A 47044-nucleotide genomic window follows, 5' to 3' on the forward strand; every position below is an offset into this window, starting at 1 on the left:
AGCCCGGACTTTCCTCCCCTCCGCCCGTCTCCCCGAAAGGACGACGACGAAGCGGCGACTGTCTGGTCAGCTTCGGCGCGCAGTATAGAGGGTTCGCGCGACTTTGTCACCCTGCGCTGCGCATTCCTATCGCCAGAGCGGCAGCAACATTTCTGGATGCCCGATAAATATTGTCAAAAGCGCCCCGAAAAGCCTCCTCCAGCGTCACGATGCGCGTGAGTACGCTAAAGACAGCGTCGATGCCATAGTGATGCACTATCCCTACATCGTGCGTCAGGCTGCCGGCAATGCCAATCACTGGCTTATGATATTTTTTCGCCACATTCGCGACGCCAATCGGCACTTTACCGCGAATACTTTGGCTATCAATCCGCCCTTCTCCCGTCACCACCAGCGTACAGTCGTGGATATGCTCCTCCAGGTTCAGTGCCGCCGTGACAATTTCGATCCCGCTGCGTAATTCCGCACCGAGAAAAGCCATTAACGCCGCCCCCATACCGCCTGCCGCGCCTGCGCCGGGCGCCGCCTTTACGTCGACATTCAGCGATTTTTTTATGATGTCGGCATAGTGAGCAAGATTTCTGTCCAGCTCAACAATGTTCTCTTCGGTCGCGCCTTTCTGCGGCCCAAAAATTCGTGATGCGCCGTTGTCGCCGATCAGAGGATTAGAGACATCGCAAGCGACACGAATCGCGCAGAGTTTTAAACGGGGATCGAGCTCTGAAATATCAATGTCGCTTAGACAATGAAGGCTTCCGCCACCGTAACCGATATCCGCGCCGTTTGCATCGCGCAGTTTTGCGCCTAACGCCTGCATCATCCCCGCACCGCCGTCATTTGTCGCGCTGCCGCCAATGCCGATAATGATATTGCTTGCGCCGCTTTCCAGCGCCTGCAATATCAGCTCCCCCGTTCCCCGCGAGGTAGTAATCAAAGGGTTGCGTTTTTCTGGTGGAACCAGCGCCAGTCCGCTGGCCGCCGCCATTTCAATAAACGCGGTTTTACCATCCCCGGACATTCCCCAGCAGGCTTTCACTTTTTCACCCAACGGCCCGGTCACCCATGCGGTGCGTTCAACGCCCTGCGTCGCGGCAATCATGGCTTCAACCGTTCCTTCGCCGCCATCGGCAACCGGAACAGAGACATATTGCGCATCGGGGAAAATTTCCCGAAATCCTTTTTCTATCGCCTGCGCTACCTCGGCGGCAGAAAGGCTTTCTTTGTAGGAGTCGGGGGCAATTACGATTTTCATAGTGGTAGCCTGTTACTGCACAACGCCGGATGGCGTTTCACTTATCCAGCCTGAAATTCAGGCCCGGATCGCTACACGCCATCCGGGCACAACGTCGTTAGCGAGTGACTTCCACTTTCGCCAGTTTTTCGTAGTAGCACGCCAGCGCGCTATGGTCGTCATTACCGTGTCCATCCGCGCGTAACGCCTGCATCATTTCCATAACGGCGGCGGTCAGCGGGAGCTGCGCGCCAACGCCGTGGGAGGTATCCAGCGCATTCGCCAGATCTTTAATGTGCAGATCGATACGGAAACCTGGCTTAAAGTTTCTGTCCATGACCATCGGCGCTTTCGCATCCAGTACCGTGCTGCCAGCCAGACCGCCGCGAATCGCCTGATAGACCAAATCCGGGTTAACGCCCGCTTTAGTCGCCAGCGTCAGCGCTTCAGACATGGCGGCGATATTCAACGCCACGATCACCTGGTTAGCCAGTTTTGTGACGTTGCCTGCGCCGATATCGCCGGTATGCACCACGGAACCCGCCATCGCTTTCATCAGGTCGTAGTACTTGTCGAAAATGGCTTTATCGCCCCCCACCATCACCGACAGCGTGCCATCAATCGCCTTCGGCTCGCCGCCGCTGACCGGCGCATCCAACATCTCAACGCCCTTCGCCTTCAGCGCATCGCTGATTTCACGGCTTGCCAGCGGCGCGATAGAACTCATATCAATCAATACGGTTCCCGGCTTCGCGCCTTCGATGATACCGTTCTCGCCCAGCGCAACCTCTTTCACATGCGGAGAGTTAGGCAGCATCGTGATGATGACGTCACACTGTTCAGCGATCGCCTTCGCCGTAGAGGCCGTTTCCGCGCCTGCGGCAATGACGTCAGCAATCGCTTCAGGATTACGATCGGACACCACCAGCGAATACCCTGCTTTCAGTAAGTTTTTGCTCATGGGCTTACCCATGATGCCTAAGCCAATAAAGCCAACTTTCATCGTCATAGCGTTCTCTCTTTCCATACCAGGATTATTTTTTAAAGGTGTCGGCAAGCTTCTGCGTGCTGGCGCGGAATGCGCCTAAATCGCTGCCAACGGCGACAAAGGTCGCGCCCCATTCCAGATAACGGCGGGCATCCGCCTCTACCGGCGCCAGAATGCCGCACGGTTTACCGTGCGCTTTAGCGCGGGCGAAAATATGTTGAATCGTCTGCTGCACGTCAGGGTGAGAAGCATTGCCGAGATGACCCAGCGCGGCGGCCAGATCGCTTGGGCCGACAAAAATGCCATCAACGCCTTCCGTTGCGGCGATGGCATCAACATTGTCGACACCCAACTGGCTTTCGATTTGAACAATAATGGTGATGTTTTTGTTCGACTGCGCAAAGTAATCAGGCACCGTACCGAACATATTCGCGCGGTGAGAAACGGAGACGCCGCGAATGCCTTCCGGCGGGTAACGCGTCGAGGCGACGGCGCGAGCCGCTTCCTCTTGCGTTTCAACAAAGGGGATCAGGAAGTTATAAAACCCAATATCCAGCATCCGTTTGATAATGACCGGTTCATTGGTTGGCACACGTACTACAGGCGCGCTGGCGCTGCCTTTCAATGCCATTAACTGCGGAATTAAGGTGGTCACATCGTTCGGCGCATGTTCGCCATCCAGCACCAGCCAGTCAAATCCCGCCAGACCGAGAACTTCGGTGGTGATTGGGCTTGCCAGTGCAGACCAGCAGCCAATCTGCACCTGTTGCGCCGCCAGCGCCGCTTTAAACTTATTCGGGAAAATAGCGTTATTCATCGCTTATACCTTCGCTTATTTCTTTAATTCTCTACATGTGATGCCGCCACCATAACTTATAGCAACGACAATAAAATGCTTATCTGAAATCAGAATGGGTCTCCGCATTCTATTTCTAATGTGGTACACATCCTGTAGCACAATATACCGTTCTGATATCTTTATCGTCTTTTATTATTATCATGGTATTTTCAAATAACTCGTCAGATACACTGAATTCGCCATTCAGTATAAACAGCCTATGGCGGATAATCATTGTGCAAACGCTCATTAAAAAGGGATTGTTTAACGCTTATTTTTGAGCATACGCCCATGATACTGGGCGCTAATGCACACATTTACGCTTTACCCGGCCTGCATAAAAAATTTCATAATTTGCGGTGATCTGGATCACATTCTTATATTTATACTCCTGTCATTCTTATTTCATTATGCATGAACTTTATTTCTTATATTGAGATTTAACGATTTAACCATAACCAAAATAGATAATCCTATTTCTATCATCCAGGCTGGAGAATGTTGAACAATGGCCAATATCGAAATTCGCCAGGAATCGCCATCGGCGTTTTATATAAAAGTACATGAAACCGATAATGTCGCAATTATTGTTAATGACCACGGTCTTAAAGCAGGAACACGTTTTCCGGATGGCCTGGAACTGACTGAACATATTCCGCAAGGCCATAAAGTCGCTCTGACGGATATCCCCGCTCACGGCGAAATCATCCGTTATGGCGAAGTCATCGGTTATGCGGTACGCAACATCCCGCGCGGAAGCTGGATCGACGAGTCGCTGGTTGAACTGCCAAAAGCGCCGCCGCTGAATACGCTACCGCTGGCGACCAAAGTACCGGAACCGCTGCCGCCGCTGGAAGGCTACACGTTTGAGGGCTATCGTAACGCCGATGGCAGCGTCGGCACCAAAAATCTGCTTGGCATTACCACCAGCGTGCACTGTGTGGCGGGCGTGGTCGATTATGTGGTGAAAGTAATTGAGCGCGATCTGCTGCCCAAATACCCGAATGTCGATGGCGTTGTAGGGCTAAACCATCTGTACGGCTGCGGCGTGGCAATCAACGCGCCGGCGGCGGTCGTGCCGATTCGCACAATTCATAACATCGCACTCAACCCCAATTTTGGCGGCGAAGTGATGGTGATTGGCCTCGGTTGCGAAAAACTGCAGCCGGAACGACTGCTGGAAGGCACCGAGGATGTCCCCGCCATCGCCGTTGAAAGCGCCAGTATTGTGCGTTTACAGGACGAGCAGCATGTCGGCTTTAAATCAATGGTCGACGATATTTTGCAGGTCGCCGAACGCCATCTGACGAAACTGAACCAGCGCCAGCGCGAAACCTGCCCGGCCTCCGAGCTGGTCGTCGGGATGCAGTGTGGCGGCAGCGATGCGTTTTCCGGCGTCACGGCAAACCCGGCGGTGGGTTATGCTTCCGATCTGCTGGTACGCTGCGGCGCGACCGTCATGTTCTCGGAGGTCACCGAAGTGCGCGATGCCATTCATCTTCTGACGCCGCGCGCCATCAACGAAGCCGTGGGTAAACGCCTGCTGGATGAAATGGCCTGGTACGATAACTACCTTGATATGGGGAAAACCGATCGCAGCGCTAACCCGTCCCCTGGCAACAAAAAAGGCGGCCTGGCGAACGTCGTGGAAAAAGCGTTGGGCTCTATCGCTAAATCGGGTAAGAGCGCCATTGTCGAAGTATTGTCGCCGGGCCAGCGCCCCACCAAACGCGGCCTGATTTACGCCGCGACGCCCGCCAGCGATTTCGTCTGCGGCACGCAGCAGGTCGCTTCCGGCATTACCGTACAGGTCTTTACCACCGGACGCGGCACGCCTTACGGGCTGATGGCGGTGCCGGTCATTAAAATGGCGACGCGTACCGAGCTGGCGAACCGCTGGTATGACTTAATGGATATCAATGCAGGCACCATCGCCACGGGTGAAGAGACAATCGAAGATGTGGGCTGGAAGCTGTTTCACTTTATTCTCGATGTCGCCAGCGGCCGGAAAAAGACTTTCTCGGACCAGTGGGGATTGCATAACCAGCTGGCGATATTTAACCCGGCGCCAGTGACCTGATCCAGTCAGTACCCTTCTCCGACCAGGGTATAACCGCATAATCTGTAGACCGGGTAAGCGCCAGCGCTACCCGGTATTTTTTCGCCCTTAGTCTGTAGCCTGAAGTATGTCTGCCCGACATGCTTTTTTTACGCCTGACTTTCGATAACTTCCATTTTATTTCGAAACTTTCATTTATCAGATCAAAATCACAAAAAAACATTCCGAAAGCCTATAAATTCTTTCAAAGAAAACAAACGAAAGATTTCGGAGGAAGGATGTTTATCATTTCAGGCAGAACAATGCTAAAGAAGGCGCAGCGGGAAGGCTATGCTGTGCCGGCGTTTAACATCCACAACCTGGAGACATTGCAAGTGGTGGTGGAAACCGCCGCAGAATTGCGCTCTCCGCTGATTGTCGCCGGTACGCCAGGCACCTTTAGCTACGCAGGCGTCGGTAATATCGTGGCCATCGCCGCAGAACTGGCGAAAAGCTGGAACCATCCTCTCGCGGTACATCTCGATCATCATGAAAAACTGGCCGACATCAAAATGAAAGTCGCCGCCGGGGTACGCTCGGTCATGATCGACGGGTCGCATTTCCCCTTTGCCGACAATATTGCGCTGGTGAAAAGTGTGGTTGATTACTGTCATCGCTACGATGTCAGCGTTGAAGCTGAACTTGGGCGTCTCGGCGGGCAGGAAGACGATCTTATCGTTGACGGTAAAGATGCGCTTTATACCCATCCGGAACAGGCCCGGGAATTTGTAGAAAAAACGGGTATCGACTCGTTAGCCATTGCTATCGGCACCGCTCACGGCCTCTACACCGCTGAACCAAAACTTGATTTTGAACGACTGACGGAAATTCGTCAGCGGGTTGATGTCCCCTTAGTCCTTCACGGCGCCTCTGGCCTGCCGACCCGCGATATTACCCGCGCTATTTCGCTGGGCATCTGCAAAGTTAACGTCGCCACCGAGCTTAAAATCGCCTTTTCCGGCGCGCTTAAAAACTATTTAACGCAACACGCAGAGGCCAGCGATCCCCGCCATTACATGATCCCGGCGAAAGCGGCCATGAAAGAGGTTGTACGTAAAGTGATTGCCGACTGCGGTTGTGAAGGGAAGCTCTAAAGCCCCCGGATTTAGCACGGCAAAGGGCGTTTTCATAGCTGGATCACGAAAGCCATTATTATCCTTTGCCTTCAAACCAAAAATATTATGAAGATAAACAAAAGATATCGGAGCCAGAAGTGAAAGAAATAATTTCTCGTCACAAAGCAGGGGAACAGATAGGGATCTGTTCCGTATGTTCAGCACACCCGCTGGTGATTGAATCTGCATTACGTTTTGATCTGAATAGCGGGAACAAAGTTCTGATCGAAGCGACCTCTAACCAGGTTAATCAGTTTGGCGGTTATACCGGCATGAAACCGGCTGACTTTCGTGATTTTGTCTATGGCATCGCCCAGGAAGTGGGTTTTCCACGAGAACGGCTTATTTTAGGCGGCGATCACCTGGGACCTAACTGCTGGCAAAACGAACCTGCAGATACGGCGATGGAAAAATCCGTCGAACTCATTAAGGCTTACGTCGCTGCCGGGTTTAGCAAAATCCATCTTGATGCCTCTATGTCCTGCGCTGACGATCCGACGCCGCTGGACCCAATGGTTGTCGCTAAACGCGCCGCCCTGCTTTGCCAGGCAGCGGAAACGACGGCGACCGACGAACAAAAACGCCATTTAACCTATGTTATCGGCACTGAAGTTCCGGTTCCGGGCGGGGAAGCCAGCGCCATTAACGCCGTGCATGTTACCCGCGAACAGGATGCGGCCCGCACGCTGCAAACGCATCAGGCTGCTTTTCGCGCCCTGGGGCTGGAGGAGGCATTGAACCGGGTTATCGCGATTGTCGTACAGCCGGGCGTAGAATTCGACCATACACAGATTATCCACTATCAACCGCAGGCCGCTAAAGCGCTTTCCGACTGGATAAAAGAAACGCCGATGGTCTATGAAGCACACTCCACCGATTACCAAACTCGCCAGGCCTACCGTGCGCTGGTACGCGATCATTACGCCATTCTGAAGGTCGGCCCGGCGCTCACTTTCGCGCTGCGCGAAGCCATTTTCGCACTTGCGCAAATGGAAAACGAACTGATCTCCCCGGAACAACGTAGTCGGGTATTGGAGGTCATTGATGAAGTTATGCTAAACGAGCCAGGCTACTGGAAAAAATACTACCGTCCAACCTGGAGCCAGGCGATGGTCGACATCCACTTTAGTTTGTCTGACCGTATTCGCTATTACTGGCCGCACCCGCGTATTCGTCAAAGCGTAGAGAAGTTAATCGCCAATCTGAACAACGTCACATTGCCGCTGGGATTAATTAGCCAGTTTATGCCCGTACAGTTTGAACGCCTGTCTGAGGGCGTGCTCACCCCCACGCCGCATAACCTGATTATTGACAAAATTCAGGATGTTCTGCGCGCTTATCGCTTCGGTTGCACGCCGGATGTCGCCTGAATAATGGAGAATTTATGAGCCAACTATTTGTCCGAACCGGAATCACATTCGACTCGAGCCAACAGGCGCTGGCGCACATTGGCAAAGAGATGCTGGCGAAAGGCGTGGTACATGATAGTTATCCACAGGCGCTGGTGGAACGTGAAGCGTCTTTTCCTACCGGCATTGCGCTGGAGCGTCACGCCGTCGCTATCCCTCATTGCGAGGCGGTTCATGCGAAATCACCCGCTATCTATCTGATTCGTCCAGATAAGCCGGTCATGTTTCAACAGGCGGATGATGACGAAGAGATTGCCGTTTCGTTAATCATCGCCTTAATCGTTGAAAACCCGGCGGCACAGCTAAAACTTCTGCGCCGCCTGTTTAGTGAGCTACAGAACCCGAGCACCCTCGATGCCCTGTTAAGCGCGCCGGATGCCGAACTGGCGATACGCTTTCAGGAAACCATCCTTGAGCCTGAGCAGTGCGTCCAGGTTTGATAATAAATTGATAATAATGAGGAATACCCTATGAAACGTAAAGTAATTGTGGCCTGTGGCGGTGCGGTTGCAACCTCAACGATGGCTGCGGAAGAAATTAAAGAGCTATGTGATGCCAACCATATTGAGCTCGACTTAGTGCAATGCCGGGTCACCGAAATCGAAACCTATATGGACGGCGCCGATCTTATCTGTACCACTGCCAGGGTCGATCGCGCCTTCGGCGATATTCCCGTCGTTCACGGTATGCCTTTTGTTTCCGGCGTGGGTATTGAAGCATTACAGCAAAAAATTCTGTCCATTCTCATGGGGTAACGTATGTTTAGCGAAATAATGCGTTATATCCTCGACTTAGGCCCAACGGTGATGTTGCCTCTGGTGATCATCGTGTTCTCTAAACTGCTGGGAATGAAGCTTGGGGATTGTTTTAAATCGGGTTTGCATATTGGTATCGGCTTCGTGGGTATTGGTCTGGTCATCGGCCTGATGCTGGATTCTATCGGCCCCGCGGCGAAAGCCATGGCGGAACATTTCCAAATCAATCTCCACGTTATTGACGTCGGCTGGCCAGGTTCATCGCCCATGACCTGGGCGTCACAAATCGCGCTGGTCGCGATCCCTGTCGCCATTGGGGTTAACGTCCTGATGCTGGTGACCCGCATGACCCGCGTGGTGAATGTCGATATCTGGAATATCTGGCACATGACCTTCACGGGCGCCATGCTGCATCTGGCGACCGGTTCATACTGGCTGGGGATTCTGGGCGTTGTGGTTCATGCCGCCTTTGTCTACAAACTGGGGGACTGGTTTGCCAAAGATACCCGCGACTATTTTGGCCTGGAGGGGATTGCAATCCCACACGGCTCATCCGCGTACCTGGGCCCCGTGGCGGTGCTCGTTGATACCATTATCGAAAAAATTCCGGGTCTCAATCGTATTCACTTTAGCGCAGACGATGTCCAGAAACGCTTCGGACCGTTTGGCGAGCCGGTGACTGTCGGCTTCGTGATGGGGCTGGTGATTGGTGTACTGGCAGGCTACGACGCCAAAGCCGTTCTGCAACTGGCGGTCAAAACCGCAGCGGTGATGCTGCTTATGCCACGCGTCATTAAACCTATTATGGATGGCCTAACGCCTATCGCGAAACATGCGCGTAAACGTCTACAGGCCAAATTTGGCGGGCAGGAGTTCCTGATAGGCCTTGATCCAGCGCTACTGCTCGGTCATACCTCTGTTGTCTCCGCGAGCCTGATATTCATTCCGCTGACCATCCTGATTGCCGTCTTAGTACCGGGAAACCAGGTGCTGCCGTTCGGCGACCTCGCCACCATCGGTTTCTTTATTGCGATGGCGGTCGCGGTACACCAGGGCAACCTGTTCCGCACGCTGATTTCAGGTGTCATTATTATGGGTATCACCCTGTGGATAGCCACCCAGACGATTGGCCTGCATACCCAACTGGCTGCCAATGCCGGAGCGCTAAAAGCAGGCGGACAAGTCGCCTCGCTGGATCAGGGCGGTTCTCCCATCACCTGGCTGCTGATTCAACTTTTTACCTGGCAGAATATCGTCGGCTTCGCCGTCATTGCCATTATCTATCTGGCCGGCGTACTGCTGACCTGGCGTCGCGCCCGACAGTTTGTCGCGGCTGAGAAAGCCACGGCGCTACAGCAAAGTCAAATCGCCTCTTAATTTTAGGGGAGCAATCGCTCCCCTCACCTTCCTGGAGAATGTTATGAAATCAGTGGTTATTCACGCTGAGGGAGACGTGCGCGTTGAAGAACGCCCCTTACCACAACTGCAAGCCGAGGACGATGTGTTGGTCAAAGTCGTTAGCTCAGGGCTTTGCGGGTCAGATATCCCGCGTATTTTCGCGCAGGGCGCCCATTATTATCCTATTACGTTAGGTCATGAATTCAGCGGCTACGTTGAATCCTACGGCACAGGCGTAACGGATATGCAGCCCGGCGATGCCGTCGCTTGTGTCCCGCTTCTTCCCTGCTTTCACTGTCCGCAATGCGAACGCGGTTACTTTTCTTTATGCAAACAGTATCAGTTTGTAGGATCGCGCAGCGAAGGCGGTAATGCGGAATATGTGGTGGTCAAACGGGCCAATCTTTTCCGCTTGCCGTCTGATATGCCGATTGAAGATGGCGCGTTTATCGAACCGATTACCGTGGGCTTACACGCCTTTCATCTGGCGCAGGGCTGCGAGGGGAAAAACGTAATTATCGTTGGTGCCGGGACAATTGGCCTGCTGGCCTTACAGTGCGCGCGGGAACTGGGCGCGCGAAGCGTAACGGCGATTGATATCAATCCGCAGAAACTGGAACTGGCGAAAGCGCTCGGCGCAACGCATACCTGTAATAGCCGGGAAATGACCGCCGACGACATCCAGACCGCGTTGTCCGACATTCAGTTTGATCAACTGGTTCTCGAAACGGCAGGAACTCCCCAGACCGTCTCGCTGGCTATCGATATCGCCGGGCCGCGCGCGCAACTGGCGCTGGTGGGGACGTTACATCACGATCTCACCCTGACAACGCGTACATTCGGGCTAATTTTGCGTAAAGAGCTCACGCTCCTCGGCAGTTGGATGAACTACTCCGCGCCATGGCCAGGAGAGGAATGGGAAACCGCAGCGCGCCTGTTGGCTGAAAAACGTCTTCAACTGACCCCTCTCATTGCCCATCGCGGCGATGCGGAAAGCTTTGCAGAAGCAGTCAAAGCGCTTAATGGCGCGCCCATGCAGGGCAAAATCTTACTTCAACTTTCCTGATGGTACGAGCCAGCAACCTGCGCTGGCTCACATTTCCTTTCGAAATTTAGCGTTCACCTTTCGCAATCCTTCGTTTAAACTAGTTACAGTTAATTATCAGGCAAATCAATATGAACTCATTTGAGCGAAGAAATAAAATTGTCGACCTGATTAATACGCAAGGCAGCGTGCTGGTGATGGATCTTTCAAATACCTTTGGTATTTCTGAAGTGACTATCCGTGCTGACCTGCGTCTGCTGGAAGAGAAAGGCCTTGTCACCCGTTTTCATGGCGGCGCGGCAAAACCGGGAAGTCATCTGGCGGAAGGCGACAATCAGGAAGTCATTCTGGAAGATCGGTATCAACTCGCCAGCGATCCGAAAAAGCGGATTGCCCAGGCGGCTGCGGCAATGGTTGAAGAAGGAATGACCATCATTCTGGATAGCGGGAGCACAACATTACTGATTGCGGAAGCGCTCGCGCGAAAAAGCAATATTACGGTGATCACTAACAGCTTGCCTGCCGCTTTTACGCTATCAGAAAATAAAGATCTCACGCTGGTGGTTTGCGGCGGTACGGTACGGCATAAAACCCACTCAATGCACGGCACGATTGCGGAACGATCGCTACACGGCATCAGCGCCGATGTCATGTTTGTCGGGGCGGATGGTATTGATGCGACAAACGGTATTACCACGTTTAACGAAGGTTATTCCATTAGCGGCGTCATGGCGGCGGCGGCACACAAAGTTATCGCGGTACTGGACGCGACCAAATTTAACCGTCGCGGCTTTAACCAGGTATTGCCGATGGACAAGATCGACTGTGTGATAACCGATGACACTATCAGCAAACAGGATAAAGCGGCATTAGCGAAAACAGGCGTGGAACTAATGATCGTCTAAAAAGGAGTCGGTTATGCGTTGCTGATCGCGAGAGTAAGCCCGAAGGAAAGGCCCGGCCCGCTATCACCGCCCAATGCCCCCATCAATTTACCCACATCAATCACCTGATTGAGTATTAACGCGATGGCGATAAAAGGCGGTTCCCGGGCGCTCGCTTTTACTCTTCCTGCTGCTCCAGCGCGTACTTATACAGCGCATTTTTCTTCACGCCGTGAATTTCTGCTGCCAGCGCCGCCGCTTTTTTCAGCGGCAGTTCTGCCTGTAGCAGCGCCAGCGTGCGCAGCGCGTCGGCGGGCAGGTCGTCTTCTTGCGCTTTATGGCCTTCGACAATCAGCACCATTTCGCCTTTGCGGCGGTTTTCATCTTCTTTGACCCACGCCAGCAGCTCGCCGACCGGCGCGCCGTGAATGGTTTCCCAAGTTTTGGTCAGCTCACGCGCCAGCACCACGTAGCGGGATTCGCCCCACACGTCCACCATATCTTCCAGGCTATCCAGCAGACGATGGGTGGACTCATAAAAAATCAGCGTTCGCGGCTCCGCTTCAACCGCCTTCAGCGCATCACGGCGACCTTTGGATTTCGCCGGTAAAAAGCCTTCATAGCAGAAACGGTCGGATGGCAGGCCAGCGGCGCTCAGGGCGGCAATCGCCGCACACGGCCCCGGTAGCGGCACCACGCGAATCCCCGCTTCGCGACAAGTACGCACCAGATGGTAGCCCGGATCGTTAATCAGCGGCGTACCGGCGTCGGAAACCAGCGCAATGTTCTGCCCTTCTTTTAGCTTCGCGACCAGCGTTTCCGCTTTTTGTTGTTCGTTATGGTCATGCAACGCGAACAGCCGGGCGTTAATCGCGAAATGTTGCAGTAATAAACCGGTATGACGAGTGTCTTCAGCGGCAATTAAATCAACGGCTTGTAAAACTTCGAGCGCGCGTTGAGTAATATCAGCCAAATTCCCGATAGGAGTAGGTACAATAAAGAGTTGGCCCTGAGAATTATCCGCCGATTCGTTTTGTTTCATTGTGTCGTCCGTATTGCCGATTTAATATTGAGCATTGCGTAAAAAATATCACTGGATACAGTATGGTACCCTCAACATTTTCTCGTTTGAACGCCGCGCGCGCGCTGCCTGTCGTCCTGGCTGCGCTACTTTTCGCCGGGTGCGGCACCCAGGCGCCAGATCAAAGCGCAGCCTATATGCAGGGTTCAGCGCAAGCTGACTCCGCCTTTTACCTGCATCAGATGCAGCAAAGCGCAGATGATAGCAAGACCAACTGGCAATTACTCGCCATTCATGCACTGCTGAAAGAAGGAAAAAGCCAGCAGGCCGTCGACCTGTTCAACCAACTCCCGCAAAATCTGAACGATGCCCAGCGTCGCGAACAGTCTTTATTAGCGGTAGAGATCAAACTGGCGCAAAAAGATGTCGCAGGCGCGCAGGCCTTGCTGGATAAACTAAAACCCGCCGACTTTGCGCCACATCAGCAAGCACGTTACTGGCAGGCGCAGATCATTGCCAGCCAGGGACGCCCGTCGCTTACCCTGTTGCGGGCGTTAATCGCCCAGGAACCGCTACTGGCGGCGAAAGATAAACAAAAAAATATCGACGCTACCTGGCAGGCGCTCTCCGCCATGACGCAAGATCAGGCCAGGACGCTGGTTATCAACGCCGATGAAAATGTGCTTCAGGGATGGCTGGATCTGCAACGCGTCTGGTTTGACAACCGCAACGATCCGGACATGCTGAAAGCCGGGATCGCCGACTGGCAAAAACGCTACCCGCAAAATCCGGGGGCAAAAATGCTGCCGACGCAGCTCGTCAATGTACAACGTTTTAAACCAGCCTCCACCAGCAAAATCGCTCTGCTGCTGCCGCTGAACGGTCAGGCTGCCGTGTTTGGCCGTACCATCCAGCAAGGTTTCGAAGCCGCGAAAAACCTCGGCACCCAGGCGGTGGAAATGCAGCCTGCCGCCGCGCCTGACGCGCCGGTCGAACCTGGCGTGGAGGAGACGCAACCACAAATGACCGACGGCGTCGCCAGTCCGTCGCAGGCCTCGGTGAGCGATCTGACTGATGACGCTCCATCCCAGTCCACTACGCCAGTCAGCGCGCCACAAACTCCCCCTGCTACAACAAGCGCGCCGGCGGATCCCTCCGCTGAATTAAAAATCTACGATACCTCTGCCCAGCCGTTGGATCAGGTGCTTGCTCAGGTTCAGCAAGACGGCGCCAGTATCGTGGTCGGGCCGCTGTTGAAAAACAATGTGGAAGCGCTGATGAAAAGCAACACGCCGCTCAACGTGCTGGCGCTCAACCAGCCGGAAACTGTACGTAGCTTCCCTAATATCTGCTATTTCGCGCTCTCTCCTGAAGATGAAGCCCGTGACGCGGCGCATCATATTTATGACCAGGGCAAGCAGTCGCCGCTGCTGTTGATCCCACGCAGCGCGCTTGGCGATCGCGTGGCGAACGCCTTCACCCAGGAGTGGCAAAAACTGGGCGGCGGCATCGTATTACAGCAAAAATTCGGCTCCGTAGCCGAGCTCAAAATGGGCGTGAACGGCGGCGCGGGTATCGCGTTGACGGGCAGTCCGGTCGCCGCCAGCGTGCCTGCGCAGCCGGGCGTCACCATTGGCGGTCTGACTATCCCTGCGCCGCCGACCGACGCGCAAATCACCGGCGGCGGACGCGTAGACGCGGTCTATATTCTGGCTACGCCGGAAGAGATTGGCTTTATCAAACCGATGATCGCCATGCGTAACGGCACCCAGAGCGGCGCGACGCTGTATGCCAGCTCCCGCAGCGCGCAAGGCACCTCCGGCCCCGACTTCCGTCTGGAGATGGAAGGTTTACAATACAGTGAAATTCCTATGCTGGCAGGCGGCAATATGCCGTTGATGCAGCAGGCGCTGAGCGCTATACATAACGACTATTCTCTGGCGCGGATGTACGCCATGGGCGTGGATGCCTGGACGCTGGCGAACCACTTTTCGCAGATGCGTCAGGTGCAGGGGTTTGAGATCAATGGTAATACCGGCGCATTAACTGCCAGCCCGGATTGTGTGATTAACAGGAAGTTATCATGGCTCAAATACCAGCAAGGGGAGATTGTTCCCGCCAGCTAACGCGTAAACAGGCTGGCGACGCGTGGGAAGCTGCCGCGCGTCGCTGGCTGGAAAGCAAAGGACTGCGGTTTATCGCCGCCAACGTGCGCGAGCGCGGCGGCGAAATCGATCTGATCATGCGTGACGGAAAAACGACGGTTTTTGTTGAGGTCCGCTATCGGCGCTCCGGGCTTTATGGCGGCGCGGCGGCTAGTGTGACCCGCAGCAAGCAACACAAATTATTACATACTGCCCGCTTGTGGCTCGCCCGCCAGAATGGGAGTTTTGATACTGTGGATTGTCGGTTCGATGTGTTAGCCTTCACCGGAAATGAGATTGAGTGGTTTCGGGATGCGTTTAACGACCACTCATAATTGAAGATTTTAAGGATTAGCGTGCTCGAAAGAATCAAAGTTTGCTTTACAGAAAGCATTCAAACTCAAATTGCTGCGGCGGAAGCGCTTCCGGATGCCATTTCCCGCGCCGCCATGACGCTGGTTCATTCCCTGCTTAACGGCAACAAAATCCTCTGTTGTGGAAACGGGACGTCCGCGGCCAACGCACAGCATTTTGCTGCCAGCATGATTAACCGCTTTGAAACGGAGCGACCCAGTTTACCCGCCATTGCACTAAATACCGATAATGTGGTCTTAACTGCGATCGCTAACGATCGCCTGCACGATGAAGTTTATGCAAAACAAGTCCGGGCGCTGGGACATGCAGGCGATGTTTTATTGGCGATCTCTACGCGTGGTAATAGTCGCGATATCGTAAAAGCCGTTGAAGCAGCCGTCACACGTGACATGACCATTGTGGCGCTAACCGGGTATGACGGGGGTGAGCTGGCCGGACTATTAGGGCCGCAGGATGTTGAAATTCGTATCCCTTCACATCACAGCGCGCGCATTCAGGAAATGCATATGCTGACGGTAAACTGCCTGTGCGATTTGATCGATAACACGCTTTTTCCTCACCAGGATGATTAAGGAGTACACATGAAGGCATTTTCGCCGCTCGCAGTCCTTATTTCTGCGTTGCTATTGCAAGGTTGCGTCGCCGCCGCGGTAGTGGGTACGGCAGCCGTCGGCACCAAAGCCGCAACCGACCCGCGTAGCGTGGGCACCCAGGTGGATGACGGAACGCTGGAACTGCGTGTCAGCAGCGCGCTGTCGAAAGATGAGCAAATCAAAAAAGAGACGCGCATCAATGTCACGGCTTATCAGGGCAAAGTTTTGTTAGTGGGCCAGTCGCCAAACAGCGAACTCTCCGCACGCGCGAAACAGATAGCGATGGGCGTTGAAGGCACCACCGAGGTCTATAACGAGATTCGCCAGGGTCAGCCTATCGGCCTGGGGACCGCCTCTAACGATACCTGGATCACCACGAAAGTTCGCTCACAGCTACTGACCAGCGATCAGGTAAAATCGTCAAATGTGAAAGTCACCACCGAAAATGGCGAAGTATTCCTGCTGGGCCTGGTAACTGAACGTGAAGGTAAAGCGGCAGCGGACATCGCCAGCCGGGTGAGCGGCGTGAAACGCGTGACCACCGCCTTTACGTATATTAAGTAACCGGTGTGCCGGGTGGCGATAAAAATGTGTAAACCGCGTCGCCATCCGGTAAATCATCCGGCTTCGCTACCCCGCTTTTTCCCGCAGTTGCGATGAGGTCAGAATCGTCACGCCTTCTTGTGCTGGCGCCAGCGCTTCCGCCAGCATGGCCCGCGCCACATCCCGCGCATCAATCGATTTCCAGTTTCCGGGCAGCAGCCGGAATAGCGGAGCGAAAAGCGTTTCATTCACCCGCCGCGTTGTTCTGTCGCCGAGCAGCATAGAAGGCCGGGCAATCGTCAAACGAGGCCAATCTTGCGCGATTAACGCCTCCTCCATTTCTCCTTTCACCCGATTGTAGAAAAACGGAGAGTGCGCGTTTGCTCCCATTGCGCTGACCACCAACATGTGCTGCGCGCCCAGTCGACGCCCGGTCAGCGCGGTATCAACCACCAGCGTATAATCCGCATGAATAAACGCCGCTTTACTTCCCGCTTCACGCCGGGTCGTGCCCAGGCAGCAAAAAACAATATCTACCGGGTCGGTCACCTGAGCTAACGCGTCGGTAAGCTGCGGATCGTGAGGGTTATAAACGCCGACAATATCCGTCAGCGGACGACGCGTCGGCGCGGCGATAGCGCTCACCTGCGGCGTGTTGATTAACATTCTCAGCAGATGTCCGCCGACCAGTCCGGTCGCGCCGGTAATCAGTACCTGACTCATCCTCGCTCCTTTACAGATTTGTCCACCTTGCACTCTCGGCCCTATCGACCAGGCTTAATAGTCTACGAGGTAAGTATCCATCATTGTGGAAAATTTGCCTTACCCGACGCCACCACTGCGGAGGAAACGCATGAGTAAGAAAATTGCCGTTTTGATTACCGATGAATTTGAAGATTCAGAATTTACCTCGCCGGCAGCAGAATTCCGTCAGGCCGGCCATGAGGTCATCACCATCGAAAAAGAGGCGGGTAAAACGGTGAAAGGAAAAAAAGGCGAGGCCAGCGTCACCATTGATAAGGCTATTGATGACGTTCGCCCCGACGAGTTCGACGCCTTGCTATTGCCGGGAGGTCATTCGCCGGACTACCTGCGCGGCGACAGCCGTTTCGTGGATTTTACCCGCGATTTCGTTAACAGCGGTAAACCGGTTTTTGCCATTTGCCACGGCCCACAGTTGTTGATCAGCGCCGATGTCATTCGTGGCCGCAAACTCACGGCGGTGAAACCGATTATTATCGATGTGAAGAATGCGGGCGCGGAATTTTACGATCAGGAAGTCGTCGTCGATAAAGATCAGCTGGTGACCAGCCGCACGCCTGACGACCTGCCGGCATTTAACCGCGAGGCGCTACGCCTGCTGGGCGCGTGAGTCGCGTAACCAGTGCAGTTTTTTACCAAACCCCAGCGTGTTGTCGGTGAATTTAATTTCATCCAGCCGGATTTCCCATACCGGCGCTGGCAGCACCCTGGCGACCGGGAAGCGACGAAGGTAAGCTTTACGCGCGGCGTCGCTCTCCTGCCCCTCCAGACGGCGAATTACCCCTTTAAACTGTACGCCGCGAATGCGCGTCACCGTTTTCGGCTGACCATTGACCGTTCCCGCAACTGGCGCGCACGCGCCGGACATTTGCGCATGGCGGGTTTTATCATCCGTTAACAGATACAGCGCGACGTTTTGCGCATCGAACAAATAAAACGCATTGGCGCACCACAGCTCTCCCTCATGGTGTACGCACCAGGTCACCACGTGTTGTTTCGCCAGCCAACGGCCAATAGCGGTAAGTGTGTCCATCTTTATTCTCGCTTATACTGGGAATCTGAAAATTATCATGCTGATGGCGACAATGACACCCTGGTATCTGTATCTGATTCGTACCGCAGACAATGCGCTTTACACCGGAATAACCACCGATGTGGCGCGTCGTTACAGGCAGCATCAAACGGGAAAAGGCGCAAAAGCATTACGGGGAAAAGGCGAGTTAACGCTGGCGTTTGCGGCGCAGGTCGGCGATCGCTCGCTGGCCCTGCGCATAGAGTATCGCATCAAACAGCTCACAAAGCGCCAGAAGGAGCGCCTTGTGACGGAACGCGAAGCGTTTGAGGCGCTGCTGTCCAGCCTGCAAACGCCGGTGCTTAAAAACGATTGAAGTGGTCGTGATACTCCACCAGCCCCGTCACGCCTTCCAGCGCATCCTCAGCCAAACGGTGTACCTGGAAAGCGCTTTCCGTACCGGGCCAACGGCAGTGAAGATCGTAATGCGCGGCCAGTTCAAAACCGAAGCGGCTATATAACGCCGGGTCGCCCAACGTCACGACCGCCGCGTAGCCGAACTCGTTGAGCGAATCCAGCCCTTCATACACTAACTGGCGCGCCAGCCCTTGCCCGCGATACTTTTCATCGACCGCCAGCGGCGCCATGCCGACCCACTGTAAATCTTCGCCCTGCACATCAACCGGACTAAAGGCGACATAGCCCACCACCTGGCCTTCATCATCCGTGGCCACCAGTCCGAGCGTCAGAAAACCATCTTCACGCAAATCGTGAACCAGCTTCGCTTCCGCATCGCTTTCGAATGAACGGCGTAACAGCGCATCAATACCAGGCGCATCAATGGGAATTTCTACTCGAATTAGCATGGTTCACCTACCGAGGTCTGTTTGGTTTCCGGCGAGTTTTTCATTCCCGCCTCAACAAAATCCGCCAGTTGCAGCAGCATAACGCGTAACGCTTTCGGCATCTGCTCCAGTTCGATGGCGTCCATCAGATTCTTCACATACAACCCTAACTCAGTATCGCCTTCAATGACCAGTCGACGCTGGAAAAAGAGCGTATCCGGGTCCTGTTTACGGGCAGCTATCATTAGCAGATCGCTGGCGTCGGCGCTAAAACTGACGTCGGCATCCGCCTGCTGGCTAACGATCAGCTTTTCATTTTCAACCGTGGTATACCATTTTAAGTCGATGTCACGAACATGAATGCTTAACCAACGACCTTCGAGGAATTCCAGCTCTCCATCGGCCAGCGCCTGACGAAACTGCCAGCTCAGAACCTGTTCCAGAACCTGGCGCTTTAGCGCAAAGGGCGTCAGTTTAACCGGTACACTCATCAGAGACGGGCCAGCATGGACTAAGCGTGAACGCAGTTTATCTAACACGAGCTTTACTCCCTGTTTCAATAGTCCTGTTATTTTGCCATATCCAATAAATCACATGGCGGCGTAAATCAACAATTGGGTCTGATTTTCTACCCCATTATTGGTGTTACCAATACGCCTTTAACTGCCTTAAATCAAAAATTGTCGCAGCAAGGTTAACTAAAATCCCTGTTCGTTAACAATTTTGCGTCTCAGACGTAACCCTCAGGATAAATTATGGAGCTGCTCTGCCCTGCCGGAAATCTCCCGGCGCTGAAGGCGGCCATCGAAAACGGCGCTGACGCCGTTTATATCGGGTTAAAAGACGATACCAATGCCCGTCATTTTGCCGGCCTTAACTTTACCGAAAAAAAATTGCAGGAAGCGGTGAGTTTTGTTCACCAGCATCGCCGCAAATTACACATCGCCATTAATACTTTTGCGCATCCGGACGGCTATGCCCGCTGGCAGCGCGCCGTGGATATGGCGGCGCAGCTTGGCGCCGACGCGTTGATTCTCGCCGACCTCGCTATGCTGGAATATGCCGCAGAGCGTTACCCGCATATTGAGCGCCATGTTTCCGTTCAGGCCTCGGCAACCAACGAAGAGGCGATTCGCTTTTATCACCGCAACTTTGATGTCCACCGCGTAGTACTGCCGCGTGTACTGTCGATTCACCAGGTAAAACAACTGGCCCGCGTCACGCCGGTGCCGCTGGAGGTATTCGCGTTTGGCAGCCTGTGCATTATGGCGGAAGGTCGCTGCTATCTTTCTTCTTATCTGACGGGGGAGTCGCCCAATACCGTCGGCGCCTGCTCGCCCGCCCGCTTTGTCCGTTGGCAGCAAACGCCGCAGGGGCTGGAATCGCGCCTGAATGATGTCCTGATTGACCGTTACCAGGATGGCGAAAACGCGGGCTACCCAACGCTGTGTAAAGGCCGCTATTTAGTGGACGGCGAGCGCTATCACGCGCTGGAGGAGCCAACCAGCCTGAACACGCTGGAACTACTGCCGGAGCTCATGGCGGCGAACATCGCTTCGGTGAAGATCGAAGGTCGCCAGCGCAGCCCGGCCTATGTCAGCCAGGTGGCGAAAGTGTGGCGCCAGGCGATCGATCGCTGCAAAGCCGCCCCGCAAAACTTCGTTCCACAGCGCGACTGGATGGAGACGCTCGGCGCGATGTCCGAAGGCACCCAAACCACGCTTGGCGCATATCACCGTAAATGGCAGTGAGAGGAGCTATGAAATATTCCTTAGGACCGGTGCTTTATTACTGGCCGAAAGAGACGCTGGAAGATTTTTATCAGCAGGCCGCAAAAAGCAGCGCTGATGTCATTTATTTGGGTGAAGCGGTGTGCAGCAAGCGTCGCGCTACCAAAGTCGGCGACTGGCTGGAAATGGCGAAATCCCTCGCCGCCAGCGGTAAGCAGGTGGCGCTCTCCACCCTGGCGCTGGTACAGGCGTCATCTGAATTAAGCGAGCTGAAACGCTATGTAGACAACGGCGATTTTCTGCTGGAAGCCAGCGATCTTGGCGTGGTAAATCTGTGCGCCGAGCGCAAACTGCCGTTTGTCGCCGGCCATGCGCTGAACTGCTACAACGCGGTCACGCTGCGCCGGTTGCTGAAAGAAGGCATGGTACGCTGGTGTATGCCGGTGGAGCTGTCCCGCGACTGGCTGGTGAATTTGCTTAATCAGTGCGATGAACTGGGCATCCGCAATCAGTTTGAAGTGGAAGTGTTGAGCTACGGGCATCTGCCGCTGGCCTACTCCGCTCGCTGCTTTACCGCCCGTTCGGAAGACCGCCCGAAAGATGAGTGCGAAACCTGCTGTATCAAGTATCCAAACGGTCGTGACGTGCTCTCGCAAGAGAATCAGCAGGTGTTTGTGCTTAACGGTATTCAGACCATGAGCGGCTATGTCTATAACCTTGGCAACGAACTGACGTCGATGCAGGGATTGGTCGATATCGTGCGGCTGTCGCCGTTGGGTACGGAGACATTTGCCATGCTTGATGCCTTTCGCGCTAACGAAAACGGCGGTGCGCCATTACCGCTTGCCTCCCATAGTGACTGCAACGGCTACTGGAAGCGGCTGGCAGGGCTGGAGCTACAGGCCTAGCCGGATGGCGGCATAAATACCTTGTCCGGCCTACAAATAGCGCTCCCGTAGGCCCGATAAGCGCAGCGCCATCGGGTATTGTTTTGCCGTCAGTCTCATAAAGCTCACTTTGTTAACAACATTCGCTAATCTTTAATGCAGTATTAAAAGATTAACCGGTAACAAAGTGAGCCGTTATGACTGACAAAACTATTCCGTTCTCGGTGCTGGATCTGGCGCCGATCCCTGAAGGATCTTCGGCAAAAGAAGCCTTTACTCACTCGCTTGATCTCGCACGGCTGGCTGAAAAGCGCGATTATCACCGCTACTGGCTGGCAGAACATCACAACATGACCGGTATCGCCAGCGCGGCGACCTCGGTATTGATTGGTTATCTGGCGGCCAATACCACAACATTACATCTTGGTTCCGGCGGCGTGATGCTGCCTAACCATTCACCGCTGGTGATTGCCGAGCAGTTCGGCACGCTGAATACGCTCTACCCGGGACGTATAGACTTAGGGTTGGGACGCGCGCCGGGTAGCGATCAGCCGACGATGCGCGCGCTACGTCGCCATATGAGCGGCGATATCGATAACTTTCCACGCGATGTCGCAGAGCTGGTGGACTGGTTCGACGCTCGCGACCCTAATCCGCATGTGCGCCCGGTGCCCGGCTACGGCGAGCAGGTCCCGGTCTGGCTGCTGGGCTCCAGCTTGTATAGCGCACAGTTGGCGGCCCAGCTTGGCCTGCCGTTCGCCTTTGCTTCGCATTTCGCACCGGATATGTTGTTCCAGGCGCTGCATCTGTACCGTACCCAGTTCAAACCTTCAGCGCGGCTGGAAAAACCGTACGCGATGGTGTGTATCAATATTATCGCCGCCGACAGCAACCGCGACGCGGAATTCCTGTTTACCTCCATGCAGCAGGCTTTTGTGAAGCTACGCCGTGGGGAAACCGGCCAACTGCCGCCGCCGGTTGAGAATATGGAGACCTTCTGGTCGCCATCCGAGCAGTATGGCGTGCAGCAGGCGCTAAGCATGTCGCTGGTCGGTGATAAGGCGAAAGTGCGACACGGGCTGGAAGCTATCTTGCGTGAAACCCAGGCGGATGAAATTATGGTCAACGGGCAGATTTTCGATCATCAGGCGCGGCTGCATTCGTTTGATTTGGCGATGGATGTGAAGCAGGAATTGTTGGGGTAGCGCGTTGTTTTGCCCGGTGGCGCTTCGCTTACCGGGCCTACAGCATCAAGTAGGCCGGATAAGGTGCAACCGCCATCCGGCACAATAACGTTACTGGTACACCGGCAGCAAATTAAAGCTCGACAGAATATGGATAACCGCGTTGCCGACACCGAAGACCAGAATCAGTACAATCATCGGTTTACCGCCCCAGACGCGAAATTTTGGGCTGCCGAAACGTTCGCGAGATTTGCGCGCCAACAGCGCAGGCACAATGGCCGCCCAGATGGTCGCCGCAAGACCGGCATAACCAATGGCATAGAGGAAACCGTTCGGGTACAGCAGGCCACCGACAATCGGCGGTACGAAGGTCAGCAGCGCCGTTTTAAAACGCCCCATTGCCGAGTCATCAAAGCCAAACAGATCCGCCAGATAGTCAAACAGCCCCAGCGTCACGCCGAGGAAGGAACTGGCGACCGCAAAGTTAGAGAACACCACCAGCAGCAGATCCAGGCTGCGGCTGTTCAGCACGCCGCTCAACGCCTGTACCAGCACATCAATATTGCCGCCTTTCTGCGCAATGCCGATAAATTCCGGACGCGGGATGTTGCCCATCGTCCCCAGCAGCCAGACGGAATAGAGCGCCAGCGCCAGTAACGTCCCATAAATCAGGCATTTGACGATGGTGCGCGGATCTTTGCCGTAATATTTCATCAGGCTCGGTACGTTACCGTGATAACCAAAAGAGGCCAGACAAAATGGCAGCGTCATCAGCAGGTACGGCGTATATGACGCGTGGCTTTCAGCCACGTTAAACAACGTGGCAGGCTGAACGTGCCCTAACAGGCTGCCGAAGGTCAGGAAGAAAGTAATCACTTTCGCGCCCAGCACAATCGCCGTCATCCGGCTGACCGCCTTCGTACTCAGCCACACAACAAACGCCACCAGCAGCGCAAAGGCAAAACCTGCCGCTCGCGCCGGAACGTTCAGCGACATCTCAGCAAAGGTATGTTGCAGAATCGAGCCGCTCGCCGAGATATAGGCGTAAGTCAGGATGTAGAGCACAAAGGCAATAGAAATGCCGTTGACAATGTTCCAGCCTTTCCCCAACAGATCTTTGGTGATGGTGTCGAAACTCGAACCAATGCGGTAGTTAAGGTTGGCTTCGAGGATCATCAGCCCGGAGTGCAGCATACAAAACCAGGTAAAGACCAGCGCCGCCATCGACCAGAAGAACCACGCCCCGGACATGACCACCGGCAGGGAGAACATCCCCGCGCCAATGATGGTGCCGCCGATAATCACCACGCCGCCAAGCAGCGAAGGTGACGTTTGGGTGGTGGTAAGTGTTGCCATTCAGCTCTCTCTCCAGTCATTTATAATGTGACTATCTCTCAATACGTTGCACTGTACCAGTACACGAGTACAAAAGAAATAAAAAAAGCCCCGATTGTGACGATCGGGGCTGTATATTTTACTTTACGCTGTGAATGCGCAGGTCAGCGTGAGTTACGCATCACCGCCGAAACGACGGCGACCGGTAGAGTCATCACGACGCGGACCACGGCTTTCACGACGTTCGCCGCTGAAGCGACGACCATCACCACGACCACCTTCACGACGTTCGCCGCTGAAATTACGACCGCCTTCACGACGCTCGCCACTGAAGCTACGACCACCGCCGCGACGTTCGCCGCCCGCGTGCGGAACAGCATCACCCAACAGCTGCATATTCATCGGCTTGTTCAGAATGCGAGTACGCGTGAAGTGCTGGAGCACTTCGCCCGGCATACCTTTCGGCAGCTCGATGGTGGAGTGAGACGCGAACAGCTTAATGTTACCAATGTAACGGCTGCTGATGTCGCCTTCGTTAGCGATAGCGCCCACGATATGACGAACTTCAACGCCGTCATCACGGCCCACTTCAATGCGGTATAACTGCATATCGCCAACGTCACGACGTTCACGACGCGGACGTTCTTCACGGTCGCCACGCGGGCCACGGTCATTACGATCGCGCGGACCACGGTCATCACGATCGCGGAATTCACGCTTAGGACGCATCGGCGCATCCGGCGGCAGGATCAGCGGACGCTCGCCCTGCGCCATTTTCAGCAGTGCGGCAGCCAGCGTTTCGAGATCCAGCTCTTCGCCTTCAGCAGACGGCTGGATTTTCGCCAGCAGCGCACGGTACTGATCCAGATCGCTGCTTTCCAGTTGCTGTTGAACTTTCGCGGCGAATTTTTCCAGACGGCGTTTACCCAGCAGTTCTGCGTTCGGCAGTTCCACTTCCGGAATGGTCAGCTTCATGGTGCGTTCGATGTTGCGCAGCAGACGACGCTCGCGGTTCTCAACGAACAGCAGCGCGCGACCGGCGCGACCCGCACGGCCGGTACGACCGATACGGTGAACGTAGGACTCGGAATCCATCGGGATATCGTAGTTCACCACCAGGCTGATACGTTCAACGTCCAGACCACGTGCCGCAACGTCGGTAGCGATCAGGATGTCCAGACGACCATCTTTCAGGCGTTCCAGAGTCTGCTCGCGCAGCGCCTGGTTCATATCGCCATTCAACGCGGCGCTGTTGTAGCCGCTACGTTCCAGCGCTTCTGCTACTTCCAGGGTCGCGTTTTTGGTACGTACGAAGATAATCGCCGCATCAAAGTCTTCCGCTTCCAGGAAACGCACCAGCGCTTCGTTTTTACGCATACCCCAGACAGTCCAGTAGCTCTGGCTGATGTCAGGACGGGTAGTCACGCTGGACTGAATGCGCACTTCCTGCGGCTCTTTCATAAAGCGGCGGGTAATGCGACGAATCGCTTCCGGCATGGTGGCGGAGAACAGAGCGGTCTGATGACCTTCCGGGATCTGCGCCATAATAGTTTCAACGTCTTCGATGAAGCCCATACGCAGCATTTCGTCGGCTTCATCCAGCACCAGACCACTCAGTTTAGAGAGGTCGAGGGTGCCGCGTTTTAAGTGATCAAGCAGACGTCCCGGCGTACCGACAACGATCTGCGGCCCCTGACGCAGGGCGCGTAACTGCACGTCATAACGCTGACCGCCGTACAGGGCAACCACGTTTACGCCGCGCATGTGTTTAGAGAAATCCGTCATGGCTTCGGCAACCTGTACCGCCAGTTCGCGGGTTGGCGCCAGCACCAGAATCTGAGGTGCCTTCAGCTCAGGATCAAGATTGTTGAGCAGCGGTAAAGAGAACGCTGCGGTTTTGCCGCTACCGGTCTGGGCCATGCCCAGCACGTCGCGACCGCCCAGCAGATGCGGAATGCACTCTGCCTGGATTGGAGATGGTTTTTCGTAACCCAGATCGGTAAGGGCTTCAAGGATAGGAGCCTTCAGCCCCAGATCTGCAAAAGTGGTTTCGAATTCAGCCATGTAGTACGTGTGCCTCAAAATTAATGGCGGCCAGTCTACATAACTCATCATGAAATTGATCTGCAATTTTCATTGAAAAGTGTGAACCGGCTCAAAGTAGGTGTATTAACGAACAACAACGCCCTCACCCGCGAAGGTGATGGCAATCAAAAAGATTACGGGCTGATATGTTCGTCAGCTATTGCTGGTCCGATTCTGCCAGGTCATCTTGGTCCTGGCCCAGGAGCGATAATTCCAACAATGCGTATCGGTGCTCAACAAAGTTATGAACGTTGTTGGCCACCGCCAGTTTGAACAGAGCCGTGGCGCTGTCCAAATCCCCCAGACTTAGGTAATACTTACCTAAATAGAAGTTGGTTTCACTGAGATGCTCAGCGAGCGAGGTGTTATCCGTTGCGTCCGCCTTGAGCCTTTCCATCAGCGTTGCTTCGCTAATGTCGCCCAGGTAGAACTCGACAATGTTCCATCCCCATTGTTCTTTATCCGATTTTTCGAAGCGTGCTTTTAACGCTTCTTTCGCCTGCTTCTCATTAAGCTTCTGCTCAACAAGATACAGCCACAGGCTGCGGTAAGGATCATTGGGATCGTCTTGATAAAACGCCAGCAGATCATCTTGCGCTAACTTATCACGGCCGCCGTAATACAATGCGATACCGCGGTTTAAGTGCGCGTAGTTGTAAGTTGGATCAAGCTCTAGTACAGAATCAAACGCTTCATAGGCAGCATCAAAATTGCCTGCCTGCGTTAAATAAATGCCTAAGTAATTGAATACTTCAGGCATATCCGGTCTGATTGCCAGCGCTTGTGAAAAATCATTTCGCGCTAATGCCCTCAAACCAAGACTATCATACAACACTCCGCGCTCATATAAAAGCTGTGCGCGTTCGTCATCGGTTAAAGCCCGACTGGCAAGAATCTGTTCCATACGCGCCAGAATCACTTCCTGCTGTAAAGTCGGTTGCAATGGTACTGCGAGGACTTCACTTTTACGCCAGGCGGAATTACTGCATCCTGCAAGCGTAAGTGCTGTCGCAACGAAACACCAGCGCAAAAAAGGCTTCATTTCCCACTCCCGAAGACAACGATTGAATGAACGTCCTGTTCCCCGGTGGCTCAACAAGGCGTCCAGCCAGGTCTAAAGCCCTCCGCGCTGCGGAGGGCAAAAGGCTACCTTACTCGGCCTGTTCGCTCGCCGGAGCTTCCGGCGCAGCCGCAGGTTGAGACTGCTCGGTTGCTTCTTTAATGCTCAGACGTACACGGCCCTGGCGGTCAACTTCCAGAACTTTAACCGGGACTTCCTGACCCATCTGCAGATAGTCGGTCACTTTCTCTACACGCTTATCCGCGATTTGAGAGATGTGAACCAGACCTTCTTTACCGCCGCCGATGGCAACAAACGCGCCAAAGTCAACGATACGGGTCACTTTACCATTGTAGATACGGCCGACTTCGATCTCTGCGGTGATCTCTTCGATACGACGGATAGCATATTTCGCTTTTTCGCCGTCGGTCGCCGCGATCTTCACAGTACCGTCATCTTCGATTTCGATGGTGGTACCGGTCTCTTCAGTCAGCGCGCGGATCACAGAACCGCCTTTACCGATCACGTCTTTGATCTTGTCCGTGCTGATCTTGATGGTATGGATACGCGGCGCAAATTCAGAGATATCGCCGCGCGGCGCGTTGATCGCCTGTTCCATCACGCCCAGGATGTGCAGACGCGCACCTTTAGCCTGGTTCAACGCAACCTGCATGATCTCTTTGGTGATACCTTCAATTTTGATATCCATCTGCAGCGCAGAGATACCGTCGCGGGAACCCGCCACTTTGAAGTCCATATCGCCCAGGTGATCTTCGTCGCCCAGAATGTCAGACAGTACAACGTAGTTGTCGCCTTCTTTCACCAGACCCATAGCGATACCTGCTACGGCGGCTTTAATTGGCACGCCAGCGTCCATCAGCGCCAGAGAAGCGCCGCACACGGAAGCCATAGAGGAAGAACCGTTGGATTCGGTGATTTCAGACACCACGCGAACGGTGTACGGGAATTTATCCATGTCCGGCATCACTGCCAGCACGCCGCGCTTCGCCAGACGACCGTGACCAATTTCACGACGCTTCGGAGAACCGACCATGCCGGTTTCGCCTACGGAGTACGGAGGGAAGTTGTAGTGGAACAGGAAGCTATCAGTGCGCTCGCCCATCAGTTCATCAAGCACCTGCGCGTCACGAGCAGTACCCAGAGTCGCGGTAACCAGCGCCTGCGTTTCACCACGGGTAAACAGAGCGGAACCGTGAGTACGCGGCAGTACACCAGTGCGCACGTCCAGACCACGGATCATGTCTTTTTCACGGCCATCAATACGCGGCTCGCCTGCCAGTACGCGGCTACGCACCACGTTTTTCTCGATTGCGTGCAGGATTTCGCCCAGCTCGTTAGCATCCAGAGTTTCATCTTCTGCAATAAGCTGCTCGATGGTTTCGGATTTGATTACGTCAACCTGAGCATAGCGTTCTTGTTTATCGGTGATGCGGTACGCGTCGCTCAGACGAGATTCAGCCAGCGCAGCAACACGCGCGTTCAACGCGTCGTTGACGGCTTCCGGCTGCCAGTCCCAACGCGGTTTGCCGGCTTCTTTCACCAGATCGTTGATCGCCTGGATAACAACCTGCTGCTGCTCGTGACCGAATACCACCGCGCCCAGCATAGTGTCTTCGCTCAGCAGTTCAGCTTCGGATTCCACCATCAGCACAGCCGCTTCGGTACCGGCAACCACCAGGTCCAGCTTGCTTTCTTTCAGCTCGTCCTGGGTCGGGTTCAGCACGTACTGGTCATTGATGTAACCTACGCGCGCCGCGCCGATTGGGCCGTTGAACGGAATGCCGGACAGCGACAGCGCAGCAGATGCGCCGATCATGGCAACGATGTCCGGGTTAACCTGCGGGTTAACGGAAACGACGGTCGCAATAACCTGCACTTCGTTAACGAAGCCTTCCGGGAACAGCGGACGAACCGGGCGGTCAATCAGACGCGCGATCAGGGTTTCGCCTTCGCTTGGACGGCCTTCACGACGGAAGAAGCTGCCCGGGATACGACCAGCAGCGTAGGTACGCTCCTGATAGTTAACGGTCAGTGGGAAGAAGTCCTGGCCTGGCTTGGCTTTTTTCTGGCCGACAACGGTAACGAATACGGCGGTGTCATCCATGCTTACCATAACAGCGGCAGTGGCCTGACGCGCCATCATGCCAGTTTCCAGCGTAACGGTATGCTGACCGTACTGGAATTTACGAACGATCGGATTAAGCAAAATAATATCCTTTCCAATTTTTGACGGCGCAATACGTGCCGTCGTTAATACCCGATCTTCTGCGCATCCTCGCGACTAATGACAACCCTAACCCTGATATGGGTAAAGCCTCTCATTAGCCGCGCGAACCTCTGCAACGGAAGATCATTCATAGCAACAATACATTAGTTTCCAGCGAATTGCTGCCATCTGCTGGAAAAAAGGGGCCATGAAGGCCCCCTCTTTCTGAAACTCGAAAGAATTAGCGACGCAGACCCAGACGCTCAATCAGCGCGGTGTAGCGTGCAACATCTTTACGTTTCAGGTAGTCGAGCAGTTTACGACGCTGAGAAACCATACGCAGCAGACCACGACGGCTGTGGTGATCTTTTTTATGCTCTGCAAAGTGACCCTGCAGGTGGTTAATCTGTGCAGTCAACAGAGCAACCTGAACATCGGTAGAACCGGTGTCGTTTGCGTCACGACCGAACTCAGAAACGATTTTAGCTGTAGCTTCAGTACTTAGAGACATTTTAAAACTCCAAAGTATTTAAGAATGAGAGGACGCCGATCTCTAATTCAGCGATCCCAGTGTACGCCGCGTAAACTGTTAAATAATTTACGCGACGTTAAGCGGCGGTATTCTACTCGCAGCGCTCTCTTATCGCAAGACGAAGCGACATTACGCTGGGTACTCTACTACCAGCCGACGAGGCGCGACACGGCCTTCGTCGTCAATTTCGCCCATACCGATAAATTTACCGTCTTCGCCTTCCGTCACACGAACCAGTCCCTTCAACGGCGCGCCCGTGGTACGAACCGGGTTGCCATTTTTGAAGTATACCGAAGATGTTAACGGCAGATTAACAACAGGATAGTCCGAAGCTGGACTGTCCATTGGCATCAATAATGGATCGAGCAACTGCGCCGCCGGAACGCCCTGCTGTTCCGCCTGTGCTACCAGCGTCTGCAAATGCTCCAGCGTCACCATACGATCCACCGGATACTTGCTGACCGTCAGACGACGCAGGTACGTTACGTGCGCGCCACAGCCCAGTTTCTCACCTAAATCATCAATAATGGTACGAATATAGGTGCCTTTGGAGCAATGAACTTCCAGCTCCAGCTCGTTACCTTCATGGCGAATAAACAGCAGCTCATAGACGGTAATCGGGCGGGCTTCGCGCGGCACTTCGATACCCTGGCGGGCATATTCGTACAGTTTCTTGCCCTGATACTTCAGCGCCGAATACATCGAGGGAATCTGTTCGATATCCCCACGAAAGGTCTCCAGCGCGCTCGCAAGCTGCTCAGCGCTGAAAGTCACCGGACGCTCCTGCACGATTTGACCATCGGCGTCAGAGGTATCCGTGCGCTGCCCCAGACGGGCAATAACACGATAGCGTTTGTCAGAATCCAGCAGGTACTGCGAAAATTTTGTCGCTTCGCCGAGGCAAATCGGCAACATGCCGGTCGCCAGCGGGTCCAGCGCGCCGGTATGCCCGGCGCGGTTGGCATTGTAGATGCGCTTAACTTTCTGCAGCACGTCATTGCTGGACATACCCTGCGGCTTATCCAGCAGCAGAACGCCGTGAATGTCGCGGCCACGACGACGAGGACGACTCATCAGTCCTCCTTGCTGTCGTCCGGGTTCACACGACGTTCTTCGTCATGTTTCACCACGTTAGTCACCAGGTTGGACATACGCATCCCTTCCACCAGCGAGTTGTCGTAGAAGAAGGTCAGTTCCGGTACGATGCGCAGACGCATCGCTTTACCCAGCAAGCTGCGGATGAAACCAGACGCTTCCTGCAACGCTTTGATGCCCGCTTTTACTGCGTCTTCATCTTTGTCGTTCAAAAAGGTGACAAACACTTTGGCATAGGCCAGGTCACGGGACATTTCCACACCGGAGACGGTAGTCATCATACCCAGGCGCGGGTCTTTAATTTCGCGCTGCAGGATGATTGCGATCTCTTTTTGCATCTCCTGGGCCACGCGCTGCGGGCGACCAAATTCTTTCGCCATAATAAATTCTCCAGACAAAAAAGGGGCTATCAGCCCCTTTTTGAAATTAATACGGTATTCAGGCTGTAGGCCTGATAAGCGCTAGCGCCATCAGGCATAACATTGCCGGATGGCGGCATAAACGCCTTATCCGGCCTACACCCAACCAACCTTAAGCGATGGTACGTTGGATCTCGATAATCTCGAACACTTCAATCATATCGCCAACGCGAACGTCGTTGTAGTTCTTCACGCCGATACCACATTCCATGCCGTTACGGACTTCGTTAACGTCATCTTTGAAGCGGCGCAGGGATTCCAGCTCGCCTTCATAGATAACCACGTTGTCACGCAGAACGCGGATTGGGTTATGGCGTTTAATCGTACCTTCGGTAACCATACAGCCCGCGATCGCGCCGAATTTCGGCGATTTGAACACATCGCGCACTTCAGCCAGACCGATAATCTGCTGTTTCAGTTCCGGAGACAGCATACCGCTCATCGCCGCTTTCACTTCGTCGATCAGGTTATAGATGACGGAGTAGTAACGCAGATCCAGGCTTTCAGATTCGATCACTTTACGCGCAGAGGCATCGGCACGAACGTTGAAGCCCACCAGAATGGCGTTGGACGCCGCAGCCAGGGTCGCGTCGGTTTCGGTGATACCACCTACGCCAGAACCGATGATCTTCACTTTCACTTCGTCGGTAGACAGTTTCAGCAAGGAGTCGGAGATCGCTTCCACAGAACCCTGTACGTCGGCCTTCAGCACGATGTTCACTTCGTGAACTTCGCCTTCGGTCATGTTGGCGAACATGTTCTCGAGTTTAGATTTCTGCTGACGCGCCAGTTTAACTTCACGGAATTTACCCTGACGATACAGAGCAACTTCACGCGCTTTCTTCTCGTCACGAACGACGGTCACTTCGTCACCCGCAGCCGGAACGCCGGACAGGCCGAGGATTTCCACCGGAATGGACGGACCCGCTTCCAGCACTTCCTGACCCAGTTCGTTACGCATCGCACGCACGCGGCCGTATTCGAAGCCACACAGCACGATATCGCCCTTATGCAACGTACCTTCACGAACCAGCACGGTAGCCACCGGACCACGACCTTTATCCAGGAAGGATTCGATAACCGCACCGCTCGCCATACCTTTGCGTACCGCTTTCAGTTCCAGAACTTCGGCCTGCAGCAGGATAGCGTCCAGCAGTTCGTCGATACCGGTGCCCGCTTTCGCAGACACGTGAACGAACTGGCTCTCGCCGCCCCACTCTTCCGGCAGAATGCCGTACTGGGACAGTTCGTTCTTAACGCGATCCGGATCGGCTTCCGGCTTATCGATTTTGTTCACCGCAACCACGACCGGCACACCTGCCGCTTTCGCGTGCTGGATAGCTTCGATAGTCTGCGGCATCACGCCGTCGTCTGCCGCAACCACCAGAACCACGATATCCGTTGCCTGGGCGCCGCGAGCACGCATGGAAGTAAACGCGGCGTGGCCCGGGGTGTCCAGGAAGGTGATCATCCCGTTGTCAGTTTCAACGTGGTAAGCACCGATGTGCTGGGTAATGCCGCCCGCTTCGCCAGAGGCTACTTTCGTGGAACGAATGTAGTCCAGCAGAGAGGTTTTACCGTGGTCAACGTGACCCATGATGGTCACAACCGGTGCGCGCGGTTCAGCCGCAGCGCCGGTATCACGGTCGCTCATTACCGCTTCTTCCAGTTCGTTTTCACGACGCAGGATAACTTTGTGGCCCATCTCTTCGGCAACCAGCTGTGCGGTTTCCTGGTCGATGACCTGGTTGATGGTGGCCATGGCGCCCAGCTTCATCATCGCTTTGATGACCTGAGAGCCTTTAACCGCCATCTTGTTCGCCAGTTCGCCAACGGTGATGGTTTCACCGATCACCACGTCACGGTTAACGGCCTGAGCGGGCTTCTGGAAGCCTTGCTGTAAAGAAGACCCTTTACGCTTGCCGCCTTTACCGCCGCGAACCGCAGCACGCGCTTCTTCGCGATCGGCTTTGGATTCGGCATGTTTGCCTTTTTTCGCCGGACGCGCCGCTTTTGCATTACGGCCACGACCACGACCGCCTTCTACTTCACGATCGTTTTCGTCTTCGGCCTGGCGAGCGTGCTGAGAAGTGGTGACATGATAGTCACTGGTGTCTTCTACTGGCTCAGGCGTTGCGGTCCATTTGTTTTCTTCCGCCATGCGGCGAGCTTCTTCTGCTACACGACGCGCTTCTTCTTCGAGTTTGCGACGTGCTTCTTCTTCCGCTTTACGCTTCAGCTCTGCAGCTTCATTCTCACGGCGGGCTTTTTCGGCCTGGGCGGTTTTGGTCATATCGTCAGTCTGTTGATTGCTCACTTTGTCTTTTTCCGCAGCTTCACGTTTCGCTTTTTCAGCGGCTTCACGCTTAGCTTGTTCTGCGGCCTCGCGTTCAGCTTTTTGTTGCGCCTCGCGTTTGGCCTGTTCTTCTGCCTCACGACGGGCTTGCTCTTCCGCTTCACGCTGCGCCTGCTCTTCCGCGGCCAGGCGTTCAGCCTCTTGCGGATCGCGTTTCACAAAGGTGCGCTTCTTGCGGACTTCGATTTGTACCGATTTACTTTTTCCACCGGTACCTGGAATGTTCAGGGTGCTGCGCGTCTTACGCTGCAGCGTCAGTTTATCGGGACCAGAAACCGCTTCGCGGTTCAGGTGCGCCAGTAAAGTCTGTTTTTCTTGTGCGGACACAGAGTCGTCAGCAGATTTCCGGATACCTGCATCAGCAAACTGCTGTACCAGGCGATCCACGGAAACCTGTCTCTCTGCGGCCAGCGCTTTTAGGGTTACATCTGTCATGCTGTTCCTTCCTGCTACAGTTTATTACGCTTCGTCGCCGAACCAGCAAATATTACGGGCAGCCATAATCAGCTCACCGGCTTTTTCGTCGGTCAACCCTTCGATATCAGCCAGATCATCAATGCCCTGGTCGGCGAGATCTTCCAGCGTACAAACACCACGAGCCGCCAGTTTGAAAGCCATATCGCGATCTAATCCTTCCAGATTCAGCAGATCGTCAGCCGGTTTGTTATCACCGAGGCTTGCTTCCTGGTCCTGCGCCAGAGTGGCCAGTGCGTTTTTAGCACGCTCACGCAGTGCTTCAACGGTCGGCTCATCAAGGCCGTCAATTTCCAGCAGTTCTTTCATTGGCACATAGGCCAGTTCTTCGAGCGTGGAGAAACCTTCTTCTACCAGAACGGTCGCGAACTCTTCATCAATATCAAGATATTTAGTAAAGATCTCGATAGCGGCATGTGCTTCAGCCTGATGTTTAGCCTGCAAGTCATCAACGGTCATTACGTTGAGTTCCCAGCCGCTCAATTGCGAAGCCAGGCGGACGTTCTGACCATTACGTCCGATCGCCTGCGCCAGATTACCGGCTTCAACGGCGATATCCATGGTATGTTTATCTTCGTCCACCACGATAGACGCGACGTCTGCCGGCGCCATCGCATTAATGACGAACTGCGCCGGGTTATCATCCCACAGCACGATATCGATACGCTCACCGCCCAGTTCGGTAGAGACCGCCTGAACGCGCGCGCCGCGCATCCCCACGCAAGCGCCGACCGGATCGATACGTTTATCGTTGGTTTTCACTGCGATTTTCGCACGAGAACCCGGATCGCGAGCCGCCGCTTTAATTTCAATCACTTCTTCGCCGATTTCCGGCACTTCGATGCGGAACAGTTCGATCAGCATTTCCGGCTTGGAACGGGTGACGAACAGCTGCGCGCCACGCGCTTCCGGGCGAACAGCATACAGCACGCCGCGAATACGGTCGCCAGGACGGAAGTTTTCGCGCGGCAGCATATCTTCACGCAGAATCACCGCTTCAGCGTTACCGGCCATCCCTTCGGATTTAATTTCCAGAGAGATATTGTCGCGGTTTACTTTCTTCACCACGCCAGTGACGATTTCGCCTTCCTGGTCGCGGAACTGATCGACAACCATCGCCCGTTCAGCTTCACGGACCTTCTGCACGATAACCTGTTTCGCAGTCTGCGTGGTGATACGGTCGAAGGTGACAGATTCAATCTGATCTTCAACATAGTCGCCGACATTCAGACTTTCGTCTTCAAAGCGCGCCGCTTCCAGCGTAATTTCCTTCGTCGGCATGGTCACTTCTTCAACGATCAACCAACGGCGGAAAGTATCAAAATCACCGCTTTTACGATCGATTTCTACACGAACATCGATCTCCTGCTCATATTTTTTCTTTGTTGCTGTCGCCAGCGCACTTTCCAGCGCTTCAAAAATTTTTTCGCGTGGCAGCGCTTTTTCGTTGGAGACGGCTTCAACAACAGCCAAAATTTCTTTGTTCATCGCGGGCTTTTCACCTCATCCAGACTGTTAAAAGTGGGGAACCAGGTTCGCCTTCTGGATATTACTCAGCGCGAACACTTCATCTTTGCCTTCGACTGTGACGGTAATCATTTCACCGTCCACCGCTTTGATAATGCCCTGCCACTTGCGACGGTTCTGTACCGCCATGCGAAGAACCAGCGCGACTTCTTCACCCTGGAAACGCGCATAATGATCGGCAGTGAACATAGGACGGTCGAGACCCGGTGACGAGACTTCAAGGTTGTAAGCCACGGAGATAGGATCTTCAACGTCCAGCACCGCGCTTACCTGGTGGCTCACATCAGCACAATCATCAACATTGATGCCATCTTCACTATCAATATAGATGCGCAGTGTGGATGTGCGACCGCGAATAAATTCGATGCCGACCAGCTCGTAGCCTAAGGCTTCAACTGGCGCTGTAATCATCTCTGTTAATTTTTGCTCTAATGTGGACAAGCCCACCCCCAAGACATAAAAAAAGGGCCTAAAGCCCAGTTATTCTGTAGTCAGATAACAAAAAACCCCGATAAATCGGGGCTTTAGATAACTGAACCCTATAACCGCAACGGCGGTCTGGTGTACCTTCCGAAAGAATTTTTTTCAAATCCAGCTACGAAGGACATAATCTTCACAGTATATTTGAAAAAGAACTCTAAGGGAAAGTGGTTGCGGGGGCCGGATTTGAACCGACGACCTTCGGGTTATGAGCCCGACGAGCTACCAGGCTGCTCCACCCCGCGCCTGAAACGTGGCAAATTCTACTCGTTTTGGGCAAAATTTGCAAATACTGCTGGGATTTGGTACCGAGGACGGGACGTAAAATCTGCGCACAGTATAGTGACCAGGCATGAGTTATGTCAACCCTATTCCCAATATGCAGATGAATGAATATCACTCTTCGTTATACTCATCCCTCCTCTCCGGCTTATACATGCATTTCACAACGTTATTTCAGTAAACCTTCACTAAACGCTTCCTGTCTCTGCTAAAAGATGATTAAATGAAAACTCATTTATTTTGCATAAAAATGCACTAAAGCAGAAACCGATCTCATTATCAGTCAATCAAGCAGGGTTCTATTCTATGACGACGATTCTTAAGCATCTTCCAGCAGGTCAACGTATTGGTATCGCTTTTTCCGGCGGTCTGGACACCAGCGCCGCGCTGCTGTGGATGCGACAAAAAGGAGCTGTCCCATATGCCTATACTGCGAATCTGGGACAACCGGATGAGGATGACTATGACGCCATTCCTCGTCGCGCAATGGAGTATGGCGCAGAGAATGCTCGCCTGATTGATTGCCGCAAGCAGTTGGTTGCAGAAGGGATCGCAGCGATTCAGTGCGGCGCTTTCCATAATACGACTGGCGGACTGACCTATTTCAATACCACGCCGCTGGGCCGTGCCGTGACCGGCACGATGCTGGTCGCCGCGATGAAAGAAGACGGCGTGAATATCTGGGGCGACGGCAGCACCTATAAAGGCAACGATATTGAACGTTTCTATCGTTACGGCTTGCTGACGAATGCTGAATTACAGATTTACAAACCGTGGCTGGATACCCACTTTATCGATGAGCTGGGTGGTCGCCATGAGATGTCTGAATTTATGATTGCCTGCGGCTTCGACTACAAAATGTCCGTTGAAAAAGCCTACTCCACCGATTCCAACATGCTCGGCGCCACGCATGAAGCGAAAGATCTGGAGTTTCTTAACTCCAGCGTCAAGATCGTCAACCCGATTATGGGCGTGAAGTTCTGGGACGAGAGCGTGAAGATCCCGGCAGAAGAGGTGACCGTCCGCTTCGAGCAGGGTCACCCTGTTGCCCTGAACGGTAAAACCTTCAGCGATGATGTTGAGATGATGCTGGAAGCGAACCGCATCGGTGGCCGTCACGGCCTGGGCATGAGCGACCAAATTGAAAACCGCATCATTGAAGCAAAAAGCCGCGGTATTTATGAAGCCCCGGGGATGGCGCTGCTGCACATCGCTTACGAGCGTCTGTTGACCGGTATTCACAACGAAGACACCATTGAGCAATATCACTCTCATGGTCGTCAGTTGGGCAAACTGCTGTATCAGGGCCGCTGGTTCGACTCTCAGGCGCTGATGCTGCGTGACGGCCTGCAACGTTGGGTCGCCAGCCAGATTACCGGTGAGGTCACACTCGAGTTGCGTCGCGGCAACGACTACTCCATCCTGAACACGGTGTCTGACAACCTGACCTATAAGGCTGAGCGTCTGACCATGGAGAAAGGCGAGTCCGTGTTCTCACCGGACGATCGTATCGGTCAGTTGACGATGCGTAATCTGGACATTACCGATACCCGCGAGAAACTGTTCGGCTACGCGAAAGCGGGTCTGTTGACCGCCTCTTCCGCGACCGGTCTGCCGCAGGTTGAGAATCTGGAAAACAAAGCGAAGTAAACATTTATCATTTTAAGGCCGCGAAAGCGGCCTTTTTTATGCGCGGAATATAAGGTGTCTGTTGGCCTGATAAACGTAGCGCCATCATGGGTTGTAATAATGTCGGATGGCGGCGTAACGTCTTATCCGACCTACAGACAACCACAAATAACAAACGAAAAAAAAGACGCTTTTCAGCGTCTTTCTTTCGGAATATTGGTACCGAGGACGGGACTTGAACCCGTAAGCCCTATTGGGCACTACCACCTCAAGGTAGCGTGTCTACCAATTCCACCACCTCGGCACGGATACTGCTATTAGCGCGGGATATCGCTGGTCGGCTGGGCCGGTGCAGCAGGTTGAGTTTGCTCGGTCTTCGCCGGCGCGCTCAGATTTTCCCACTCGCTTCCTTTATTGGTTTTGTTGCTATTGATATTACCCAACACCAGACTGATGATGAAGAACAGCGTAGCCAATACCGCCGTCATTCGGGTCATGAAGTTACCAGAACCACTTGAACCAAATAGCGTAGCGGAAGCGCCTGCTCCGAAGGAGGCTCCCATATCAGCGCCTTTACCTTGCTGCAGCATGATCAGACCTACAAGGCCAATTGCCACAATAAGGAAAACAACTAAAAGAGCTTCGTACATAATCAACCTGTTCCTTGCGGAGTTGCCGCGTACCAATGCTTCTACCAATAAAGCGGGATTTTTACTGTTTCCCACTGAAGCGGGTGTGAATACTAACCAAAGCGAATGACCTTCGCAAGGGCAATTTAAGCGCATTGTATCAACTGCGGAAAAAAACAGCAAAAGCGTTGTTTTTTGCGGGTAGTAAGGCGGCAACCGCCGCCTTTTTAGTTACTTAAACGCTTAAACGGCTTTTACCGCATCCGCAATACGATGGGCGAATGCCGTAACCTGCGCTTCATCCTCGCCTTCCACCATCACGCGAATCAGCGGTTCGGTACCGGATTTACGTAGCAGTACCCGCCCACGATTGCCGAGCGTGGCTTCTACGTCCGCCGTTACCGCTTTCACCGCTTCATTTTCCAGCGGATCGCCGCTACCAGCGGTGTAACGCACGTTAACCAGAATCTGCGGGAACATTTTCATACCGCTGCACAGATCGTGCAGACTCATATGATTACGCACCATCGCCGCCAGAACTTGTAGCCCCGCAACAATACCGTCGCCAGTGGTCGTTTTATCCAGCAGAATAACGTGACCAGAGTTTTCCGCGCCGATGCGCCAGCCTTTTTCCTGCAATTTTTCCAGCACGTAGCGGTCGCCCACTTTCGCCCGGGCAAACGGAATGCCAAGCTGCTTGAGCGCCAGCTCCAGCCCCATATTGCTCATCAGCGTCCCCACCACGCCGCCGCGCAGTTGCCCCTGGCGCAGCCCTTCGCGCGCGATGATATACATGATCTGATCGCCATCGACTTTATTGCCTTCATGGTCAACCATGATGACCCGGTCGCCGTCGCCGTCAAGCGCGATGCCGAGGTCCGCCTTCTCCGCCAACACGCGCGCCTGCAACGCGCGCACGTCGGTCGCGCCCACTTCTTCGTTAATGTTGACGCCGTTTGGCTCACAGCCGATGGCGATAACGGTCGCGCCCAGCTCGCGCAGCACATTCGGCGCGATATGGTAGGTAGCGCCGTTGGCGCAATCCACAACCACTTTCAGGCCATTGAGGCTCAGTTCGTTCGGGAAGGTGCCTTTACAGAACTCAATATAGCGTCCGGCGGCGTCGACGATGCGGCTGGCTTTACCCAGCTCGGCGGAGTCTACGCAGGTGATCTCTTTTTCCATTTCGGCTTCGATGGCTTCTTCCACATCGTCAGGCAGTTTCGTACCGTCGATAGAGAAGAATTTAATGCCGTTATCATAGAACGGGTTATGCGAAGCCGAGATAACGATACCCGCCTCCGCGCGGAAAGTCCGCGTCAGATAGGCGACAGCTGGCGTTGGCATAGGTCCGGTAAACGAGGCCGACAGCCCCGCAGCGGCAAGGCCCGCCTCCAGCGCGGACTCCAGCATATAGCCGGAAATACGCGTATCTTTACCGATAATGATTTTACGCGAGCCATGACGCGCCAGCACTTTTCCGGCAGCCCAACCCAGTTTAAGCACGAAATCAGGTGTAATGGGGGCATTGCCTACACGTCCGCGAATCCCATCGGTACCGAAATATTTACGATTACTCATAGCGTTTGTTTCCCTTTGCAGACAGAGTGGCTTCTACCACCCGCATCGCCTCTACGGTTTCTTTGACGTCATGGACGCGAATGATCTGCGCGCCCTGCATCGCGGCAATTACCGCGCACGCAAGGCTGCCGTTCAGACGGTCTGATGGTCCCACGTTAAGTAACTGACCAACCATCGTTTTACGTGACATGCCCACCAGCAGCGGCAGGTTAAAATGATGAAACTCACCCAGTCGCGCCAGTAAGGTATAATTGTGAGAGAGATTTTTACCGAAACCGAATCCGGGGTCGAGCAACAATTTCTCTTTTGCGATGCCGGCCTTCTCACAACGTGCTATTTGCTCAATAAAGTAGCGATTCACCTCGGCAAAGACATCGTCATATTTCGGCGCCTCCTGCATGGTTTTGGGGTTGCCCTGCATGTGCATAAGACTGACCGGCAAGCCGGTTTCCGCTGCCGCTTCCAACGCGCCGGGTTCGGAGAGCGAACGGACATCATTGATAATATGCGCGCCCGCCCTTGCCGCTTCACGGATCACCTCAGGTTTAGAGGTATCCACAGAAATCCACACTTCAAAACGTTGCGCGATTGCTTCCAGTACCGGAATAACGCGATCCAGCTCTTCTTCCACGCTCACTTCCGCCGCGCCTGGTCGCGTTGATTCCCCCCCCACATCAATAATTGTCGCCCCGGCATTCACCATTAAATTCGCATGTTTCACCGCCTCAATCAGCGTGTTATGCGCGCCGCCGTCGGAGAACGAATCCGGCGTTACGTTCAGGATCCCCATAACATGCGGATGAGTGAGATCGAGCGTGGCGCCCTGAGCGAAGAGTTTCATGGTCAAAATCCCTGTTTTATTTATGGTGAGTTAAAAAAAGAAAAACCCCGGGGCAAGCCCCAGGGTTTCGGTGAGCGCTAAACATAATGTTGTACAACAAATGCTTATTTGTCGCCCAGCTGCTCTGACATCGTGTTGCCCGGGTTCGGCGTGCGTGGTTCATCAACCGGACGCGGCGCCTGAGGCGTACCATTGCTGTCAGAGTTATTGGTGCCGTTTGGATCTTCCCAGCCCGCAGGCGGACGCACTTCACGACGCGCCATCAGGTCATCAATCTGCGGCGCATCGATGGTTTCATATTTCATCAGCGCATCTTTCATCGCGTGCAGAATATCCATATTGTCAGTCAGGATCTGACGAGCGCGATTGTAGTTACGTTCAATCAGCGCTTTCACTTCCTGGTCGATGATACGCGCAGTTTCATCAGACATATGTTTCGCTTTTGCGACGCTACGGCCGAGGAACACTTCGCCCTCTTCTTCCGCATACAGCAGCGGACCAAGTTTGTCGGAGAAGCCCCACTGAGTCACCATGTTACGCGCCAGGTTAGTCGCGACTTTAATATCGTTCGACGCCCCGGTAGAAACATGTTCGGCACCGTAGATGATCTCTTCCGCCAGACGACCGCCGTACAGGGTGGAGATCTGGCTTTCCAGTTTCTGACGGCTGGCGCTGATCGCGTCGCCTTCAGGCAGGAAGAAGGTCACGCCCAGCGCACGACCGCGCGGGATAATCGTCACTTTGTGCACCGGATCGTGTTCCGGCACCAGGCGACCGATAATCGCGTGGCCCGCTTCGTGGTACGCGGTCGACTCTTTCTGCGCTTCCGTCATCACCATGGAGCGACGTTCGGCGCCCATCATGATTTTGTCTTTCGCTTTCTCGAACTCAACCATCGACACAACGCGCTTGTTACCACGAGCCGCAAACAGCGCCGCTTCGTTGACCAGGTTCGCCAGGTCCGCACCGGAGAAGCCCGGCGTACCGCGCGCAATGATCGCCGCATCAATATCCGTCGCTAACGGTACGCGACGCATATGCACCTTCAGAATCTGCTCACGACCGCGAACATCCGGCAGGCCTACCACCACCTGACGGTCGAAACGACCAGGACGCAGCAGCGCCGGGTCAAGGACGTCCGGACGGTTAGTTGCGGCGATAACGATGATACCTTCGTTACCTTCGAAGCCGTCCATCTCAACCAGCATCTGGTTCAACGTCTGCTCACGTTCATCGTGACCGCCGCCAAGACCTGCGCCACGCTGGCGACCGACGGCGTCGATTTCATCGATGAAGATAATGCACGGCGCCGCTTTCTTGGCCTGTTCGAACATGTCACGCACACGAGACGCGCCGACACCGACGAACATTTCCACAAAGTCAGAACCGGAAATCGTAAAGAATGGCACCTTCGCTTCACCCGCAATGGCTTTTGCCAGCAGGGTTTTACCGGTACCCGGCGGGCCGACCATCAGGACGCCTTTCGGAATTTTACCGCCCAGCTTCTGGAAACGGCTCGGTTCACGCAGGTATTCAACCAGTTCCGCCACTTCTTCTTTCGCTTCGTCACAACCTGCGACGTCAGCAAACGTGGTTTTGATCTGATCTTCCGTCAGCATACGCGCCTTGCTCTTACCGAACGACATGGCGCCTTTGCCACCGCCGCCCTGCATCTGACGCATGAAGAAGATCCAGACGCCGATCAGCAACAGCATCGGGAACCAGGAAATGAAGATAGAAGCCAGCAGGCTTGGCTCTTCAGGTGGTTCGCCAACAACCTTGACGTTTTTAGTCAGCAGGTTATCAAGCAGCTTCGGATCATTAATCGGAATGTAAGTCGTGTAACGGTTACTATCTTTCTTGGTAACGTTGATCTCACGTCCGTTGATACGCGCTTCGCGAACCTGGTCCTGATTGACCTCTTGCAGGAAGGTAGAGTAATCCACCTTACGGCCATTAGACTCGCTGGGCCCAAAGCTCTGGAATACTGACATCAGCACAACGGCAATGACCAGCCAGAGTATTAGGTTTTTCGCCATGTCACTCAAGGGATTAACCTCTTATTACAACTGTGTTAAAAACAGCGTCAGGATACTCTATATCCAGTTTCTTTCAAACCTTACGTCTGAAATCTGCCGGTTATCACTTTCGCCCGGTCGCTACAATGTACACTTCACGCGAACGCGCACGCGAAGAGTCCGGCTTACGAACTTTAACCTTCGTAAACAGGGAGCGAATTTCCCTTAGATACTCATCGAAACCTTCGCCCTGGAACACCTTCACTACAAAACTTCCGCCTGGCGCCAGCACATCGCGGCACATCTCTAACGCCAGCTCCACCAGATACATGGCGCGGGGGATATCCACCGCCGGTGTTCCGCTCATGTTTGGTGCCATATCCGACATGACAACTTGTACTTTACTGTCACCCACGCGTTCCAGTAACGCTTTCATGACAAGTTCATCACGAAAATCGCCCTGAAGAAAGTCCACACCAACGATAGGATCCATAGGTAAAAGATCACAAGCGATGATGCGGCCTTTGCCGCCAATCTGCGTGACCACATACTGTGACCAGCCTCCTGGCGCAGCGCCGAGATCGACTACCGTCATTCCCGGCTTAAAAAGTTTGTCACTTTGCTGTATTTCATCAAGTTTAAACCAGGCACGGGAGCGTAGCCCCTTTTTCTGCGCCTGTTGAACATATTTATCGCTAAAGTGTTCCTGAAGCCAGCGGCTTGAGCTGGCAGAACGCTTTTTACCTGTCATTTAACTTTCCCGTCGGGGCAGTTCATCGTAGCCAATGGCGTAAATTTCTACACGCCTATTTGGCGATATAAGGGAGATGGCGGTAGAATGACCCGTTTTCAATCCCAACGTAAGCAAAAATATACGATGAATCTGAGTACTAAACAAAAACAGCACCTAAAAGGTCTGGCACATCCGCTCAAGCCTGTTGTTATGCTTGGCAATAATGGTTTGACCGAAGGGGTACTGGCCGAGATTGAACAAGCGTTAGAGCACCATGAACTTATCAAGGTGAAAATCGCCTCGGAAGATCGCGAAACAAAAACCTTGATCGTGGACGCTATCGTGCGCGAAACCGGCGCCTGTAACGTACAGGTCATCGGTAAAACGCTGGTGCTGTATCGCCCAACTAAAGAGCGTAAAATCTCGCTGCCGCGTTAAGGATATCCTAAAGTCGAACACAAAATCTGTGTAAAACGAGGGGTTTTCCACGAGCAGGAGAGCAAAATGCCACGCTCTCTCCGTTGATAAAAGGCCGCTATGCGGCCTTTTTCCTTTCTTTACAATACACCAACAATTTGCGTATTGAGTACTACTTAAAGGTATTCCACTTTAAGCACTTCGTATTCCACATCGCCGCCAGGCGTTTTGATCACCACGACGTCATCCTGCTCTTTGCCGATCAGGCCGCGAGCGATTGGCGAGTTTACCGAAATGAGATTTTGCTTAAAATCCGCCTCATCATCGCCAACAATGCGGTAGGTCTGCTCTTCGTCGGTGTCCAGGTTCAGCACCGTGACGGTAGCGCCGAAAATTACGCGACCATTGTTCGGCATTTTAGTGACATCAATCACCTGCGCATTCGACAGTTTTGCTTCGATATCTTTAATGCGCCCTTCGCAGAAACCCTGCTGTTCGCGTGCAGCATGATACTCCGCGTTTTCTTTTAAATCGCCATGTTCGCGCGCTTCGGCGATAGCGGCGATGATTTCAGGACGGCGCACAGATTTCAGAAAATCCAGCTCTTCACGCAGTTTTTCGGCTCCGCGTAAGGTCATCGGAATAGCTTGCATTTGTTATACCTCTTGAACATTCCTGTAGGGGGCAATGAACTCTACCCCGGCTGCTAAGCCAGCCCCGGCATATGCCATACCAGGGTCAGAAGCAAAAAAACACCAACCCGGGCGCGCAGTCCCAGGTCAGCTACAATTTCCTCTTTGATAACCATTTTACCCTGGAGTTCCCTATGGGTCATCGTTTACTTTTTAGGGCGTTGCGCCGTAGTATGACGGCTTGTTTCCAGGGTGTTAGCGCGAGATTATGCGATTTTCCAGATTTATCATCGGATTGACCACCAGTATAGCGTTCAGCGTTCAGGCCGCGAATATTGACGAATACATCAAACAGCTTCCGGCCGGCGCCAACCTCGCGCTGATGGTGCAAAAGATTGGCGCGCCCGCGCCGGCTATTGATTATCATAGTCAGCAGATGGCGCTTCCCGCCAGTACCCAAAAGGTGATTACCGCGCTGGCGGCGCTGATTCAACTCGGCCCGGATTTCCGTTTTACGACCACGCTGGAGACTAAAGGCAACGTCGATAACGGTATCCTGAAAGGTGACGTAATTGCGCGATTCGGTGGCGATCCAACGCTAAGACGTCAGGATATTCGCAATATGGTCGCGACGCTGAAAAAGTCCGGCGTCACGCAAATCGACGGCAATGTGCTTATCGACACGTCGATTTTCGCCAGCCACGATAAAGCGCCAGGCTGGCCGTGGAACGACCTGACGCAGTGTTTCAGCGCGCCTCCCGCCGCCGCCATTGTTGACCGCAACTGTTTTTCTGTGTCGCTTTATAGCGCGCAAAAACCAAACGATTTAGCCTTTATTCGCGTGGCCTCTTATTATCCGGTAACGATGTTCAGCCAGGTACGGACTCTGCCGCGCGGTTCGGCAGACGCGCAGTATTGCGAGCTGGATGTTGTGCCTGGCGATTTGAACCGTTATACGCTTACCGGCTGTTTACCACAGCGCGCCGACCCGCTGCCGCTGGCCTTTGCTATTCAGGACGGCGCCAGCTACGCGGGCGCGATCCTCAAGCAGGAACTGAAAGAGGCCGGGATAACTTACCGCGGCACACTGCTGCGCCAGACGCAGGTTAACGAGCCCGGAACGATCGTCGCCAGTAAACAGTCGGCGCCACTGCACGATCTGCTTAAGATTATGCTGAAAAAGTCAGACAACATGATCGCCGATACTGTTTTTCGGATGATTGGTCATGTCAGGTTTAACGTGCCTGGCACCTGGCGGGCGGGATCGGATGCCGTTCGCCAGATCCTGCGCCAACAGGCGGGAATTGATATCGGCAATACCATTATTGCCGACGGTTCCGGTCTTTCTCGCCATAACCTGATCGCTCCCGCCACGATGATGCAGGTGCTGCAATATATCGCCCAACACGATAACGAGCTGAACTTTATCTCTATGCTGCCGCTGGCGGGCTATGATGGTTCATTGCAATACCGCGCCGGACTGCATCAGGCGGGCGTAGACGGTAAGGTTTCGGCGAAAACTGGGTCACTGCAGGGCGTGTATAATCTGGCGGGCTTTATTACCACCGCAAGCGGGCAACGGATGGCATTTGTACAGTATTTGTCCGGCTACGCGGTTCCACCTGCCGATCAGCGTAATCGCCGAATCCCGCTGGTACGCTTCGAGAGTCGATTGTACAAGGATATTTATCAGAATAACTGAGTGCATTATTGCCGGATGGCGGCGCTAACGCGTCTTATCCGGCCTACAACGAACATAATAAATATCCTCCGGCATAGCCGGAGGTTTTTCAGATGCGCCTGTAAGGCTCTCTTACCAGCCGCGCCCTAACAGG

At 54.0% G+C, this 47044-nt stretch carries 45 protein-coding genes, 2 tRNA genes and 1 other RNA gene (1 of these 48 cut by a window edge); 20 read left to right on the forward strand and 28 right to left on the reverse strand.

Annotated elements, in window-relative coordinates; all coding sequences use genetic code 11:
* The 4 genes from rnpB to garL form a co-directional block, all read right to left on the reverse strand.
* Nucleotides 1-74, reverse strand: an RNA gene (gene rnpB, locus NAZ64_RS06655) — RNase P RNA component class A (it extends 301 nt beyond the left edge of the window).
* A 32-nt stretch (nt 75-106) separates the two neighbouring features.
* Complete coding sequence (gene garK, locus NAZ64_RS06660) at nt 107-1252, reverse strand: glycerate 2-kinase (protein WP_000706464.1); 1146 nt, start codon at nt 1250-1252, stop codon at nt 107-109.
* 97 nt (nt 1253-1349) lie between these two features.
* Nucleotides 1350-2240, reverse strand: coding sequence for a 2-hydroxy-3-oxopropionate reductase (gene garR / locus NAZ64_RS06665; RefSeq protein ID WP_000178106.1), 891 nt, complete (start codon nt 2238-2240; stop codon nt 1350-1352).
* Nucleotides 2241-2265: 25 nt separating this feature from the next.
* The gene (garL, locus tag NAZ64_RS06670) at nt 2266-3036 is read right to left on the reverse strand and encodes a 2-dehydro-3-deoxyglucarate aldolase (protein ID WP_001057715.1); all 771 of its coding nucleotides are present in this window, start codon (nt 3034-3036) and stop codon (nt 2266-2268) included.
* A gap of 529 nt (nt 3037-3565) precedes the next feature.
* On the opposite strand from garL, the gene garD reads away from it, so the two are divergent.
* The 8 genes from garD (at nt 3566) to NAZ64_RS06710 (ending at nt 11782) form a co-directional block, all read left to right on the forward strand.
* Nucleotides 3566-5137, forward strand: coding sequence for a galactarate dehydratase (garD, locus tag NAZ64_RS06675; protein WP_024797476.1), 1572 nt, complete (start codon nt 3566-3568; stop codon nt 5135-5137).
* Nucleotides 5138-5394: 257 nt separating this feature from the next.
* Nucleotides 5395-6249: a tagatose bisphosphate family class II aldolase gene (locus NAZ64_RS06680; RefSeq protein WP_483640892.1), complete on the forward strand. Its 855-nt coding sequence runs from the start codon at nt 5395-5397 to the stop codon at nt 6247-6249.
* A 119-nt stretch (nt 6250-6368) separates the two neighbouring features.
* Nucleotides 6369-7640 (forward strand): tagatose-bisphosphate aldolase subunit GatZ, encoded by a 1272-nt coding sequence (gatZ, locus tag NAZ64_RS06685; protein ID WP_001805535.1) that lies wholly within the window; start codon nt 6369-6371, stop codon nt 7638-7640.
* 14 nt (nt 7641-7654) lie between these two features.
* A complete protein-coding gene (gene gatA, locus NAZ64_RS06690) occupies nt 7655-8119 on the forward strand; it encodes a PTS galactitol transporter subunit IIA (protein ID WP_000080445.1) in 465 nt (154 codons plus the stop codon).
* Between the two features lie 30 nt (nt 8120-8149).
* Nucleotides 8150-8434 carry a PTS galactitol transporter subunit IIB gene (gene gatB / locus NAZ64_RS06695; protein ID WP_000824293.1) on the forward strand — a complete coding sequence of 95 codons (285 nt, stop codon included), beginning with the start codon at nt 8150-8152 and terminating at the stop codon, nt 8432-8434.
* A gap of 3 nt (nt 8435-8437) precedes the next feature.
* On the forward strand, nt 8438-9811 hold the full coding sequence (locus NAZ64_RS06700; protein WP_000490601.1) for a galactitol-specific PTS transporter subunit IIC: 1374 nt from the start codon (nt 8438-8440) through the stop codon (nt 9809-9811).
* A gap of 43 nt (nt 9812-9854) precedes the next feature.
* Complete coding sequence (gene gatD, locus NAZ64_RS06705; RefSeq protein ID WP_000844174.1) at nt 9855-10898, forward strand: galactitol-1-phosphate 5-dehydrogenase; 1044 nt, start codon at nt 9855-9857, stop codon at nt 10896-10898.
* Between the two features lie 110 nt (nt 10899-11008).
* The gene (locus tag NAZ64_RS06710; RefSeq protein ID WP_001083899.1) at nt 11009-11782 is read left to right on the forward strand and encodes a DeoR/GlpR family DNA-binding transcription regulator; all 774 of its coding nucleotides are present in this window, start codon (nt 11009-11011) and stop codon (nt 11780-11782) included.
* A gap of 157 nt (nt 11783-11939) precedes the next feature.
* On the opposite strand, the gene rsmI is transcribed toward NAZ64_RS06710, so the two are convergent.
* Nucleotides 11940-12803, reverse strand: a complete 864-nt coding sequence (gene rsmI, locus NAZ64_RS06715) for a 16S rRNA (cytidine(1402)-2'-O)-methyltransferase (protein ID WP_024797478.1) — start codon at nt 12801-12803, stop codon at nt 11940-11942.
* 62 nt (nt 12804-12865) lie between these two features.
* Here rsmI and NAZ64_RS06720 point away from each other — a divergent pair, with 62 nt between their 5' ends.
* From NAZ64_RS06720 to dolP, 4 genes are read left to right on the forward strand one after another with little or no spacing between them, the layout of a single operon-like run.
* Entirely contained in the window at nt 12866-14908 is a 2043-nt protein-coding gene (locus tag NAZ64_RS06720; protein ID WP_220569613.1) for a penicillin-binding protein activator, read from the forward strand.
* Nucleotides 14866-15261 (forward strand): YraN family protein, encoded by a 396-nt coding sequence (locus tag NAZ64_RS06725; protein ID WP_000057285.1) that lies wholly within the window; start codon nt 14866-14868, stop codon nt 15259-15261. Before NAZ64_RS06720 ends, NAZ64_RS06725 begins: the two co-directional genes overlap by 43 nt.
* 21 nt (nt 15262-15282) lie before the next feature.
* Complete coding sequence (gene diaA / locus NAZ64_RS06730; protein ID WP_000893481.1) at nt 15283-15873, forward strand: DnaA initiator-associating protein DiaA; 591 nt, start codon at nt 15283-15285, stop codon at nt 15871-15873.
* Between the two features lie 9 nt (nt 15874-15882).
* On the forward strand, nt 15883-16458 hold the full coding sequence (dolP, locus tag NAZ64_RS06735) for a division/outer membrane stress-associated lipid-binding lipoprotein (RefSeq protein WP_000643280.1): 576 nt from the start codon (nt 15883-15885) through the stop codon (nt 16456-16458).
* A gap of 66 nt (nt 16459-16524) precedes the next feature.
* Here the strand turns inward: dolP and NAZ64_RS06740 are convergent, their stop codons facing one another.
* Nucleotides 16525-17160: an NAD(P)H-binding protein gene (locus tag NAZ64_RS06740; protein ID WP_001552025.1), complete on the reverse strand. Its 636-nt coding sequence runs from the start codon at nt 17158-17160 to the stop codon at nt 16525-16527.
* Between the two features lie 130 nt (nt 17161-17290).
* Between NAZ64_RS06740 and yhbO the strand changes: the two genes are divergently transcribed.
* Nucleotides 17291-17809 (forward strand): protein/nucleic acid deglycase, encoded by a 519-nt coding sequence (gene yhbO, locus NAZ64_RS06745; RefSeq protein WP_000037599.1) that lies wholly within the window; start codon nt 17291-17293, stop codon nt 17807-17809.
* Here the strand turns inward: yhbO and NAZ64_RS06750 are convergent.
* Nucleotides 17789-18232 (reverse strand): YhbP family protein, encoded by a 444-nt coding sequence (locus NAZ64_RS06750; protein ID WP_000380407.1) that lies wholly within the window; start codon nt 18230-18232, stop codon nt 17789-17791. The two genes, yhbO and NAZ64_RS06750, sit on opposite strands and share 21 nt — an antisense overlap.
* Before the next feature lie 37 nt (nt 18233-18269).
* Here NAZ64_RS06750 and NAZ64_RS06755 point away from each other — a divergent pair, with 37 nt between their 5' ends.
* Nucleotides 18270-18587, forward strand: coding sequence for a GIY-YIG nuclease family protein (locus tag NAZ64_RS06755; protein ID WP_000928379.1), 318 nt, complete (start codon nt 18270-18272; stop codon nt 18585-18587).
* On the opposite strand, the gene NAZ64_RS06760 is transcribed toward NAZ64_RS06755, so the two are convergent.
* The gene (locus tag NAZ64_RS06760) at nt 18574-19077 is read right to left on the reverse strand and encodes a GNAT family N-acetyltransferase (protein ID WP_000908562.1); all 504 of its coding nucleotides are present in this window, start codon (nt 19075-19077) and stop codon (nt 18574-18576) included. The two genes, NAZ64_RS06755 and NAZ64_RS06760, sit on opposite strands and share 14 nt — an antisense overlap.
* Complete coding sequence (ubiT, locus tag NAZ64_RS06765; RefSeq protein WP_000884721.1) at nt 19071-19595, reverse strand: ubiquinone anaerobic biosynthesis accessory factor UbiT; 525 nt, start codon at nt 19593-19595, stop codon at nt 19071-19073. The genes NAZ64_RS06760 and ubiT overlap by 7 nt, the downstream gene beginning before the upstream one ends.
* 216 nt (nt 19596-19811) lie before the next feature.
* Between ubiT and ubiU the strand changes: the two genes are divergently transcribed.
* The 3 genes from ubiU to NAZ64_RS06780 all read left to right on the forward strand — a co-directional run bounded on the left by ubiU (nt 19812) and on the right by NAZ64_RS06780 (nt 22878).
* Nucleotides 19812-20807: a ubiquinone anaerobic biosynthesis protein UbiU gene (gene ubiU, locus NAZ64_RS06770; RefSeq protein ID WP_000421309.1), complete on the forward strand. Its 996-nt coding sequence runs from the start codon at nt 19812-19814 to the stop codon at nt 20805-20807.
* Nucleotides 20808-20815: 8 nt separating this feature from the next.
* Entirely contained in the window at nt 20816-21694 is an 879-nt protein-coding gene (locus NAZ64_RS06775; RefSeq protein WP_000877716.1) for a U32 family peptidase, read from the forward strand.
* Between the two features lie 176 nt (nt 21695-21870).
* Nucleotides 21871-22878, forward strand: a complete 1008-nt coding sequence (locus NAZ64_RS06780; protein ID WP_220569611.1) for a luciferase-like monooxygenase — start codon at nt 21871-21873, stop codon at nt 22876-22878.
* 90 nt (nt 22879-22968) lie between these two features.
* On the opposite strand, the gene mtr is transcribed toward NAZ64_RS06780, so the two are convergent.
* The 12 genes from mtr to NAZ64_RS06840 all read right to left on the reverse strand — a co-directional run bounded on the left by mtr (nt 22969) and on the right by NAZ64_RS06840 (nt 36692).
* The gene (gene mtr / locus NAZ64_RS06785; RefSeq protein WP_220569610.1) at nt 22969-24213 is read right to left on the reverse strand and encodes a tryptophan permease; all 1245 of its coding nucleotides are present in this window, start codon (nt 24211-24213) and stop codon (nt 22969-22971) included.
* A 153-nt stretch (nt 24214-24366) separates the two neighbouring features.
* Complete coding sequence (deaD, locus tag NAZ64_RS06790; RefSeq protein WP_000807248.1) at nt 24367-26256, reverse strand: ATP-dependent RNA helicase DeaD; 1890 nt, start codon at nt 26254-26256, stop codon at nt 24367-24369.
* Nucleotides 26249-26329, reverse strand: a complete 81-nt coding sequence (gene yrbN, locus NAZ64_RS06795) for a protein YrbN (protein WP_010723222.1) — start codon at nt 26327-26329, stop codon at nt 26249-26251. Before yrbN ends, deaD begins: the two co-directional genes overlap by 8 nt.
* A 105-nt stretch (nt 26330-26434) precedes the next feature.
* Nucleotides 26435-27319 (reverse strand): lipoprotein NlpI, encoded by an 885-nt coding sequence (nlpI, locus tag NAZ64_RS06800; protein WP_000802069.1) that lies wholly within the window; start codon nt 27317-27319, stop codon nt 26435-26437.
* 109 nt (nt 27320-27428) lie between these two features.
* Entirely contained in the window at nt 27429-29564 is a 2136-nt protein-coding gene (gene pnp, locus NAZ64_RS06805) for a polyribonucleotide nucleotidyltransferase (protein ID WP_001670767.1), read from the reverse strand.
* A gap of 241 nt (nt 29565-29805) precedes the next feature.
* Nucleotides 29806-30075, reverse strand: a complete 270-nt coding sequence (rpsO, locus tag NAZ64_RS06810) for a 30S ribosomal protein S15 (RefSeq protein ID WP_000059465.1) — start codon at nt 30073-30075, stop codon at nt 29806-29808.
* A 150-nt stretch (nt 30076-30225) separates the two neighbouring features.
* Complete coding sequence (truB, locus tag NAZ64_RS06815) at nt 30226-31170, reverse strand: tRNA pseudouridine(55) synthase TruB (RefSeq protein WP_079980905.1); 945 nt, start codon at nt 31168-31170, stop codon at nt 30226-30228.
* Entirely contained in the window at nt 31170-31571 is a 402-nt protein-coding gene (rbfA, locus tag NAZ64_RS06820; RefSeq protein WP_001040199.1) for a 30S ribosome-binding factor RbfA, read from the reverse strand. Before rbfA ends, truB begins: the two co-directional genes overlap by 1 nt.
* A gap of 151 nt (nt 31572-31722) precedes the next feature.
* A complete protein-coding gene (gene infB / locus NAZ64_RS06825; RefSeq protein ID WP_000133064.1) occupies nt 31723-34401 on the reverse strand; it encodes a translation initiation factor IF-2 in 2679 nt (892 codons plus the stop codon).
* A 24-nt stretch (nt 34402-34425) separates the two neighbouring features.
* Entirely contained in the window at nt 34426-35928 is a 1503-nt protein-coding gene (nusA, locus tag NAZ64_RS06830; RefSeq protein ID WP_001031038.1) for a transcription termination factor NusA, read from the reverse strand.
* Between the two features lie 27 nt (nt 35929-35955).
* On the reverse strand, nt 35956-36408 hold the full coding sequence (gene rimP / locus NAZ64_RS06835) for a ribosome maturation factor RimP (protein ID WP_000105461.1): 453 nt from the start codon (nt 36406-36408) through the stop codon (nt 35956-35958).
* A gap of 207 nt (nt 36409-36615) precedes the next feature.
* Nucleotides 36616-36692: transfer RNA gene (locus tag NAZ64_RS06840), tRNA-Met, on the reverse strand.
* 343 nt (nt 36693-37035) lie between these two features.
* On the opposite strand from NAZ64_RS06840, the gene argG reads away from it, so the two are divergent.
* Complete coding sequence (gene argG, locus NAZ64_RS06845; protein ID WP_220569609.1) at nt 37036-38379, forward strand: argininosuccinate synthase; 1344 nt, start codon at nt 37036-37038, stop codon at nt 38377-38379.
* 196 nt (nt 38380-38575) lie between these two features.
* On the opposite strand, the gene NAZ64_RS06850 is transcribed toward argG, so the two are convergent.
* The 6 genes from NAZ64_RS06850 to rlmE all read right to left on the reverse strand — a co-directional run bounded on the left by NAZ64_RS06850 (nt 38576) and on the right by rlmE (nt 44178).
* Nucleotides 38576-38662: transfer RNA gene (locus NAZ64_RS06850), tRNA-Leu, on the reverse strand.
* 13 nt (nt 38663-38675) lie between these two features.
* Nucleotides 38676-39008 (reverse strand): preprotein translocase subunit SecG, encoded by a 333-nt coding sequence (secG, locus tag NAZ64_RS06855; protein WP_000272680.1) that lies wholly within the window; start codon nt 39006-39008, stop codon nt 38676-38678.
* 222 nt (nt 39009-39230) lie between these two features.
* Nucleotides 39231-40568, reverse strand: a complete 1338-nt coding sequence (glmM, locus tag NAZ64_RS06860) for a phosphoglucosamine mutase (RefSeq protein WP_131046568.1) — start codon at nt 40566-40568, stop codon at nt 39231-39233.
* Nucleotides 40561-41409 carry a dihydropteroate synthase gene (folP, locus tag NAZ64_RS06865; RefSeq protein ID WP_000764711.1) on the reverse strand — a complete coding sequence of 283 codons (849 nt, stop codon included), beginning with the start codon at nt 41407-41409 and terminating at the stop codon, nt 40561-40563. Before folP ends, glmM begins: the two co-directional genes overlap by 8 nt.
* Nucleotides 41410-41513: 104 nt before the next feature.
* On the reverse strand, nt 41514-43448 hold the full coding sequence (ftsH, locus tag NAZ64_RS06870; protein WP_001107480.1) for an ATP-dependent zinc metalloprotease FtsH: 1935 nt from the start codon (nt 43446-43448) through the stop codon (nt 41514-41516).
* Between the two features lie 103 nt (nt 43449-43551).
* Nucleotides 43552-44178 carry a 23S rRNA (uridine(2552)-2'-O)-methyltransferase RlmE gene (gene rlmE / locus NAZ64_RS06875; protein ID WP_000145974.1) on the reverse strand — a complete coding sequence of 209 codons (627 nt, stop codon included), beginning with the start codon at nt 44176-44178 and terminating at the stop codon, nt 43552-43554.
* A 126-nt stretch (nt 44179-44304) separates the two neighbouring features.
* Here rlmE and yhbY point away from each other — a divergent pair, with 126 nt between their 5' ends.
* Nucleotides 44305-44598: a ribosome assembly RNA-binding protein YhbY gene (gene yhbY / locus NAZ64_RS06880; protein ID WP_001592995.1), complete on the forward strand. Its 294-nt coding sequence runs from the start codon at nt 44305-44307 to the stop codon at nt 44596-44598.
* A 155-nt stretch (nt 44599-44753) separates the two neighbouring features.
* Here yhbY and greA read toward each other — a convergent pair whose 3' ends face one another.
* Entirely contained in the window at nt 44754-45230 is a 477-nt protein-coding gene (gene greA, locus NAZ64_RS06885; RefSeq protein WP_001148008.1) for a transcription elongation factor GreA, read from the reverse strand.
* 247 nt (nt 45231-45477) lie between these two features.
* Here greA and dacB point away from each other — a divergent pair, with 247 nt between their 5' ends.
* Nucleotides 45478-46911 carry a serine-type D-Ala-D-Ala carboxypeptidase gene (gene dacB / locus NAZ64_RS06890; RefSeq protein WP_001212686.1) on the forward strand — a complete coding sequence of 478 codons (1434 nt, stop codon included), beginning with the start codon at nt 45478-45480 and terminating at the stop codon, nt 46909-46911.
* Nucleotides 46912-47044 lie beyond the last annotated feature (133 nt).

This window comes from Salmonella sp. A1325, from assembly GCF_056991255.1.

Bases quoted from the DNA above. Each gene is read 5' to 3' on its own strand.
- NAZ64_RS06710 (WP_001083899.1), top strand. From the start codon at position 11,009: ATGAACTCATTTGAGCGAAGAAATAAAATTGTCGACCTGATTAATACG.
- garL (WP_001057715.1), bottom strand. From the start codon at position 3,036: ATGAATAACGCTATTTTCCCGAATAAGTTTAAAGCGGCGCTGGCGGCG.
- glmM (WP_131046568.1), bottom strand. From the start codon at position 40,568: ATGAGTAATCGTAAATATTTCGGTACCGATGGGATTCGCGGACGTGTA.
- NAZ64_RS06700 (WP_000490601.1), top strand. From the start codon at position 8,438: ATGTTTAGCGAAATAATGCGTTATATCCTCGACTTAGGCCCAACGGTG.
- NAZ64_RS06775 (WP_000877716.1), top strand. From the start codon at position 20,816: ATGAAATATTCCTTAGGACCGGTGCTTTATTACTGGCCGAAAGAGACG.
- argG (WP_220569609.1), top strand. From the start codon at position 37,036: ATGACGACGATTCTTAAGCATCTTCCAGCAGGTCAACGTATTGGTATC.
- rpsO (WP_000059465.1), bottom strand. From the start codon at position 30,075: ATGTCTCTAAGTACTGAAGCTACAGCTAAAATCGTTTCTGAGTTCGGT.
- NAZ64_RS06740 (WP_001552025.1), bottom strand. From the start codon at position 17,160: ATGAGTCAGGTACTGATTACCGGCGCGACCGGACTGGTCGGCGGACAT.
- secG (WP_000272680.1), bottom strand. From the start codon at position 39,008: ATGTACGAAGCTCTTTTAGTTGTTTTCCTTATTGTGGCAATTGGCCTT.
- ftsH (WP_001107480.1), bottom strand. From the start codon at position 43,448: ATGGCGAAAAACCTAATACTCTGGCTGGTCATTGCCGTTGTGCTGATG.
- ubiU (WP_000421309.1), top strand. From the start codon at position 19,812: ATGGAGCTGCTCTGCCCTGCCGGAAATCTCCCGGCGCTGAAGGCGGCC.
- dolP (WP_000643280.1), top strand. From the start codon at position 15,883: ATGAAGGCATTTTCGCCGCTCGCAGTCCTTATTTCTGCGTTGCTATTG.
- garD (WP_024797476.1), top strand. From the start codon at position 3,566: ATGGCCAATATCGAAATTCGCCAGGAATCGCCATCGGCGTTTTATATA.
- nlpI (WP_000802069.1), bottom strand. From the start codon at position 27,319: ATGAAGCCTTTTTTGCGCTGGTGTTTCGTTGCGACAGCACTTACGCTT.
- yrbN (WP_010723222.1), bottom strand. From the start codon at position 26,329: ATGAAAATTGCAGATCAATTTCATGATGAGTTATGTAGACTGGCCGCC.
- NAZ64_RS06760 (WP_000908562.1), bottom strand. From the start codon at position 19,077: ATGCTAATTCGAGTAGAAATTCCCATTGATGCGCCTGGTATTGATGCG.
- garR (WP_000178106.1), bottom strand. From the start codon at position 2,240: ATGACGATGAAAGTTGGCTTTATTGGCTTAGGCATCATGGGTAAGCCC.
- rbfA (WP_001040199.1), bottom strand. From the start codon at position 31,571: ATGGCGAAAGAATTTGGTCGCCCGCAGCGCGTGGCCCAGGAGATGCAA.
- mtr (WP_220569610.1), bottom strand. From the start codon at position 24,213: ATGGCAACACTTACCACCACCCAAACGTCACCTTCGCTGCTTGGCGGC.
- NAZ64_RS06680 (WP_483640892.1), top strand. From the start codon at position 5,395: ATGTTTATCATTTCAGGCAGAACAATGCTAAAGAAGGCGCAGCGGGAA.
- gatA (WP_000080445.1), top strand. From the start codon at position 7,655: ATGAGCCAACTATTTGTCCGAACCGGAATCACATTCGACTCGAGCCAA.
- garK (WP_000706464.1), bottom strand. From the start codon at position 1,252: ATGAAAATCGTAATTGCCCCCGACTCCTACAAAGAAAGCCTTTCTGCC.
- NAZ64_RS06750 (WP_000380407.1), bottom strand. From the start codon at position 18,232: ATGGACACACTTACCGCTATTGGCCGTTGGCTGGCGAAACAACACGTG.
- NAZ64_RS06780 (WP_220569611.1), top strand. From the start codon at position 21,871: ATGACTGACAAAACTATTCCGTTCTCGGTGCTGGATCTGGCGCCGATC.
- yhbY (WP_001592995.1), top strand. From the start codon at position 44,305: ATGAATCTGAGTACTAAACAAAAACAGCACCTAAAAGGTCTGGCACAT.
- NAZ64_RS06720 (WP_220569613.1), top strand. From the start codon at position 12,866: ATGGTACCCTCAACATTTTCTCGTTTGAACGCCGCGCGCGCGCTGCCT.
- gatB (WP_000824293.1), top strand. From the start codon at position 8,150: ATGAAACGTAAAGTAATTGTGGCCTGTGGCGGTGCGGTTGCAACCTCA.
- gatD (WP_000844174.1), top strand. From the start codon at position 9,855: ATGAAATCAGTGGTTATTCACGCTGAGGGAGACGTGCGCGTTGAAGAA.
- dacB (WP_001212686.1), top strand. From the start codon at position 45,478: ATGCGATTTTCCAGATTTATCATCGGATTGACCACCAGTATAGCGTTC.
- infB (WP_000133064.1), bottom strand. From the start codon at position 34,401: ATGACAGATGTAACCCTAAAAGCGCTGGCCGCAGAGAGACAGGTTTCC.
- NAZ64_RS06725 (WP_000057285.1), top strand. From the start codon at position 14,866: ATGGCTCAAATACCAGCAAGGGGAGATTGTTCCCGCCAGCTAACGCGT.
- NAZ64_RS06755 (WP_000928379.1), top strand. From the start codon at position 18,270: ATGCTGATGGCGACAATGACACCCTGGTATCTGTATCTGATTCGTACC.
- truB (WP_079980905.1), bottom strand. From the start codon at position 31,170: ATGAGTCGTCCTCGTCGTCGTGGCCGCGACATTCACGGCGTTCTGCTG.
- folP (WP_000764711.1), bottom strand. From the start codon at position 41,409: ATGAAACTCTTCGCTCAGGGCGCCACGCTCGATCTCACTCATCCGCAT.
- greA (WP_001148008.1), bottom strand. From the start codon at position 45,230: ATGCAAGCTATTCCGATGACCTTACGCGGAGCCGAAAAACTGCGTGAA.
- rlmE (WP_000145974.1), bottom strand. From the start codon at position 44,178: ATGACAGGTAAAAAGCGTTCTGCCAGCTCAAGCCGCTGGCTTCAGGAA.
- yhbO (WP_000037599.1), top strand. From the start codon at position 17,291: ATGAGTAAGAAAATTGCCGTTTTGATTACCGATGAATTTGAAGATTCA.
- rsmI (WP_024797478.1), bottom strand. From the start codon at position 12,803: ATGAAACAAAACGAATCGGCGGATAATTCTCAGGGCCAACTCTTTATT.
- nusA (WP_001031038.1), bottom strand. From the start codon at position 35,928: ATGAACAAAGAAATTTTGGCTGTTGTTGAAGCCGTCTCCAACGAAAAA.
- deaD (WP_000807248.1), bottom strand. From the start codon at position 26,256: ATGGCTGAATTCGAAACCACTTTTGCAGATCTGGGGCTGAAGGCTCCT.